General features: G+C 44.2%; 52 protein-coding genes and 1 pseudogene (1 of these 53 running past the window's edge). 27 read left to right on the top strand and 26 right to left on the bottom strand.

The features are described 5' to 3' along the window. The 7 genes from rsxA to nth all read left to right on the top strand — a co-directional run. On the top strand, positions 1-379 hold the 3' portion of the coding sequence (gene rsxA, locus KL866_RS00490; protein WP_214992377.1) for an electron transport complex subunit RsxA. Its footprint begins 203 nt before the window's first position; only the last 379 of its 582 coding nucleotides appear in the window; the start codon falls outside the window, past its left edge; its stop codon occupies positions 377-379. Further along, a complete protein-coding gene (gene rsxB, locus KL866_RS00485; RefSeq protein ID WP_025254526.1) occupies positions 379-960 on the top strand; it encodes an electron transport complex subunit RsxB in 582 nt (193 codons plus the stop codon). The genes rsxA and rsxB overlap by 1 nt, the downstream gene beginning before the upstream one ends. 5 nt (positions 961-965) lie before the next feature. Continuing rightward, complete coding sequence (rsxC, locus tag KL866_RS00480) at positions 966-3986, top strand: electron transport complex subunit RsxC (protein ID WP_214992393.1); 3021 nt, start codon at positions 966-968, stop codon at positions 3984-3986. After that, positions 3983-5065: an electron transport complex subunit RsxD gene (rsxD, locus tag KL866_RS00475; protein ID WP_214992374.1), complete on the top strand. Its 1083-nt coding sequence runs from the start codon at positions 3983-3985 to the stop codon at positions 5063-5065. The genes rsxC and rsxD overlap by 4 nt, the downstream gene beginning before the upstream one ends. Then, the gene (locus tag KL866_RS00470) at positions 5065-5919 is read left to right on the top strand and encodes an RnfABCDGE type electron transport complex subunit G (RefSeq protein WP_214992361.1); all 855 of its coding nucleotides are present in this window, start codon (positions 5065-5067) and stop codon (positions 5917-5919) included. Before rsxD ends, KL866_RS00470 begins: the two co-directional genes overlap by 1 nt. 1 nt (position 5920) lies before the next feature. Further along, positions 5921-6613 (top strand): electron transport complex subunit E, encoded by a 693-nt coding sequence (locus tag KL866_RS00465; RefSeq protein ID WP_214992347.1) that lies wholly within the window; start codon positions 5921-5923, stop codon positions 6611-6613. A gap of 125 nt (positions 6614-6738) precedes the next feature. Beyond that, positions 6739-7461 (top strand): endonuclease III, encoded by a 723-nt coding sequence (nth, locus tag KL866_RS00460; RefSeq protein WP_025254521.1) that lies wholly within the window; start codon positions 6739-6741, stop codon positions 7459-7461. A gap of 68 nt (positions 7462-7529) precedes the next feature. Here the strand turns inward: nth and KL866_RS00455 are convergent, their stop codons facing one another. Further along, positions 7530-8336, bottom strand: a complete 807-nt coding sequence (locus KL866_RS00455) for a hypothetical protein (protein ID WP_025254520.1) — start codon at positions 8334-8336, stop codon at positions 7530-7532. A 197-nt stretch (positions 8337-8533) separates the two neighbouring features. Between KL866_RS00455 and KL866_RS00450 the strand changes: the two genes are divergently transcribed. Continuing rightward, the gene (locus KL866_RS00450; RefSeq protein WP_214992344.1) at positions 8534-9952 is read left to right on the top strand and encodes a M20/M25/M40 family metallo-hydrolase; all 1419 of its coding nucleotides are present in this window, start codon (positions 8534-8536) and stop codon (positions 9950-9952) included. Between the two features lie 268 nt (positions 9953-10220). On the opposite strand, the gene KL866_RS00445 is transcribed toward KL866_RS00450, so the two are convergent. Together KL866_RS00445 and KL866_RS00440 are read right to left on the bottom strand one after the other, a co-directional pair. After that, positions 10221-10400, bottom strand: a complete 180-nt coding sequence (locus KL866_RS00445; RefSeq protein ID WP_025254518.1) for a hypothetical protein — start codon at positions 10398-10400, stop codon at positions 10221-10223. A 156-nt stretch (positions 10401-10556) separates the two neighbouring features. After that, positions 10557-10769: a cold-shock protein gene (locus KL866_RS00440; RefSeq protein ID WP_025254517.1), complete on the bottom strand. Its 213-nt coding sequence runs from the start codon at positions 10767-10769 to the stop codon at positions 10557-10559. A 326-nt stretch (positions 10770-11095) separates the two neighbouring features. Here KL866_RS00440 and KL866_RS20075 point away from each other — a divergent pair, with 326 nt between their 5' ends. The 3 genes from KL866_RS20075 to glpQ all read left to right on the top strand — a co-directional run bounded on the left by KL866_RS20075 (position 11096) and on the right by glpQ (position 13206). After that, positions 11096-11275, top strand: coding sequence for a hypothetical protein (locus tag KL866_RS20075; RefSeq protein WP_025254516.1), 180 nt, complete (start codon positions 11096-11098; stop codon positions 11273-11275). Positions 11276-11491: 216 nt separating this feature from the next. After that, positions 11492-11887, top strand: a complete 396-nt coding sequence (gloA, locus tag KL866_RS00430) for a lactoylglutathione lyase (RefSeq protein ID WP_025254515.1) — start codon at positions 11492-11494, stop codon at positions 11885-11887. Between the two features lie 77 nt (positions 11888-11964). Continuing rightward, positions 11965-13206, top strand: coding sequence for a glycerophosphodiester phosphodiesterase (gene glpQ, locus KL866_RS00425; RefSeq protein WP_251139740.1), 1242 nt, complete (start codon positions 11965-11967; stop codon positions 13204-13206). 57 nt (positions 13207-13263) lie between these two features. On the opposite strand, the gene KL866_RS00420 is transcribed toward glpQ, so the two are convergent. Further along, entirely contained in the window at positions 13264-14136 is an 873-nt protein-coding gene (locus KL866_RS00420; protein WP_025254513.1) for an OmpA family protein, read from the bottom strand. A gap of 335 nt (positions 14137-14471) precedes the next feature. Here KL866_RS00420 and rnt point away from each other — a divergent pair, with 335 nt between their 5' ends. Further along, the gene (gene rnt, locus KL866_RS00415; RefSeq protein ID WP_025254512.1) at positions 14472-15107 is read left to right on the top strand and encodes a ribonuclease T; all 636 of its coding nucleotides are present in this window, start codon (positions 14472-14474) and stop codon (positions 15105-15107) included. A 75-nt stretch (positions 15108-15182) separates the two neighbouring features. On the opposite strand, the gene KL866_RS00410 is transcribed toward rnt, so the two are convergent. Next, the gene (locus KL866_RS00410) at positions 15183-15788 is read right to left on the bottom strand and encodes a peroxiredoxin (RefSeq protein WP_025254511.1); all 606 of its coding nucleotides are present in this window, start codon (positions 15786-15788) and stop codon (positions 15183-15185) included. Positions 15789-16073: 285 nt separating this feature from the next. On the opposite strand from KL866_RS00410, the gene KL866_RS00405 reads away from it, so the two are divergent. After that, positions 16074-16268, top strand: coding sequence for a bacterioferritin-associated ferredoxin (locus KL866_RS00405; RefSeq protein WP_025254510.1), 195 nt, complete (start codon positions 16074-16076; stop codon positions 16266-16268). A gap of 140 nt (positions 16269-16408) precedes the next feature. Here KL866_RS00405 and KL866_RS00400 read toward each other — a convergent pair whose 3' ends face one another. From KL866_RS00400 to KL866_RS00380, 5 genes are all read right to left on the bottom strand, one after another. Then, positions 16409-19381 (bottom strand): TonB-dependent receptor, encoded by a 2973-nt coding sequence (locus KL866_RS00400; RefSeq protein ID WP_025254509.1) that lies wholly within the window; start codon positions 19379-19381, stop codon positions 16409-16411. A gap of 198 nt (positions 19382-19579) precedes the next feature. After that, positions 19580-20635 (bottom strand): FecR domain-containing protein, encoded by a 1056-nt coding sequence (locus KL866_RS00395; protein WP_025254508.1) that lies wholly within the window; start codon positions 20633-20635, stop codon positions 19580-19582. Position 20636: 1 nt separating this feature from the next. Continuing rightward, positions 20637-21194, bottom strand: coding sequence for an RNA polymerase sigma factor (locus KL866_RS00390; protein ID WP_251139741.1), 558 nt, complete (start codon positions 21192-21194; stop codon positions 20637-20639). Between the two features lie 165 nt (positions 21195-21359). Beyond that, positions 21360-23930 carry a TonB-dependent siderophore receptor gene (locus KL866_RS00385; protein ID WP_214992341.1) on the bottom strand — a complete coding sequence of 857 codons (2571 nt, stop codon included), beginning with the start codon at positions 23928-23930 and terminating at the stop codon, positions 21360-21362. A 334-nt stretch (positions 23931-24264) separates the two neighbouring features. Further along, positions 24265-24615, bottom strand: a complete 351-nt coding sequence (locus tag KL866_RS00380) for a Grx4 family monothiol glutaredoxin (RefSeq protein ID WP_025254505.1) — start codon at positions 24613-24615, stop codon at positions 24265-24267. Between the two features lie 348 nt (positions 24616-24963). On the opposite strand from KL866_RS00380, the gene sodB reads away from it, so the two are divergent. The 4 genes from sodB to KL866_RS00360 all read left to right on the top strand — a co-directional run bounded on the left by sodB (position 24964) and on the right by KL866_RS00360 (position 30649). Beyond that, positions 24964-25545, top strand: a complete 582-nt coding sequence (gene sodB, locus KL866_RS00375) for a superoxide dismutase [Fe] (RefSeq protein ID WP_025254504.1) — start codon at positions 24964-24966, stop codon at positions 25543-25545. Between the two features lie 243 nt (positions 25546-25788). Beyond that, positions 25789-27711, top strand: a complete 1923-nt coding sequence (locus KL866_RS00370) for a PrkA family serine protein kinase (protein ID WP_025254503.1) — start codon at positions 25789-25791, stop codon at positions 27709-27711. A gap of 102 nt (positions 27712-27813) precedes the next feature. Next, positions 27814-29100 carry a YeaH/YhbH family protein gene (locus KL866_RS00365; protein ID WP_025254502.1) on the top strand — a complete coding sequence of 429 codons (1287 nt, stop codon included), beginning with the start codon at positions 27814-27816 and terminating at the stop codon, positions 29098-29100. A 1-nt stretch (position 29101) separates the two neighbouring features. Continuing rightward, positions 29102-30649, top strand: a complete 1548-nt coding sequence (locus tag KL866_RS00360) for a SpoVR family protein (protein ID WP_025254501.1) — start codon at positions 29102-29104, stop codon at positions 30647-30649. A gap of 28 nt (positions 30650-30677) precedes the next feature. On the opposite strand, the gene KL866_RS00355 is transcribed toward KL866_RS00360, so the two are convergent. From KL866_RS00355 to prmB, 3 genes are all read right to left on the bottom strand, one after another. After that, positions 30678-31895 (bottom strand): MFS transporter, encoded by a 1218-nt coding sequence (locus KL866_RS00355; protein ID WP_025254500.1) that lies wholly within the window; start codon positions 31893-31895, stop codon positions 30678-30680. Positions 31896-32039: 144 nt separating this feature from the next. Further along, positions 32040-33137: a chorismate synthase gene (aroC, locus tag KL866_RS00350; protein WP_025254499.1), complete on the bottom strand. Its 1098-nt coding sequence runs from the start codon at positions 33135-33137 to the stop codon at positions 32040-32042. Between the two features lie 9 nt (positions 33138-33146). Beyond that, positions 33147-34082 carry a 50S ribosomal protein L3 N(5)-glutamine methyltransferase gene (gene prmB / locus KL866_RS00345; RefSeq protein WP_025254498.1) on the bottom strand — a complete coding sequence of 312 codons (936 nt, stop codon included), beginning with the start codon at positions 34080-34082 and terminating at the stop codon, positions 33147-33149. Between the two features lie 152 nt (positions 34083-34234). Between prmB and smrB the strand changes: the two genes are divergently transcribed. After that, the gene (smrB, locus tag KL866_RS00340; RefSeq protein WP_025254497.1) at positions 34235-34885 is read left to right on the top strand and encodes an endonuclease SmrB; all 651 of its coding nucleotides are present in this window, start codon (positions 34235-34237) and stop codon (positions 34883-34885) included. 21 nt (positions 34886-34906) lie between these two features. Here smrB and KL866_RS20425 read toward each other — a convergent pair whose 3' ends face one another. From KL866_RS20425 to KL866_RS00315, 6 genes are all read right to left on the bottom strand, one after another. Continuing rightward, positions 34907-35032: a hypothetical protein gene (locus tag KL866_RS20425; RefSeq protein ID WP_259462646.1), complete on the bottom strand. Its 126-nt coding sequence runs from the start codon at positions 35030-35032 to the stop codon at positions 34907-34909. A 201-nt stretch (positions 35033-35233) separates the two neighbouring features. Beyond that, complete coding sequence (locus KL866_RS00335) at positions 35234-35653, bottom strand: hypothetical protein (RefSeq protein ID WP_025254496.1); 420 nt, start codon at positions 35651-35653, stop codon at positions 35234-35236. Between the two features lie 135 nt (positions 35654-35788). After that, the gene (locus KL866_RS00330; protein ID WP_251139739.1) at positions 35789-36184 is read right to left on the bottom strand and encodes a hypothetical protein; all 396 of its coding nucleotides are present in this window, start codon (positions 36182-36184) and stop codon (positions 35789-35791) included. Positions 36185-36594: 410 nt separating this feature from the next. Then, the gene (locus KL866_RS00325; RefSeq protein WP_025254494.1) at positions 36595-37233 is read right to left on the bottom strand and encodes a hypothetical protein; all 639 of its coding nucleotides are present in this window, start codon (positions 37231-37233) and stop codon (positions 36595-36597) included. A 67-nt stretch (positions 37234-37300) separates the two neighbouring features. After that, positions 37301-38899 (bottom strand): glutamate--cysteine ligase, encoded by a 1599-nt coding sequence (gene gshA / locus KL866_RS00320; RefSeq protein WP_214992338.1) that lies wholly within the window; start codon positions 38897-38899, stop codon positions 37301-37303. Between the two features lie 74 nt (positions 38900-38973). Then, positions 38974-41844 carry a pitrilysin family protein gene (locus KL866_RS00315; RefSeq protein ID WP_214992335.1) on the bottom strand — a complete coding sequence of 957 codons (2871 nt, stop codon included), beginning with the start codon at positions 41842-41844 and terminating at the stop codon, positions 38974-38976. A gap of 342 nt (positions 41845-42186) precedes the next feature. On the opposite strand from KL866_RS00315, the gene KL866_RS00310 reads away from it, so the two are divergent. The 3 genes from KL866_RS00310 to KL866_RS00300 all read left to right on the top strand — a co-directional run bounded on the left by KL866_RS00310 (position 42187) and on the right by KL866_RS00300 (position 44514). Further along, entirely contained in the window at positions 42187-42747 is a 561-nt protein-coding gene (locus KL866_RS00310; protein ID WP_025254491.1) for an Hpt domain-containing protein, read from the top strand. Beyond that, on the top strand, positions 42747-43493 hold the full coding sequence (locus tag KL866_RS00305; RefSeq protein WP_214992332.1) for a pseudouridine synthase: 747 nt from the start codon (positions 42747-42749) through the stop codon (positions 43491-43493). The genes KL866_RS00310 and KL866_RS00305 overlap by 1 nt, the downstream gene beginning before the upstream one ends. A gap of 79 nt (positions 43494-43572) precedes the next feature. Beyond that, positions 43573-44514 carry a ketopantoate reductase family protein gene (locus KL866_RS00300; protein WP_214992329.1) on the top strand — a complete coding sequence of 314 codons (942 nt, stop codon included), beginning with the start codon at positions 43573-43575 and terminating at the stop codon, positions 44512-44514. 23 nt (positions 44515-44537) lie between these two features. Here the strand turns inward: KL866_RS00300 and lysS are convergent, their stop codons facing one another. Both lysS and prfB read right to left on the bottom strand, forming a co-directional pair. Beyond that, on the bottom strand, positions 44538-46106 hold the full coding sequence (lysS, locus tag KL866_RS00295; RefSeq protein ID WP_025254488.1) for a lysine--tRNA ligase: 1569 nt from the start codon (positions 46104-46106) through the stop codon (positions 44538-44540). A gap of 23 nt (positions 46107-46129) precedes the next feature. After that, a protein-coding gene (gene prfB / locus KL866_RS00290) for a peptide chain release factor 2 (RefSeq protein ID WP_214992326.1) occupies positions 46130-47228 on the bottom strand; the annotation gives its coding sequence in 2 pieces (ribosomal slippage) (positions 46130-47152 and positions 47154-47228; 1098 coding nt in all). Between the two features lie 335 nt (positions 47229-47563). Here prfB and KL866_RS00285 point away from each other — a divergent pair. After that, positions 47564-47782, top strand: a complete 219-nt coding sequence (locus KL866_RS00285) for a hypothetical protein (RefSeq protein WP_025254486.1) — start codon at positions 47564-47566, stop codon at positions 47780-47782. A 55-nt stretch (positions 47783-47837) separates the two neighbouring features. Here KL866_RS00285 and KL866_RS00280 read toward each other — a convergent pair. Then, a pseudogene (locus KL866_RS00280) lies at positions 47838-48066 on the bottom strand (alkene reductase); the annotation flags it as partial. Between the two features lie 366 nt (positions 48067-48432). On the opposite strand from KL866_RS00280, the gene KL866_RS00275 reads away from it, so the two are divergent. Together KL866_RS00275 and KL866_RS00270 are read left to right on the top strand one after the other, a co-directional pair. Beyond that, complete coding sequence (locus KL866_RS00275; protein ID WP_214992323.1) at positions 48433-49416, top strand: flavin reductase family protein; 984 nt, start codon at positions 48433-48435, stop codon at positions 49414-49416. Next, the gene (locus KL866_RS00270; protein WP_214992321.1) at positions 49413-50576 is read left to right on the top strand and encodes an acyl-CoA desaturase; all 1164 of its coding nucleotides are present in this window, start codon (positions 49413-49415) and stop codon (positions 50574-50576) included. Before KL866_RS00275 ends, KL866_RS00270 begins: the two co-directional genes overlap by 4 nt. On the opposite strand, the gene KL866_RS00265 is transcribed toward KL866_RS00270, so the two are convergent. Beyond that, positions 50554-50991: a DUF2177 family protein gene (locus tag KL866_RS00265; RefSeq protein ID WP_025254483.1), complete on the bottom strand. Its 438-nt coding sequence runs from the start codon at positions 50989-50991 to the stop codon at positions 50554-50556. The genes KL866_RS00270 and KL866_RS00265 overlap by 23 nt on opposite strands. Between KL866_RS00265 and KL866_RS00260 the strand changes: the two genes are divergently transcribed. After that, positions 50990-51145: a hypothetical protein gene (locus KL866_RS00260; RefSeq protein ID WP_214992318.1), complete on the top strand. Its 156-nt coding sequence runs from the start codon at positions 50990-50992 to the stop codon at positions 51143-51145. The two genes, KL866_RS00265 and KL866_RS00260, sit on opposite strands and share 2 nt — an antisense overlap. 49 nt (positions 51146-51194) lie before the next feature. Continuing rightward, positions 51195-51656 carry a hypothetical protein gene (locus KL866_RS00255; protein WP_251139738.1) on the top strand — a complete coding sequence of 154 codons (462 nt, stop codon included), beginning with the start codon at positions 51195-51197 and terminating at the stop codon, positions 51654-51656. A gap of 53 nt (positions 51657-51709) precedes the next feature. Here the strand turns inward: KL866_RS00255 and KL866_RS00250 are convergent, their stop codons facing one another. Beyond that, positions 51710-52168, bottom strand: a complete 459-nt coding sequence (locus tag KL866_RS00250) for a hypothetical protein (RefSeq protein WP_214992316.1) — start codon at positions 52166-52168, stop codon at positions 51710-51712. A 231-nt stretch (positions 52169-52399) separates the two neighbouring features. Here KL866_RS00250 and KL866_RS00245 point away from each other — a divergent pair, with 231 nt between their 5' ends. Next, positions 52400-53269, top strand: coding sequence for a DUF417 family protein (locus KL866_RS00245; protein WP_025254480.1), 870 nt, complete (start codon positions 52400-52402; stop codon positions 53267-53269). A gap of 72 nt (positions 53270-53341) precedes the next feature. Here the strand turns inward: KL866_RS00245 and KL866_RS00240 are convergent, their stop codons facing one another. Both KL866_RS00240 and KL866_RS00235 read right to left on the bottom strand, forming a co-directional pair. After that, entirely contained in the window at positions 53342-56143 is a 2802-nt protein-coding gene (locus KL866_RS00240) for a ligand-binding sensor domain-containing diguanylate cyclase (protein ID WP_214992390.1), read from the bottom strand. Positions 56144-56302: 159 nt separating this feature from the next. Continuing rightward, positions 56303-57517 carry an endonuclease/exonuclease/phosphatase family protein gene (locus KL866_RS00235; RefSeq protein ID WP_025254478.1) on the bottom strand — a complete coding sequence of 405 codons (1215 nt, stop codon included), beginning with the start codon at positions 57515-57517 and terminating at the stop codon, positions 56303-56305. Between the last annotated feature and the right edge of the window lie 154 nt (positions 57518-57671).

Raw genomic sequence — 57671 nt, 5'->3', positions numbered from 1 at the left:
CATTGGCTATCTTAGAACCTTAGCATTTATTCTTGTTATCGCGGTCGTTGTTCAATTTACTGAAATGGTCGTGCACAAAACGAGCCCTACTTTGTATAGATTGTTAGGTATATTCCTTCCTCTAATTACCACTAACTGTGCGGTACTTGGTGTGGCGCTGTTAAACCTTACCGAACAGCATAATTTCATGCAGAGCCTTATTTATGGTTTCGGTGCTGCGGTTGGATTCTCTCTAGTGCTAGTGTTATTTGCAGCCATGCGCGAGCGCTTAGTTGCTGCAGATGTACCTGTATCTTTTAAAGGTGCCTCTATTGCTATGATTACCGCCGGTCTTATGTCCCTTGCATTTATGGGCTTTAGCGGATTGGTGAAAGTGTAATGACGATATCTACTGCCATCATTTTTGCCATTATTGCAATTGGCGCTCTTGCACTTATTTTCGGCTTGGTTCTGGGTTATGCAAGCATTCGCTTTAAAGTTGAGGGCGACCCCCTTGTGGAGCAAATCGATGCCGTGCTACCACAAACCCAATGCGGACAATGTGGATATCCAGGCTGTAAACCCTATGCTGAGGCTATTGCAGATGGCGATGATATTAATAAATGCCCACCGGGCGGTGAAGCAACCATCAAGAAACTCGCAGATTTAATGGGGGTTGAACCTAAACCCCTTGATGCCGCACATGGTGAAGAAGACGTTAAAAAAGTTGCCTTTATACGCGAAGACGAATGTATCGGCTGTACTAAATGTATTCAAGCTTGTCCTGTTGATGCAATTTTAGGTGCAGCAAAACACATGCACACTGTTATTACCGACGAGTGCACAGGGTGTGACTTATGTGTGGACCCCTGCCCTGTCGACTGTATCGACATGGTACCAATTATACAAACAACTTCTACATGGAAGTGGGATTTTGAATCATCACCTAAAGGTGATATCCCTATCAAAATGGTGTCGTAATTGTGATGTATCCAAGTTTTGATTCAATTATAGAAACCCTTGAAGCGGGAAAGATGTACTCATTTCCAGGTGGTGTGCATCCTGACGATAAAAAATCACTTTCTAATACGTCGGTAATTAAAAAGCCGTCTTTGCCTGAGTTATTGATAGTACCACTGCGCCAGCACATTGGTTCAGACGGCATATGTTGCGTAGAAGTTGGCGATACAGTATTAAAAGGCCAAATTCTTTCGCAAACCTCTTCACCTTTTTCAGTGCCGGTGCACGCACCGACGTCGGGCGAGGTCGTTGCTATAGCTCCGCATGTTGTAGCCCACCCCAGCGGCCTAACAGAAATGTGTATTTCAATTCGCCCCGATGGAAAAGACACATGGTGCAGCCTATCTCCAATCGCTAACTATAGCGATATAGATAAAAACAAGTTGATTGAGGCCATCTGCCAAGCAGGTATCTCCGGAATGGGCGGCGCAGGCTTCCCTACTCATATCAAAACCTCAACGTCTAAACCCGTCGAGTTTCTTATTCTAAACGGGGTTGAGTGCGAACCTTATATTACCTCTGATGATCGACTAATGCGCGAGCACGCGTGGCAAATACGCCAAGGTTTAGACATTCTGACTCACCTTATCGGACCAAAAGCAATTGTGGTTGCTGTTGAAGACAATAAGCCCGAAGCCTACGAGGCGCTGAACATTGCATGTCAGGATAAGAAAGACTATCGCGTTGTTAGCGTGGAGACCAAATACCCCGCTGGCGGTGAAAAACAGCTGATTCAAGTACTCACCGGTCGCGAAGTACCAAGAAACGGTTTGCCTGTTGACGTGGGCGTTATGATGTTTAACGTGGGCACCTGCTATGCCATTGCAGACGCTATTTTGCATGGTAAGCCGCTAATAGAACGCATTGTTACCGTAACCGGTGAGGCTGTTAAATCTCCTAGCAACTTCAGAGCCTTGTTAGGTACGCCTGTTTCTCATTTATTAGAAGAAGCAAACTACAACCCGAAAAAACAAAAAGCACCGAAAGTCATTATGGGTGGACCTATGATGGGTTTCACTTTGTCAGACGCTACTATCCCCGTTGTTAAAACCACAAACTGTTTACTGGTCCCGGCCAAAAAAGAGCTAGTAGACGACAACGCCGAACGCCCCTGTATTCGCTGTAGCGCTTGTGCTGATGCATGTCCTGCTTCATTGCTTCCACAGCAAATATTTTGGCACGCCAAAGCGAAAGAGTACGACAAAGCGGAAGAATACGACCTGTTCGACTGTATAGAATGTGGCGCGTGCGCTTATGTTTGCCCTAGCGAGATCCCGCTGGTGCATTATTATCGCCAAGCTAAGTCTGAAATACGCATTCAGCGCGATGAAAAGAACAAAGCTGAAAAGGCTAAGCAGCGATTTGAAGCGCGTAAAGAGCGCTTAGAGCGCGAAAAGCTTGAGCGTGAAGCAAAGCATAGAAAAGCGAAAGAAGCGCGGTTAGCCGCTAACAAAGCCAAAGAACAAAATTCTGTTGCGGTCGATAATGCGAATAGCGCTGTTGATGCTGGCGCAACTGAAGCGAAGGATAAAGTGGCTGCGGCACTGGCTCGCGCGAAAGCGAAAAAAGCAGCCATGCAGGCTAACGCGAATGGTGAAGGCAAGGCAGCTAATACCGACGAACCAAGCAGTGCAGCCGATGATAAAAAGGCACAGGTAGCCGCCGCAATTGCAAGAGCAAAGGCGAAGAAAGCAGCACAAGCTCAAGGAGCAAATCAAGCTGAAAACGCTGCTGAGCCAGCGACCCAGGAATCATCGCCAGAAAATGATAAAAAGGCAAAGGTCGCAGCTGCAATCGCCAGAGCAAAAGCGAAAAAAGCGGCGCAGGCTCAAAACGAAATTCAAGATGAAAGCGCTGTGGAATCCTCAACTACAGAACCGTCAAATAGTCAGGCATCATCATTAGAAGATGAGAAAAAAGCCAAGGTTGCCGCTGCTATCGCCAGAGCGAAAGCGAAGAAAGCAGCCCAAGCTGGCCAGCATTCAGGTGCGTTGACAGAAAACCAAGCGGGTTCTCAAGGCGAAAAAACTGCTGAGCTTTCGAATACTGAGCCATCTAATACCGAAACTAATTCAGATCTTTCAGCTGAAGCGCAGAAAAAAGCGCGTATTGCTGCGGCAGTCGCTAAAGCAAAAGCACAAAAAGCCGCTAGAAATGGGGCAAGTGGGCAATCCGATGAACCAGTAACTGAGCAAGCTGCGTCTACGCAATTAGACGAGCAGCAAGACTACCAACCTAAAGAACAGCTAGATGACATGGATGCTAGGGATGAAAAGAAAGCTAGGATCGCAGCTGCGGTAGCTAAAGCGAAAGCCAAAAAGGCCGCGTCGCAAGAAGCGCAAGCGCCTAGCCCTGTTAGTAAAGCTGGCACAGAGGATCAGGACGTTAACTTGCCAAAAGACGCAAATCATCAAAGCGTCAGCAACCAAGACAAAAGTGATCAGAGTAATAACGCTTTAAGTTCTTCTAGCAACTTGAGTGAAGCGGAACAGAAAAAGGCCCGCATTGCTGCCGCCGTGGCTAAAGCAAAAGCCAAAAAGGCGGCTAAACAGGATGGCAATTCAGAAGAGAATAAAAAGAGCGCGCAAATTGATACTAGCAATAGCGACCTTAACAGGGAGGGAGCTTCAACGCTTAACACGCAGGATGTATCCAGCACGCCTAATGAGAATACTAAAGATACCTCATCTACGAATGAAGCTGACGAGAAAAAAGCACGTATTGCTGCTGCAGTGGCGAAGGCCAAAGCAAAGAAACTTGCTCAGGACGATAATGACGGTTTAGCAGCCTCACAAGATACTGCTGAGCAAGAAAGTAACAAGGAACATGAGCAGCGCGAATCGTCTAATAAAGCAGAACAAGCAACAAGCGCGCAAACAACGTCCCAACCCACTGCTCAAAATGAAAAGAAAGCGCGTATAGCAGCAGCCATTGCAAAAGCAAAAGCGAAAAAAGCGGCAGCTGAACAAGAGAAAGAATCAGAATGAAATTAAGTTTATCGAGTTCACCACACCAACGGGTTAAACGCGATACCGGACAGGTCATGCGCATGGTCATTTACGCCATGATCCCAGGCATGATAGCCCAATCCTTTTTCTTTGGTTGGGGAATGCTTATTCAAGCGGTTATTGCAGTAGTAAGTGCACTGGTCGTTGAAGGCGTTATTTTATATTTAAGAAAGCGACCTATCGAGCGCACTCTCACTGATTACAGCGCGGTGCTTACAGGATTACTTATCGCGATTAGTATTCCTCCTACCCTGCCTTGGTGGATGACGGTCACTGGCGTTTTTTTTGCAATCGCGGTAGCCAAACAGGTCTACGGTGGTCTCGGGTTCAATATTTTCAACCCCGCCATGATTGCTTACGTAGTTCTTCTTATTTCATTCCCTGCGGCGATGAGTCAGTGGTTACCGCCTGCGACTCACGCTGGCATTACACCAAGTTTCTTTGACTCGGCATCCCTTATATTCACTGGATTTACCACCAGCGGATATGATGTTACTCAGCTTAAAACCATTGCCGATGGTGTAACTATGGCTACACCGCTAGACACATTAAAAACCCACTTAACACAAGGTATGACGTACTCAGAGTCATTAGCTAAGCCGATTTTCGATGGCGGCGTATTCGAAGCTGCAGGTGCGGGGTGGGGAACAGTGAGCCTTGCGTATTTACTCGGTGGCCTCTACTTATGGAAAACCCGCGTTATAAGCTGGCATATCCCAGGTGGTATGCTGTTAAGCGTGTTTGTTTGTGCTTCACTACTTCATTTAATTAACGCAGATTACTATGCTTCACCGCTATTTCACCTGTTTAATGGCGCAGTAATGGTAGGTGCCTTCTTTATAGCGACCGACCCGGTCTCAGCCTCAACAACGCCAAAAGGCAGAATTATATTCGGCGCGGCGATTGGCTTTTGGGTGATAATAATCCGTACCTTTGGTGGCTACCCTGATGCTGTGGCGTTTGCGGTTATTATTATGAATATGGCGGTGCCTTTGATTGATTATTATACCCGCCCTCGCGTGTATGGCAAAAACGTCAAAGGCCGAGGTAAGCAGTAATGATGAAAGAAAGCTTGGCCAAAAACGGCCTTATGTTAGGTGCGTTTGCTGTTGTCACCACAGCGTTGATAGCGTTAACCTTTTTCGGCACCCAAGACAAAATTGAGCAACAAAAGCAGCAAAAGCTTCTAAGCGTACTAAATGAAGTTGTGCCTAGTGAATTCCATGACAATGCCCTGTACGCCAACTGCACAGAAGTCAATGCCCCTGAACTGGGCATAAAAAAAGCCCACAAGGTATACCGTGCCACGCTAAACGGCCAGCCAAGCGCGCTTGTGTTGGAAGCCACTGCCCCAGATGGTTACAGCGGTGATATAGATATTGTTGTCGGTGTAAAAGTAGACACACATGTTGGCAGCGGAACACAGCAAAGAAAAAATACCGACTCACATAGCGGTGAGAGTGAAAATATCAATACCTCTGCACTATCGCTTACTGATATGGCAGAGCTAGACGAGAGCTCTTCAGATATGCATGTGCCTGAAATATCAACAAGCAACATGAAAGTACTTGGCGTACGTGTAATTGAACACAAGGAAACCCCTGGGCTTGGTGATAAAATAGAGCTTGCGGTAAGCAACTGGATCACAACGTTCAGCGGCAAGTCATTCTCACCGGATAATTTGGCACCTTGGCAAGTAAAAAAAGATGGTGGTGAGTTTGATCAATTTACTGGCGCTACCATAACGCCAAGAGCGGTAGTTCGAGCAGTACGTGAGACTTTACTTTATGCACAAGCTAACCAAAGCGCACTATTCATTGCCCCAAATACCTGCGCAACGACGAATTCAGTTGAAACAATTGATGCCGTTAATGTGAATGAGGCTCAGCCCCATAGTGTAGAGGAGCTATAACGTGACTGACTTTCGCGACCTGTCCTTACAAGGACTTTGGAAGAATAATCCTGCACTAGTTCAATTATTAGGACTGTGTCCCCTACTAGCCGTAACCGCTACATTCATAAATGGCTTGGGGTTAGGCCTTGCTACCATGCTGGTATTAATTGGCAGTAACGTTACCGTGTCACTCGTTCGAAACGTTGTAAGAAACGAAATCCGTATTCCTGTTTTCGTTATGATCATCGCTGCTTTCGTTACCATAGTTCAGCTTTTGATGAATGCTTACACCTACGACCTTTACTTAGCGTTAGGTATTTTCATTCCACTGATCGTAACTAACTGCGCAATAATAGGTCGCGCTGAAGCTTTTGCGTCGAAAAATGGGCCCCTCGCATCCGCATACGACGGACTAATGATGGGATTAGGCTTTACCGCAGTACTGGTTATTTTGGGCGGTATGCGAGAAATTTTAGGCGCAGGTACATTATTAATGGGGGCTGATAGATTGTTCGGCCCAATTGCAGCGAACTGGACCATAACGCTATTTACCACTGAAAACCCATTTTTACTTGCGATACTGCCGCCTGGTGCTTTTTTAGGAATGGGCCTTCTTATTGCTATTAAAAACAGCATAGATGCTAAACTAGCGGCACGTCAGACATCGCCTGCAGTCAAAGCTGAGCGCGTAAGGGTTACCGCAGAAAGTTAACTCATATTGCCAATGTTAGCGCGTGTCGATATCACAAGTTCAGCTTTCAGTAATAGGCTCTGCCGTTTCCATTTTGCCAAGATTTACACGCTGTTAAACGACTATAACCAGAAAAGTATACAGAGATGAATGATGTAGTTAAGCCTGTGAAGGCGCTTTCTAAGCAGGAAAAAGTAAGCGAAATAATGCGGATTTTGGATGGCCTTTATCCAGAAATCCCTATCTTTCTTGATCATAAAGACCCATATACACTGCTGATTGCGGTTCTATTATCTGCACAATGCACTGACGAGCGCGTTAACCAAATTACGCCGAAATTGTTCGCCCGTGCTGATAACCCCTACGACATGGTGTTGATGAGTATTGAAGAAATACAAGACATTATTCGCCCTTGTGGATTATCGCCTATGAAGTCCAAGGGCATTTGGCATTTGTCTGACATGATCATTAAACAACATAACGGAGAAGTTCCAGCAAACTTTGAAGCGCTAGAGGCCATGCCTGCTGTTGGCCACAAGACAGCCGCGGTGGTTATGTCTCAAGGTTTTGGCATTCCTGCTTTCCCGGTAGATACTCATATTCACCGTTTAATGTACCGCTGGGGTTTGTCGAACGGAAAAAGCGTAGAGCAAACAGAACGCGACGCAAAACGCCTGTTCCCTAAAGAAAGATGGAACGACCTGCATCTACAGATTATCCTGTATGGCAGAGAGTACTGCCCCGCCCGCGGCTTCGATTTAAATAAGTGTGTAATTACCCGTGAATTCGGCAGAAAGAGTTTTATAAACGAAGTGCTCAAAGAACAAGAGAAAAAGCAAAAATTGGCGCTTAAAAAGAAGCGTAAATAGTACTTTAGGCAAGCCTCTGTTTTATAAAGAAGGAGTCTATAGACTCCTTCTTTATATTGTGGATAACGCTAATCTTGAGGGCTAAATTGACGAAAAGCATAAGCTCTTGATGAGGCCTCTGCTGCTATGACAATACCATTTCTCTCGATAGTTGAGTTTTGGTATTCAAAGGGAAATACACCATAAGCGAGCAGCCCTTCATATTCGAAATCTTCAAAGCAGGTCTCCGCTTTAATCGTAATATTGAAAAGTGAACTGACCCCGCTAATTGGCTCGACAGAGCCTGAGTATACGCAACCATTAGTATCTGAACCGCTGATCTCCCCTTCGTTATCGATAGCGAACGAACGAGTGTAAGCACCATCAGACCAAGAACTCGAATAATTGCCAGCAATATCGGTAAGTGAAACATCCTCGGTAGCGCCCACCTTGTTGGCAGAGAAATCCAAGGTAAGACCCGATACTATTGCTGAGCCTTCTAGCTTGTCACCATTCGCTGTGATCTGCATTGTGCCATGCCTTGTCATGCCCTCTTTTGGATACAGCATGGTATCGTCAGAGGTAAAGGTATTTTCGCTTATAGAGCCGTGAGCAATTAGCGTGTCACGTGAGAACTCTGAAAACACAATAGTCTTACCTTCAGAGGAGACTGCAATAACAACGTCTTCTAGCCCATCTTCAATCTTTGCTGTTTGCCCAAACCATACACCTATTGTTGAATCTGGCCTTACTACACTGTCATTATCATTTGAGCTACCACCACAGCCCATAAGCAAAAATGCGCAAACTAATGCACCAGCACAAGCTTTACCCTCGACAAAGCCTGAGATGGTTGATGTTCTTTTTTTGAAATAAGAATAGGGAGATATTTTCATATTTACTTTCCTTGTTATTTTCTTTCCTTTTTAAAGAGTAACATAATTTGCAACAGCCAAGTGGAGTTACTTTGCGATTAACATACGCCTTCGGCTTGTGGTTTACCTCGAAAGCGCTTTTTAAATTGGCTATGATAGGTGGGTCAATACTTGCTCACGCAAATAAACAAAAAATAAAAATAATTCACGGAGAACACATGTCCCGATTAAATACTATCGCTAGAAACCTAGCGTTTGGTGCATTAGTAAGCGCATGCAGTTTTGGCGTTTTTGCTGAAACCTCACCCATTACTGACGAGCAAAAGAAAAATGCCGAAGCGCTCATTCAAAAAGCGCTGAAAAGCGATTTAGGATATAGCATCGTTGAATCACTAACCACAGAGATTGGCCCACGCCTTGGCGGTTCTGAAGCAGAAAAGCGCGCCAGAGATTGGGGTGTAAAGGTAGGAGAACGTTTAGGTTTCGATAAAGTAAGTATTGAAGAGTTTACCATGCCCTTCTGGGACAGGGGCCACTTACATATTTCACTTACTGCGCCATACATGCAGCCCCTTTACGGCACAGCGCTTGGTGGAGCGGCACCTTCTGAAAATGAGATCAACGCTGACATCGTGTATTTCAGAGATATTCATGCACTAACCGCAGTCGAAGACGGCGCGCTTAAAGGCAAAATTGCATTTGTCGATGGTGATGCCATGGTAAAAAGCCAAACGGGTGCGGGCTATGGCCAAGCGAATCAACGTAGACGGATTGGTTGGCAACATGCGCAACGTGGTGGCGCTGAAGCTTTAGTTGTGCGTTCAGTAGGCTCAGACTCTCATCGCTTCCCGCACTCTGGCATGATGAGTTCAGACGGCGATGAGTGGGCCGATATTCCGGTTGTTGCTATTTCTAACCCCGACGCTGATCATTTGCGACGCCTACATAATTTAGGCAAGCCACTGTCGTTATCGCTCCACTCTGAGTCTAAATGGAAAGGCGAAGTAAACAGCGGCAACGTGATTTTAGATTTAGTAGGCAGTGAAAAGCCCGAAGAAATTGTCCTTATTGGTGGCCACCTAGACAGCTGGGATTTAGGAACTGGTGCAGTTGATGACGGCGCGGGCGTTGCTATTACTACTGCAGCTGCTGCGCTAATTGCTTCACTGCCAGAGCGCCCAAAGCGCACTATTCGTGTGGTCATGTTTGGCGCTGAAGAAGTAGGCTTGTTAGGCGCCTTTGCTTATGCAAAACAGCACGAAAAGAGCCTTGCTAACCATGTACTTGCTACAGAATCTGATTTTGGCGCGCAAACTATTTGGCAGCTCGTCTCAAACGTAAACCCTGAAGCAACAGTATTTGTAGACGAAATCGCTAAGATTTTGTCACCGCTTGGCATAGTGCGAGGCGGTTCAGATATTGCTGGCGGCGGCCCAGATATTATACCGCTAGCAGCGAAAGGCGTACCTACTATTCGGTTGAATCAAAACGGACGAGATTATTTCGATCTTCATCACACGCCTGATGACACGTTAGATAAAATTAACCCAGATGAGCTTGCACAAAACATTGCAGCTTATGCAGCAAGCATTTATTTGTTGGCAGATTCAGATGTTAATTTAAAAGTGAAACAGTAATTACACACTATTTAATATGGTCAATGGTCAGTACACGTCCGTGCTGGCCAATGCTTTCCCTTAGCTTTTCTTTGTGTTTAATTTTCGCAGTTAAACTTTGTTTCTTCTGAACGCTTTGCTGTTCGACAGAGTCGATAAAGAACGTTCAAAAGTTAAATTTTTGGTCTTAAGTAACACTTGTAATTAAGTTACAGAGACGTGTTATTACTGAAGATGACGTCTTGCTCCAAAAACATTGAGACACAATGTTTGAAATACTGAGCTTGAGTTAATTTTCTTGAATAAGCTGAGCCACAAATCGTTTCGCTTCTTGTCTTGAAGACAATTCTACATGCCGATAGATATCCGCGTGTTTAAAGGCAACAGTTGTTTTATTTATGGAGATATTTGAAATTAACGCACTTGGAATAGCGCTATTAAAGGTAGAGATAGAATTTTGAATTTGCATAATAAGTACTTCTTGAATGATATTGTTTGTTTTGAGTTCCTCGCAGGTTGGGTTAAGAAATCTAAAAACGAAAATTAGGCTCTTGTCACATCGCTTTGCGTGTAAAAGAGCCCATATTTAGTAAGGGTCAGACGACCCTAGACAAGCTTACAGGTCTTATAGAACTGTTACGTTAGCAGCTTGTGGACCTTTTTGGCCTTGTTCAACTTCAAAGCTAACCGCTTGGCCTTCAGCAAGAGTCTTGAAGCCGTCAGAAGTGATTGAACGGAAGTGAACGAATACGTCTTTGCCGCCAGCTTCAGGAGTAATGAAACCGAAACCTTTTTCTTCGTTAAACCACTTAACTGTACCGTTTACAGAATTAGACATAATAATAACCTTTTAAAAAATTGATGTAATGGTGGAATCCACCGAATAGCAATAGACATAACTAAGCTAGTAAAGCAGTTGTATATCTATCTAGCACTTCAATTTGAAGGTATAAAGAAAGGTACAGCGCAGTATTAGGTAAAGCATAAAACATATCTAGAGCGAGCGAGACAGTACAGGTATTTGGCCACAATGTCCAATTATTTCAGGATTATTTTTTAGCATTGCAGTGAGACCTCATTATTGAGCCCACAATGAATACGTATATTTGTATAAGGCGAATAGCAGCTAAGTTAACCCTATTCTTTTTTCGCTAGGGCTTAATAATGACAGACATGTACTCGTTATCGGCTAAAACCGCCATTGTGACGAGCACAGGCAAAGGACTGGGTAAAACTATTACCCGCTTTCTATTAGATGCTGGAATGAAAGTAGCTAAAAGTAGCTATATGTTAAGCCAGCCGCGCCGGCTTAAAATTGATAATATAGGCATATGGGGCTTTTAATACGTTTAAGTAGAATTGTAAAACTGTCTTAAAGCGTTAACATTTCCCCATTATCATAGTGTGTCGTTTGCGTTTACCAATGAAAGTACTCTGCAGTGCTCTGTATGAATGGAGTTTTGTGTGACTGGAATTATGTGTACATGTGGCAACTGCAAACGCGCACTTACAATGCAGTGTGCCATCGGGTAACTCTGATGGTTCAAATAGGAAATAGTTATGCGAATGCTTCACACCATGCTTCGAGTTGAAAACTTAGAGGCGTCACTTCACTTCTACACCTCATTGATGGGCATGCGCCTTCTTCGCCAATCAGAAAACAAAGAGTATGAGTACACCCTCGCCTTTGTAGGATATGGAGAAGAGACCGATAGCACTGTGTTAGAGCTTACCTATAACTGGGGTGACAATACCTACGATAAGGGTAACGCGTACGGCCACATCGCAATTGAAGTAGACGACATCTATCAGTTTTGTGAAAACTTAGAAGCAAATGGTGCCGAGGTGTATCGTAAACCAGGCCCCGTAAAGGGTGGCTCTACAATTATCGCTTTTGTTCGTGACCCAGACGGGTATGCCATAGAGCTTATTCAAAATAAGTCTATTTCACTGTAGTGATAGCAAAAACGCGCCAAAGTAGTTAAAGCCCCTTAAACATGAACTTTTTCAATGAAATGTGCGGGACAAATTAGATGGCGATAAAAGTAAACACATGGAGTGGCAATTTAATGCTAAGTAACCGCTTATTATCTTTTTTAAACTGGGTGAGCAAGGCTGTAACGGGTTTGTCTAACAAACTTAAGCTTCGAACAAAGGGCAATGCTAAGTTGCACAGTAGATACACGAATACATTGGCCGCGATAATGCCTGCTTTAATGGTGGTCTTTACAGGCGCTCTTGCCTCTAAAAGTACGTTTGCTGCTGGTACTTCTAACAGTACAACCTCGCAAGGTGAAGTAGAAATAGCCACCAGCGAGAGAGCGCGCTTCACCGTTATCGCTCATCGCGGTGCATCTGGCTATTTACCTGAACACACCCTTGAAGCAGCCACTCTTGCGTTTTCGCTGCGTCCCGATTTTATCGAGCAAGATGTTGTCATTACCAAAGACGACATCCCTGTTGTGCTACACGACATTCATTTAGAGACGGTCACTAACGTAGAAGAGATGTTCCCAGCCCGCCACCGAGATGACGGACGCTTCTATGCCCGTGATTTCACTCTCGAAGAACTGCGAAAACTGCGGGTACACGAACGTGCTAATAGTGACAAAACGCAAGTTTTTAAGAACAGATACCGCGGCAAACAAGCTAATTTTAAAGTGGCCACGTTAAGTGAACACTTCGAATTAATTGGCGAGCTTAATCGCCAATTTAACACGTCTGTAGGCGTGTACCCTGAAGTAAAGTCCCCTGCTTTTCATATGGCAGAAGGTATTGATGCCAGTAAAATCGTTATCGATACATTGAAAGAGTACGGGTTTGCGGGAGAAAACGGCAATAGCTACCTGCAGTGCTTTGACTTTAACGAGGTCAAGCGTATTCGGGAAGCCCTTGGCTATAAGGGCAAAGTGGTTATGCTGATTGGCGAGAACGACTGGGGAGAAAGCGACACTGACTACGATTGGCTGCGTACGAAGGAAGGTATGAATCAAGTAGCGTATTATGCCGATGGTATAGGCCCTTGGTTAGGTCATTTACTTGATGAAAAAGCAATGACCAAAGGAAAAATGGAGGCTGCAGCATGGATAAAATACGCCCATGACAACGAGCTTACAATTCACCCTTATACCTATCGCCACGATGCCTTGCCGGCAGGTATGAAGGGAGAGCAAATCTTAGAAGTATTACACAAAGTAGTGCAGGCTGATGGCGTTTTCACCGACCATTTGGTGCCTGTGTTAACGTGGCGAGAAAAACAAAACACTTCCCTTTGATGCTGGTTTAGCGTTATTTACGTGGCTCTTCGCAGGTTTTAGGCGTTGAATTGGCGCCTAAGATTTCGAAAGTCGTACTACCACTCGTCTATTTTGAGCACGGTTTTCTCTGGTATCATTAGGCGCTATATGGCGTTTTTCACCGTGCCCCGTTAACTGAATTCTGTCTTCAGGAACCCCTAACGTAGTCAGATAACTTTTCACTTCATTAGCACGCCTAATAGACAACTGTTCGTTGTTATAACGCCCCCCGTAGCTGTCGGTATAACCATCAAGAAGCACAAGTTCTAGCTCGCTGTCTTCTTTTAAGTATTCACCTATCATTGTTAAACGCTTTTGCGAATACTTGGACAGTTCTGTGCTGTTATTCTGATACGACAATACCGTGTAGGCGATGTCATCGAAACTAAAGGGAAGCAAATTAGACACGCACTTAACAAAGTTGCGATACACGCCAGAGAAGTTGCTAGCGTTTAATGCAACGCTCACCTGGTCGTATTTGTTATACCAGTCTTTGTAGTAAATCGTGGGCCAAAAGCCTTTTTCTAATTCAGATAGCATGGTCCATGCAGCATCTTGCGGCAGGTCGCCATTGTATTGCTTGCGAATAGTCATATCCGCGATGGACTTTGGCGCCACACCGGGCATCCATTTTGGCGGAACAGAGTAGACCGCAGCCACATCAAACTTGTTTGGCAGCATATACATATCTAATTCAAATTCCATGTTGAGCTGCTTTGAAGCAGAACTAGTGAACATGGCTTCGCCGTAACCAGGCAATTCATGGTTAAGCGTACATTGCAGGCGCGTGTCAGTATCAATACGCCAGTTGGAGCTTTCTATGGTTGCAGAATATTGCCGCATGGCGGCATTGGAAGACAATGACCCCACCATACCCAATAAAGCGATAAATTTTAGTTTCGACACCATTTCGACACCATAACGAAAGTCAGACTAACACGGACGTAGGACTTTGATACGCCTACAAGTTACCAATATCAGTGGATCACGCCACCTCACTTTAAGCTACAAAGTGAGTGTATTGGAAACTTTATACTTAATATGATTATCGTCCAAAGTGTAGAAAAGTTTAGCGTTTAATACCATTAACGTTTCGTACTATTTCCCTCATCTGCACCGTTTTTAAATTGAAACTGGCAACTCACGGATATACTTGCGATAATTCTGTTTGCTACATGTTTCGCAGGTTGATACGCATTTGTGCCGCCAGCCATTTTCTGCAATCTAGTCTTACAAGAGTGTTTATGTCTGCCAACCCGCCCCTTCTTTCCCAGCGCTTTCGAGGTTATTTTCCCGTTGTCATTGACGTAGAAACGGCCGGATTTAATGCAGGCACTGACGCCTTATTAGAGTTAGCAGCGGTAACGGTGAAAATGGATGAAGACGGTTTACTTCACCCTGATCAAACCTTTCACTACCATATTGACCCGTTTGAGGGCGCTAATTTAGAGCCTGCGGCATTAGAATTTAATGGCATTGACCCGAATTGTGCACTGCGAGGTGCTATTGAGGAAAGCGAAGCCATGAAAGAGCTATGTAAAGGCATTCGCAAGGCACAAAAAAATGCGGACTGTCAGCGTTCAGTTATCGTTGCTCACAACGCAACGTTTGACCAAAGCTTCGTCAATGCTGCGATTGAACGCTGCAACATAAAGCGCACGCCATTTCATCCATTTGTTTCCTTTGATACAACTAGCCTTGCAGGTCTTGCCCTTGGTCAAACTGTATTGGTGAAAGCATGCCGAGCGGCAGGCATATCGTTTGACCAAAACGAAGCGCACAGCGCCCTTTACGATGCACAGAAAACCACTGAGCTATTTTGCTATATGGTAAATCGCTATAAGGCGTTAGGTGGCTGGCCAGTGGAAAGTAAAGAATAGTTTTTTTCGATAAACGCCATAAACAAAAACAGCGCCATGAGGCGCTGTTTTCTTATCATCTTTAAACAGGTTAGCTTATAGCTTATCTGCTTCTTCAGATAGGTATTTAGCCACACCTTCAGGTGATGCGTCCATACCAGATTTACCTTCAGTCCAACCTGCAGGGCAAACTTCGCCATGCTCTTCGTGGAACGCTAGCGCATCGACCATGCGAAGCATTTCGTCAACGTTGCGGCCAAGTGGAAGATCGTTTACGACCTGGTGGCGAACCATACCTTCTGCATCGATTAGGAATGAACCGCGAAAAGCAACGCCATCTTCAGGGTGCTCAACATCGTATGCTTGGCAGATGTCATGTTTTACGTCAGCAACAAGAGTGTATTTAACTGGACCAATACCACCTTGGTTTACTGGGGTATTTCTCCACGCGTTATGTGAAAACTGAGAGTCGATTGAAACGCCAATGACTTCAACACCGCGCTTTTTGAACTCGTCATAGCGCTTGTCGAAAGCGATAAGCTCTGATGGACATACGAAAGTGAAATCTAGTGGGTAGAAGAATACAACCGCTGCTTTGCCCTTTATTGCTTCACTTAGTGTGAAAGAATCTACGATTTCACCACTACCAAGTACCGCAGCTGCGGTAAAATCAGGGGCTGGACGGCCAACTAATACGCTCATGAGTCTCTCCATTTATATTTGGATTGTAATAATAAGAGTGATTACATTGCGTAACCACTTTGATGAGAAATTTCCTACTCAGAAAATAGGTACGAATACAAAAATAACAATGTTAAACAATGAGTTTTTTTACTGCTCGTACCAATAATACTAGTCCGCATAAATAGTTATTCAGTCATTACCCAGTCATTACCTAATTGCGGTTTATTAAACTTGCTATTATCTGCTTGCCAAAATAAAGAATAACAATTATTATCATTTACAGATTCATTTGGAGTACGTTTGATGTTTGTTTGTATGTGCTATGGGGTAACGGATAAAAGCATTCGCGCGGCGGTTGAAGAAAACGGCGTGGGGAATATGCGTGAGTTACGTCAACATTTAGAGCTAGGCTCACAATGCGGCAAGTGCATCAATATGGCGCAACAAATTATCGATCAAACTATTATTGACGAATCTCTCTTCAAAGACGTTGGTTAATATTAAAGACCAAGGCAAAAAAGCGCCTTCTTATTTCTGACAAGCTTACCATATCTATCTAACCTAAAGCTTTACTCATCCCGGAAAGCTCGGTTTAACACCCTCATCTTTTCTTAAATTAGCTCCGTCAATATTATTAGCTATTTAAAGCTGTATTCAACACCTGCATAGTAAAATGCGCCATTAATACCGCCAGGGGATGTTGGTGGATAAAGCGCCCCAACCTCACCTTGAAACGGGTTTTCATCTGGCAACGCATCAAACAAATTCTGCGCACCGAAAGTAAGCTGAGTGTCAGGCAACACTTTCCAAGAGAATTGAGCATCAAAGGTGGTTAGCGCGCTACCGTAAATATCTAGACCAGCCGAAGCATCAAGATGATCTTCATAAAATTTAGCGTAGTAATTTAAACGCCAAGTGAATGCCCACTTATCCAATGACTGCTCTAGCGTAACACTGCCTCGGTGCGCTGGCAGATTATCCTCTAACATTCGTACTCGAGCCTCGGTTAAATTCGGCAGAAGTTGTATTTCGCCATCTGTCAGTACCGGATACAGAGTTAATCGTTCGACTTGCGTATCTGTCCAATTGTAGGCAACTAACAAAGAATTTGACCAGTCGTTAAACGTGAAATTGTAGTTAACAACTACATCTAAACCTTGTGTTTTTGTGTCAAAATCATTAGTAAAATACTTAGCTGAATTATACCTTGCAGCATCGGGACGCCCTTGCGCAATAAGCGCGTTTACGTCGTCATCGGTTAAGGGGATGGCCGATGTAGTACTGATCCTATCGGAAAGGCGAATATTAAAATAATCGAGCGTAGCAAAAAAGTTATCACTAGCTTGCATAACTAAACCCAAGCTAAAGTTTACTGATTCTTCAGGGGTAAGCGGCGTAGCGCCCAACTGTAGCGAAATAAGATCGGTTGGTGGTAACGTTGCTTGGTCTTCCAAGCCGTTAAGGCCATAGGCAGTAGTTACATTTATAACATTACTTTGGCCCACAGTCGGAGCTTTAAAGCCCGTATTTACAGAACCTCGCAGTGCAAACATATCGTTAAGTGTGTAGCGCGTAGTTAGCTTTCCATCAAATGTTGACCCGAAATCACTGAAATGCTCTACTCGCGTTGCTACACCAAACTGCCAATCTTCAGTCGCGTAAAATTCCAAATCGGCATACACAGCCCAATTGCTGCGACTCCAGTGACCAGCAGATTGGGGCTGATAACCTGGAAAGCCGTTAGAGCCTATAGAAAAGCCTTCGCTTAAGCCTATCGGTGGTTCTAAAGCGAAAGGGCCAGCGATATACGAGGCTTCATCTCCTGCTTTTTGGAAATACGTCTCTTTTCGCCATTCAACCCCAGCAGCAATGCTCACCGGGTCGTCAAAAATGGTTTGGATCAGTTTCGTGAAATCCAGATTGAGTGTGCGTTCTACTTGCGATACCCCGCCCGGCGAAAAGGCCGTTGGACTTTGCTGGCCCAGTGAAGGGTTGACCGTATTCGATATAGTATACTCAATATCGCTATAGCCTATGGTGGCACTGATATCCATCGCCCAACCTTTGGGCAATTCATGCTGAACCCCCATTGCAATAGAGGCATCGGTTATCGTTCCACCAAACCGAGGAGTAAAACCACCAGGGAACCACTCATTGAAGGCGAAGCAATTAGCTCCAAGTGCTGTCGTGTTATCCGCAATAAGCTGATAGTTCGTGTTTTCAAGTACGTTGTCATTCGATAAGGTAATTGAAGGGCACGCTATACCATTGTCTAGTCCATCTAAATCAGCAACAATAAGGCGGCTTTCACCGGTACTTGGATTTGTTCGGCTAAATACACCTTCGCGAGTTTGCGGGTTTCGAAAATAAAACCCTCCGTTTATTTCTCTTCTCGCGGCGGTCGCAAAACTATAAAAATGGGACGTTTTTGAAATATCAGCACCTGCATTGAGGGCAAGTTTGATATCTTCGTTAACATCAAGCGCCCCCCAAATCTGAGATGGCGAGGCGATAAAACTATTCCCTTGTTCCAATAGCCCTTGGGCATCATCTCGCTGCACCGAGCGCGATGTACCATTTTGCTGCCGGTACTCTGCGGTTGCGTTTAGAAAGCCATTATCTCCAAATGCAAAGCCCTTATTTAGCTGCACTTGAAACAAGTCACCATCGCCTTCACTGTAAGCGCCAAATTTTAGCGCAACGCTTCCGCCCTCACGGGCATCTTTGAGCACGAAATTGATAACACCTGCTATCGCATCAGAGCCATACTGAGCTGAAGCCCCATCTCGAAGTACCTCCACCTGCTTTAACGCATAAGCAGGAATAACGGATATATCGGGACCTTGAGCACCATCAGATAAACCGCCGCCTAAAAATGTGATAACTGCAGAACGATGTCGACGCTTGCCATTTAACAACAGTAAAGTGTGATCTGAAGACATGCCTCTTAAATTAGCAGGCCTTACCAAGCTGCTAGCGTCATTAATGGGCTGGTCGTTCACGTTAAGTGAAGGAACCATGACGCTTAACATGGAAAGGACGTCACTGTTGCCTTGCGAACTCAGTGTTTCTGCACCAATAACATCAAGAGGAACCGCCGAGTCGATTGCGCTGCGAGGAGAATTGCGCGTACCAACCACAGCAATTTTTTCGAGCCCATTCTTACCCTCGTCATCCGATTGTTCACTGACAGCAGGCTGTTCACTTTTAGCTAGCAACGAAGCGCGAGAGCGAATGCTGAGTAACCCACTTTCATCTTCTACTACCGCCAACTCGGTTCCATCAAGGAGTTGAGCCAAGGCTTCATTCAATGTAAAGGTGCCGTTAAGCGCATTGGTTGTTACTTTTTTCGCTAAGTCGAAAGGGAACAGTAGAGTAGTGTTGGCTTGTTTAGCTAATTCAGTTAACGCTTCATTTGCGTTTTGCGCAGGGATAGAGAAATTAAAAGCGCCGGGCGCGGGTACCGGCAGGCTTTCAGGTGCTGAGTGATCTTTAAAATTCGAACGGCTTTCCTCTTGCGCATAAAGTGATTGGCTTGTGGATAAAAATAGACATATACCCGAGGCAATATGTAACGGCGATCCGAGCGGAAAATAGGAAAGCTTCAACATTCTTTCTCGCGAAAAAAAACTGGCCGAACATGCAAGAGCATGCAGCTTTTCTATTGTTTTTTTAGTTTGCCTGCTTATCGCAAAATTGCCGTTGTGCAAGATATAAAATCGATGTACTTATTATTTTAATTATATTGTCACATTAAATAAATTGATGCCATCAAGGAATAACTCATAGCACCTATCTTTCAGAAATAATTAACTTTTCGCCAACGTAAGTTCGATTGTGGTTTCTGTAACCTTTTCGTAATTGATGTTGAAACTGCTTTCGAGTGCTGATAGCAAACCGTCTATATCTCCCACTTTAAAATAGCCTGCAACTCTGCGTTTACGTAAGCTATCGTCAGAGATATGAAAACGAACAGGCGTGTATCGTCCAATCTCTAGAAGCACAGATTCAAGCGGCTCTCCCTTGAAAACAATCATGCCTTGCTGCCACGCTAAATCATCGTCAATTTCATCTTGTGACATGCTTTCACGAGCTTCTACTTTGCCCAAAACGGTGGCTTTTTCTCCTGCAAACATCAACAGCCCTTCTTCAGTAACAGGGCGCTTACCAAACAAAGATTCATTTGATGATGACGCTTTAAAACGATCTTTAACTAACACTTTGCCATCGGTAACAACGAGTTCAAATGCGTTGTCGTCAACATACTGCATATTAAACGCGGTACCTACTGCTGTAACGGTATTATTTCCTGCAGTTACAGAAAATGGTCGGGTTTTATCGTGGGCCACTTCAAAGTGAGCCTCACCTTTTAACAGTACTATGTTACGCGCCGTAGAAGTGAAATCGACCGTTACCGTTGAGTTGGTATTCAAGTGAAGCTTAGAGCCATCGGCTAGGGTGACATTTTTCTGTTCACCTACCCCTGTTTGCACTTTCTGGCTTACAGCAGCAAATTCAGGTGTGCTATTTAACCATGTGCGCTGAACAACAACGCCAACAGCGATAGCCATTACTAAAAATGTGGCAGCAATACCCCATACAGCTGTTTTTGGTAGGGTATGTTTTTTAGAAGCCTGTCGCGCAGTTGATTGCGGGAACAAACCGCTTAACTCATTAAGCACCGACATGTCGTCCCACAAGCTTGCGGCATCTAATAAAGCCTGGCGATGCGCATTACTCTCAGCCAACCATGTGTTTAGCTCTACTTTTTCGTCACTTTTTAAACCGCGATCGAGACGGCTTACCCAGAGGCACGCTTGCTCTTGGATATCTTCTTTGCTTGAAAACTGGCGAATATTGTTCATGTTAACTACTGCTTATGTCCTGAGTCGCGGTAGCAGTTGCACTGGAAGGTGCACTGTCATTTGAAAGCTCAGCTAAATACCTAGAGCACATCATTAAACCTTTAGCGACATGCTTTTCTACGGTACTTTCGCTAAGCCCCACAAGCTCTGCAATCTCTTTTTGTCGCATGCCATATACTTTCTTAAGTAAAAATACGCGTTTTACATCAGCTGACAATGTGTCTGTCGCTCGGCAAAAGTGAATAAAGCGCTCTTTACTTTCTACATTCTTTTCTAAACTGTGCCCAACAAGCTCGTAAGGCAAAATATCCATGTCGTCCAGCTGCTTATTTTTGTTTTCAGCTTTTGCAACATGGTTTAGCGCTAAGTTACGCGCCGTTTTGAGCATGTATGTCCGCTCATATTGTATTTCTTGTTTTAATTCGGCTTCATAGCTCTTTATAAAAGCTTCTTGCACGATATCTTCAATGTCGTCGGCGCCAACAATAGAACCTACCGCGCGCATTAACTTCGAGCGGTATTTTAAAAAGGTTTCAGCTACTGTCGACTTTCTTGTCATAATAATAAAAGTTGTGTGTTTCGAATTGCTTACAATGGCATCAATAATGCCTGTTTCTTCAATACTTTTCACGCAAATGATGTTCGAAATATAAAATAAAAGGGGAGCTAATGCTCCCCTCCACGTCGAAACATTTGTGAAAGTTGTTTTCGCTAAGACTAGCGATTAAAAAGTGTAAACACCTCTTAGATAATAGAAGCCACCGTTGATACCGATTGGCGAGGTTGTTGGGTACAACGAACCTGCGATACCGGCATACTGTGTATTTTCATCTGGGTATTCATCAAAGGCGTTTTTCGCGCCTACTGTCACGGTTAACTGTTCTGTGAAGTTATATGCTACTTCAAGGTCAACTGTAATCTCTGAGCCCACTTTATCAATAGGTAATGCAGAGTCTAAGTGGTCTTCGAAGATGCTGCCGTAATAGTTCATACGTGCAAGGAAGCGCCAATCACCGTTTGTGTGATTTGCTGTTGCACTGTAGCGCACCGCTGGAAGGTTATCTTCTAGCATGCGAATACGGAAGTCAGAGATGTTCTCTGACGCGCGATCAACTTCTGTAGATGTCCAGTTATACGCAAGAGAGAACTTAGTCTCGCCGCCCAACATCTCCATAGAGTAGTTCGCTACTACATCAAGGCCTTCGGTGGTTGTATCGAAGTCATTAGTAAAGAAGCTGATCTCTTGGAAGCTAGATGCATCATTAATGCCTTGCGCAAGAAGTGCTGCAATATCGTCTTCAGTCAAGGCAATACCAGATGCCGTACTAATGCGGTCAGTCAGCTCGATGTTGTAGTAGTCAGCAGTAATGAATAAACCATTTTCAAAGTCTGCTACCACACCAAATGTAATACTTTCTGACTCTTCAGGCGTTAGCTGCTCGCCACCTTTAAGCTGTGATACTGGGTCAGTTGGTGGTAGCGTCGCGCGGTCAATAAGTTGACCACCGGTACCGAACGCAGTGGTTACGTTACGAACGTTACTTTGACCGAGTGTAGGCGCTTTAAAGCCCGTTGAGAACGCACCACGAAACGCAATGTTCTCTAGCGCTTGCCAACGGAAAGCAATCTTACCTTTCGTGGTATCACCAAAGTCAGAGTAATCTTCGTAACGTAGCGCACCGGCTAGCATGAAGTTTTCCGTGATATAGGCTTCTGCATCAATGTAAAGCGCGATGTTGTTGCGGGACACACGACCTTGGCTATTGGCCGCCAAGCCAGGGAAACCATTTGAGCCAATGCCAAAGCCTTGTGTCGCCAGCGGACCTATTTCATAAGAGGCAGTATCACCTGCAACGCTCTCATAACTTTCGTTGCGGTATTGGAAGCCAGTTGCCACGAATAGCGGCTCATACAAACCAACATCGAAAGGTTTTGTAAAATCAATATCAAGTGTTTGCTCAGACTGCGTATAACGACCTGGGCTAAACGACGTTGGCGTGTCTGGACCAAGAGACGGGTTAATTGTGTTGCTAATAGCAAAATCAACTTCGTTTTGGCCAAGATTTAAACTTACGTCGTACGTAATATCGTTATCTAACTCGCCTTTCGTACCAAAGACAAGAGACATATCCGTTACCGTACCGCCGAATCGAGGTGTGAACCCACCTGGAAGAATTTCGTTAAACGCGAAACAATCTGGATTGTTCTGTACCTGGTTGATGTAGGTCGGGTTTTCTAGAACGTTATCGCCAACCACGATATCAGTTGGACAATTACCTGACATATCACCAGTTAAATCACCAACAAGAAGTAGTTGCTCACCATCTTCATTTGTACCACCATCGTTTACACCACCTCGGTTATGTGGGTTACGATAATAAAATCCGCCTTCAACTTCACGCTCGGCGAAGTTACCAAATATATATGCTTCTGAAGTATCAGAAAGCTCAACACCTGCGTTAGCAAAAAGCTTGATGTCATGCTTAATTTCAGGGGAACCCCAAATTTGTGCTGGGTCCGCAACGAAGGTATTACCTGCTGCGACAAGCGCTGCCGCATCGTCACGCTGGATGCTACGCGAAGTATCGTCAGCAGTACGGTATTCGGCTGAAAGATTAATAAAACCTTTGTCAGATAGTGGAAGACCTACGTTACCTGACAGCTGAATCATGTCGCCATCGCCTTCGTAGAAAGAACCATAGCGAGCTTCAAATGTACCGCCTTCCGACGCGTCATTCAGTACGAAGTTAATTACACCTGCAATAGCATCTGAGCCGTATTGTGCTGCTGCACCGTCACGAAGTACTTCCACCTGCTTAAGTGCCGCGGCTGGGATTACAGAAATATCAGGGCCCTGTGCACCGTCTGAAAGACCGCCACCTAGGAAAGTAATTACCGCAGAACGGTGACGTCGTTTACCGTTAACAAGTACTAGCGTATGGTCTGATGCCATGCCGCGAAGGTTTGCAGGGCGAACTAGCGTTGATGCATCGTTGATAGGCTGGTCGTTTACGTTAAAAGACGGAACAACAGTTTGCATCATAGATACCATATCTGTGGCACCCTGCTGCTTGAACTCTTCGTCAGAAATAATATCAATTGGAACGGCTGAGTCTGCTACAGAGCGAGGCGCTGCACGCGAACCAACGACGGCGATTTGTTCATAATCTTCAGCTTTAGCACTCTCTTCTGCTTCTTGCGCATAAACAGGTGCTGTAGCCATTACTGAAAACGCGGCAGATGCAGCTAATACGCCGCGCACGTTTTTGGTCAATAAAGACAAGGATGTATTCATGGTGGTTTCCCGGATTTTCTCTAAAACACTTTCAGCGTTATTCACACAATAAAAAAGTATTTCGAGAGGTTGTTGTTTTATACCTTCAACACTGACTCATTTGCGGCCAGCTGCATGTTTTATAGAACGCAAGATATTAAAAAACAAACCTTTTTCGACAAAATAAAAATATTTTTTCAAACTGTAGAGGATCTTTATTTCTGACCTGTCTATATTATTTTGACGGGAATAAAAGTGCGGGATTTTTGGTGGTTTTTAATGAAAAAAGCTGACATAAAGCCAGCTTTTAAATCAGTATTTCAAATGCTAAAAATTTTGCTACAAATCGAAAGATTTACTCTTCTTCTTTGTGTTTTTCAGCCGTTTCTTTGATAAGCGGCTGAAGTTCGTTTTGTTGGAACATTTCGATAATAATATCGCAACCACCAACAAGCTCACCGTCTACCCATAGCTGTGGGAAGGTAGGCCAGTTCGCGTATTTAGGTAGTTCAGCACGAATATCAGGGTTTTGTAGAATATCTACATAAGCAAATGGTTCGCCACATGACATCAACGCTTGTGATGCTTGTGAAGAAAAGCCACAGCTAGGTAGCTTAGGAGAACCTTTCATGTACAACAAAATTGGGTTTTCTTCGATTTGCTGCTTGATTCTATCTAGCGTTGATTGATTTTCAGTATTATCCATTTGATTCCTCTGAGCACAAAAGTGTATTCCCAGTAAGATGGGAATGCATGAATGATTTATCAAGGTAAAGGGTATCATAAAATCCCTTTTATTTACCCACCACTGAATTGATCTTTTAGTAGGCTCCATCGCTATCTACTTGTACATCTACCAACTCTATATTTTCACAAAATAGATTTTGAAAAAAAATTCACAATTTTGTCATTGAGTTATAAGACTTTATCCCCACATTTGGGATATGCTTTAGCGTCTAAAGTGATATAGTCAGCTAAGCGTTGACCGGCACTTATTGAACAGCGAAGATAAGTGTGCTTTAGACTACAATACTAAACCAACATGGAGACCGTCATGGCTTTTGAACTACCAGCATTACCATACGAACAAAATGCACTAGAACCGCATATTTCTGCTGAAACGCTTGAGTACCACTATGGCAAGCACCACGCTACTTATGTAACTAAGCTTAACGGCCTAGTTGAAGGTACTGACATGGAAAACAAAAGCCTAGAAGAAATCATTAAATCTTCTGAAGGCGGTGTTTTCAATAACGCAGCGCAAGTTTGGAACCACACGTTCTACTGGCACTGTCTTAGCCCAAATGGCGGCGGCGAGCCTACTGGCGCACTAGCTGACGCGATTAACGCAAAATGGGGTTCATTTGCAGACTTCCAAGCAGCGTTTAACGACAAAGCAGTTAACAACTTTGGTTCTAGCTGGACATGGCTAGTTAAAACTGCAGACGGTAGCCTAGATATCGTTAATACTAGCAATGCAGAAACACCTATTTCTGGCGATGACCTAACACCAGTACTTACTGTTGACCTTTGGGAACACGCTTACTATATCGATTACCGTAACGCGCGTCCTAAGTACCTAGAAAACTTCTGGGCACTAGTTAACTGGGAATTCGCAAGCAAAAACTTTGCGTAAGTCAGACGCCTCAATGTAGAACAGTATTAGTCCTACATAGCGTTAAAGAAATACGAATAAAAAGCCCCGCTCATTAGCGGGGCTTTTGTTTATGTGAAAAGCTTCATTAAGAGACACTAAATTCTTATTAAAGTTGCATTTTTTATTAGACGAAAAGATTAAAAACTATACACATTAATTACTATCCTTTTCCCAAATACCGACTAAGCTGAAATTACGGGGTTCCGTATTTAAGGGGTATTCATGGGTATTTTTGAACACTATCAAAGTCGCTACGAAGAGCGAAAACAGGAAGAGTTCACCATTGGGGAGTTCCTTGAAATTTGTAAGGAAGATCAAAGTGCTTACGCAAACGCTGCAGAACGTTTGTTACAAGCCATCGGTGAGCCAGAATTAATTGACACTGCCAACGACCCGGCGCTAAGCCGCATTTTCTCAAACCGCGTTATTTCTCGTTATCCAGCTTTTTCAGAATTCTATGGCATGGAAGAGGCCATTGAACAAATTGTCTCTTACCTTAAGCATGCCGCGCAGGGTCTAGAGGAGAAGAAACAGATTCTTTATTTACTCGGCCCAGTTGGCGGCGGCAAATCGTCGCTGGCTGAAAGACTTAAAGAGCTTATGCAGCATGTACCTATCTATATGCTTAAAGGCTCACCGGTAAATGATCATCCATTCTGTCTGTTCGACGTTAAAGAAGATGGCGACATTCTAGAAAAAGAATATGGCATTCCTAAGCGCTATTTAAAAACCATCATGTCACCGTGGGCTCGCAAGCGCCTTCATGAGTTCAATGGCGATATTACCCAGTTTAAAGTGGTGCGGGTTTATCCTTCGGTACTTGACCAGGTGGGCATTGCTAAAACCGAACCTGGGGATGAGAACAACCAAGATATCTCGGCGCTGGTGGGTAAAGTGGATATTCGTCGCCTAGAGCAATATGCACAAAATGACCCTGACGCTTATAGTTATTCAGGCTCACTGTGTAAAGCTAATCAAGGCTTAATGGAATTTGTTGAAATGTTTAAAGCGCCGATTAAGGTGCTACATCCATTACTAACCGCCACCCAAGAAGGTAACTATAACCCAACGGAAGGCTTCTCTGCCCTTCCCTTTGATGGACTAATTCTGGCTCACTCCAACGAATCAGAGTGGCAAACCTTTCGAAACAATAAAAATAACGAAGCTTTTCTAGATCGTGTTTATATTGTGAAAGTGCCGTACTGCTTGCGAGTAAGCGAAGAAATTCGCATCTATAAAAAGCTACTCGATAGTAGTGAACTCAACGGCGCCCCATGTGCACCTGATACGCTGGAATGTTTGGCACAATTTACTGTGCTATCCCGTTTAAAAGAGCCTGAAAACTCCAGTATGTTCTCGAAAATGCGGGTCTATGATGGAGAAAGCTTAAAAGACACCGACCCTAAAGCTAAGTCATACCAGGAGTATCGTGATTACGCAGGTGTCGACGAAGGGATGGAAGGCTTATCCACGCGCTTTGCGTTTAAGATCCTCTCTCGCGTCTTTAACTTCGACCATCAAGAAGTGGCGGCGAATCCAGTTCATTTATTCTACGTGTTGGAACGCCAAATTGAACGGGAACAGTTCCCTCAAGAAACCGCTGATAAGTATTTGGAGTTCTTGAAAGGCTACTTGATCCCCCGCTACGTGGAATTTATTGGCAAAGAAATTCAAACCGCTTATTTAGAGTCATATTCTGAATACGGGCAAAACTTGTTTGACCGCTATGTCACCTATGCGGATTTCTGGATCCAAGACCAAGAGTATCGCGACCCAGAAACCGGGCAGTTGTTTGACAGGGCATCGCTCAATGCTGAACTAGAGAAAACAGAAAAGCCCGCTGGTATCAGCAACCCGAAAGATTTCCGTAATGAAATCGTTAACTTTGTTTTGCGAGCCCGTGCGAATAACAGCGGCAAAAACCCAGCATGGACAAGTTATGAGAAGCTTCGCACCGTAATCGAGAAGAAGATGTTCTCTAACACGGAAGACTTACTGCCAGTTATTTCTTTTAACACCAAAGGCTCAGCAGAAGAGCAGAAAAAGCACGACGACTTTGTAAATCGTATGACCGAAAAAGGCTATACGCAAAAACAAGTTCGCTTGCTTTGTGAATGGTACCTACGCGTACGAAAAGCGTCATAGCCCAAGGGCTGGAAGCTTCTACAACGTATAGGGTGCTAAAGCGTGCGCTATGCGCGCTTTAGTACTGGTATTTGTAGTTCACAATAACTCAAGCAGGTGTGTATGGCACATTTCATAGACCGAAGGTTAAACAGCAAAGGCAAGAGTACGGTAAACCGCCAGCGCTTTATCAAGCGTTACAAACAGCAGATAAAGCGTGCTGTATCTGATGCAGTGGGCAAACGTTCTGTTACCGACGTAGATTCTGGCGAGCAAATTAGCATTCCAGCCAGAGATATTTCTGAACCAATTTTTCATACCGGGCGCGGTGGCAGCAGAGATATTGTCCACCCAGGCAATGACCAATTCACCGCAGGAGACAAAATTGACAGACCGCCAGGTGGTGGCGGTAAAGGCGCTGGTGAAGGCGACGCTAGCAATGAAGGTGAAGGGCAAGACGAGTTCGTATTTTCAATATCCAAAGACGAATATTTAGATTTGCTATTTGAAGATTTGGCGCTTCCGAATTTAAAAAAAAATCAGTTCGATAAAGTCACCCAGTTTGAAACCTACCGCGCGGGTTATCAGACCGACGGCGTACCTAGCAACCTTGATATTGTTCGCTCACTCAAAGGTTCTGTAGCAAGGCGTATAGCCCTAAGCGGAAGTGATAGAAAGAAACTCAAAGAACTTGAAGAAAAACTGGTACTGCTTGTAGAAGACAAGCACGACAATACGCTGGCTATTAATGCACTTAAAGAAGAAATTGAGGCCTTAAAAGCCAAAATTGCCCGAGTGCCTTTTATCGACACGTTTGATTTGCGCTTTAAGAACTATGACAAGCGCCCTCTTCCTTCGAGTAAAGCGGTAATGTTTTGCTTAATGGACGTATCTGGCTCTATGGACCAGGCCACTAAAGAAATGGCAAAACGCTTCTATATTTTGCTTTATCTATTTTTAAGTCGCACTTACGAAAACGTAGACGTGGTATATATTCGCCACCATACACAAGCTAAAGAAGTGGACGAGCAGGAGTTTTTCTACTCTCAAGAAACCGGCGGCACCATTGTCTCTAGTGCTTTAAAGCTAATGGACGAAGTGGTTCGTGAGCGCTATAGCGATGGAAATTGGAATATTTATGCCGCGCAAGCTTCAGATGGAGATAACTGGGCTGATGACTCGCCGCAGTGTCGCGACTTGCTTACCGCTAAGCTGCTGCCGGCCACTCGCTATTATGCCTACATCGAAATAACCGAAAGACAGCACCAAAGCTTGTGGCGTGAATACGAAAAAGTCGCCGCCACCCACGACAATTTTGTATGTAAGCACATACAAACCCAGGCCGACATCTATCCTGTGTTCAGAGAGCTATTCAAACGCTCCGAGCAAGATGCGCAGCAAGGAGCCTAATATGACAACCGACGCTATCGCAACAGAAAACAGCAAGGCTAAATCATCAAAAAGACATTTACTAAGCGATGGGCCCGACTGGACATTTCCGCTTATCGAAGAGTATGAGCAACACATCGATCGCATAGCTAAAAATTTTAAGTTAGACACTTACCCTAATCAAATTGAAGTCATTACCGCAGAGCAAATGATGGATGCCTACGCCAGTATAGGTATGCCGCTCAACTATACCCATTGGAGCTTTGGCAAAAAGTTTATTCAAACTGAGCAACAGTATCGTCGCGGACAAATGGGCTTGGCTTACGAAATTGTTATTAACTCTGACCCCTGCATTGCATATTTAATGGAAGAGAACACCATTACTATGCAGGCGCTGGTAATGGCGCACGCTTGCTACGGGCACAATTCGTTTTTCAAAGGTAATTACTTATTTAAAACCTGGACTGACGCTAGCTCTATTATCGATTATCTTGTCTTTGCCAAAAAGTACATTGCTAAATGTGAACAGAAGTACGGCTATGACGAGGTCGAAAATATGCTCGATTCGTGTCATGCTCTAATGAATTATGGCGTTGACCGATACAAACGGCCGCAGAAAATTTCTCTACAAGAAGAGAGGAACAGGCAAGAAGAGCGCGAGGCCTACCTTCAATCCCAGGTGAATGAACTCTGGCGCACCTTGCCCGATAGCCCGCACAGCAAACACAAAGAAAAAATTCGCTTTCCCCAAGAGCCACAAGAAAATCTGCTCTATTTTATTGAGAAAAACGCGCCATTACTTGAACCGTGGCAGCGGGAGATTGTGCGTATTGTACGCAAAGTTTCACAGTATTTTTATCCGCAGAAGCAAACCCAGGTGATGAACGAAGGGTGGGCTTGTTTCTGGCATTACCATATCCTCAATGAGATGTATGATGAGGGCTTAGTTAGCGACCGCTTTATGATGGAGTTTTTACATAGTCATTCAAGCGTCGTGATGCAGCCTGAATACAATAGTCCTTATTACTCTGGCATTAACCCGTATGCCCTTGGCTTTTCCATGTTCATGGATATTAAACGGGTATGTCAGTCGCCTACTGAGGAAGACTATAAATATTTGCCCAGTATTGCGGGTAAAGACTGGCTGGAAACCGTGCATTTCGCTATGGAGAACTTTAAAGACGAGAGCTTTATCAGTCAGTTTTTATCACCAAAAGTGATTCGGGATTTTAAATTGTTTGCCCTTGAAGACGACACCACCAAACCCTTTATTGCAGTCAGTGCTATCCACGATGAAAGGGGTTATCAAATTATTAAAGAGAAGCTTTCCGCCCAATACAATTTGAGTAATTTGGAACCCAACATTCAGGTGCATAACGTGGATGTGCGTGGGGATCGGTCACTGACTCTGCGCTATATTCCTCAGCGGGGTATACCGCTTGGTGAGTCTAAAGATGAAGTCATGCGTCACTTACACAGACTATGGAAATTTGATGTACGTCTAGAGCAAGACAATGGGCCCGATGGCGTTGAAATAATATCGGAGTGTAAACGCGCACCGCAGGGATAGGCCTGCGGTGCGCCCTCAGAAAAAGGGATTAAGCTGCTTGTGCGCTTTCCATTTCTTTTCGTGAACACAGTAGTAATGACAGCGCGCCGATTGCGGCAAACACCGCTGCAGTGACGAAGGTTTCGTAAGCGTTAGTGCCCTGCTGCCATTGCTGCCCCGCCATGTAATTACCCAATGCGCCACCAAGGCCAAAGGCTACACTGATATATACAGCTTGCCCGCGGCTGTGATACGCCTTAGGTAAAAATTGGTGGATAAAATGTACCGATACCGCATGGGTTAACCCAAAGCTTAAGGCATGAATAAGCTGGCTCAATACGATCACCATAAAACTGTCGGCAAACGCCGCCATCACGTACCAACGAAGCCCTGTGAGTGCGATGCTTACAAACAATAGATTCCACACGCCAAATTGACTAATGAGCCTGCGGGCAACCAGAAATATACCCACCTCGGCAAGTACCCCTAGCGCTATAAAGATGCCGGTTTGTTGTCCGCTGTAATCAAGGTCTCGCATGTAAAGGGCGAAAAAGCCGTAATACGCGCCGAAGCTAATTTGCAGACAGGCAGAAGCGAAGATAAAGATAGCAAAAGGTTTTTGTTTAGCGTATTTCCAAATACTGCCGGCCGTAGACGATTCAGGCGCAGCTTCTTTCGGCGCGCGTATAAACAGGGTACTTATAAATAAAAGTGCAAGTACACCGACACTGGCATGCACAGGGGTATCGGTAGAAAAAATATCTAGGGCCTTACCCACACCTACCGTCAAACAAATAAACCCAACACTTCCCCATAACCTTATTTGCCCATAGGTAGCCTTGGTTTTCGCCACCGTGTTCATAGTGATGACTTCAAGCTGAGGCAATACTGCGGTCCAAAACATCATCATTAGGCCGAACGCCAGCGTAAGCCCCCAGAAACTGGTAAAGTAAAAGACAGAACTGAAAGTGAGTACTGTAAGAAAGCAGCCTAAACGCATAACGCCTATAGCGTTACCGGTTTTGTCAGCAACGCCCGCCCACAAGCCAGGGCCTAAAATACGAGCTAGGGTAATGACGGCAAAAAGCTCACCAATGTCGGCAGAAGAAAATCCCCGTCCATCAAGGAAGATCCCTAAGTATGGAACAAGTACGCCAAGTTGCCCGAAGTAAAGCCAGTAGGTAATAGCAAGGATAAAGAGCGCAGTTTTGCTACTTTTTAGGCCTGTATCGGCACTTTCGGGATGGTTTAGACCATTAGATGACAATCTACATCTCCATATGCAAAAACGCCACTAGCGCAAACGGGTAGTGGCGAATAGTAAGAACATTTAGCGCAATACAACCTTGATACTGCGCGTTTTATTCGATCGCGTAAATAATGCGATTAAGCCTAGTTACGATTAAAAAGGCTATGCCTGACCCGCAATGGGTTTCGTGGTCGATAGCACGCCTGCATTTTGCGCGCGGTGACGCAGCAAGTGATCCATTAATACCAGTGCCAGCATGGCTTCAGCAATCGGCACCGCGCGAATGCCTACGCACGGGTCGTGACGTCCTTTGGTAACTATATCAATCTCTTCATTGTCTTTATTGATAGTTTTACCCGGTACCGAAATGCTCGAGGTCGGCTTAAGTGCCATGTGCACTTCTATATCCTGACCAGTAGAAATGCCACCTAGTACACCACCTGCATGGTTTGAAGAAAAACCATCTGGCGTTAGCGTATCGCGGTGTTCACTACCTTTTTGGTTTATAACATCAAAACCATCGCCAATTTCAACGCCTTTCACTGCGTTAATGCCCATCATAGCGTGGGCGATTTCCGCATCCAGCCTATCAAAGACTGGCTCGCCTAGGCCCACTGGGACATTTTTAGCTACAACCGACACTTTTGCACCAATGCTGTCGCCAGACTTTTTAAGGTCACGCATGTATTCGTCCAGCGCATCTAACTTAGACTCATCTGGACAGAAAAACGGGTTGGTGTTGGTAACGCTGTGGTCCACCTTATCAACGGACACAGGGCCAAGCTGAGACAAATAACCCAACACCTCAATACCATGCACTTCTTTCAGGTACTTCTTCGCAATACCACCAGCGGCTACGCGAATAGCTGTTTCGCGGGCTGATGAACGTCCACCACCACGATAGTCACGGCTACCGTATTTTTGATCGTAAGTATAGTCAGCATGACCTGGGCGGAAGCGGTCTTTAATATTGCCGTAGTCTTGGCTTCGCTGGTCTTTATTTTTAATTAATAAACCAATGCTTGTACCAGTGGTTTTGCCTTCAAATACGCCAGATAGAATTTGTACTTCGTCGTCTTCTCTTCGGGCGGTGGTATAGCGCGAAGTGCCTGGTTTGCGTCTGTCTAAGTCCACCTGAAGATCTTCTTCTGTGATCTCAAGACCTGGAGGACAACCGTCTACTACACCGCCAATTGCAATGCCGTGGCTTTCACCAAACGTGGTTACAGTGAAAAGTTTTCCGAAGCTGTTACCTGACATAATTAACTATTAATCCTTACTACTAAAATACTGTACGAGTGTGTCTTTGCGCACGGCAAAAATACCTGACCCACCATTTTCAAACTCTAGCCAAATGACTTCCAAGCCCGGGAACCTTTCATTCATGTGCACTTCGCTGTTGCCTACTTCTACGAACAGCCAGCCACCATCGTTAAGGTAATTTGGCGCATCTTTAAGCATAATGTCCACGAGGTCTAAACCGTCGTCGCCTGCGGCGAGCGCAAGCTCAGGCTCGTGATGATACTCTTCAGGTAAGTCAGCCATGTCTTCCGCGTCCACATACGGTGGATTAGAAACGATTAGGTCGTATTTCTGACCTTCTAGGCTAGAAAACAAATCTGACTGAATGGGATAAACACGATGACTAAGTCCATGTTCCTGAATATTGATATCGGCCACCTCTAGTGCATCAGTACTAATATCAACAGCATCCACTTGGGCATCAGGGTATGCATGAGCCAAAGCGATAGCAATGCAAGCGCCGCCTGTACACATATCAAGAATAGTATTTGGCGCTGACTCAACAAAAGGTGCGAATTCGTTTTGAATAAGTTCGGCAAATGGCGAACGTGGAATAAGCACGCGCTCATCCACATAGAATGGTATACCACAAAACCAAGCTTCATTTGTGATGTAAGGCAACGGCATACGAGTCTGCACGCGTTTTAAAACAAGCTCGGCAATTTTCTCACGTTCACTTTTGGTCAAGCGTGAGTTAAGAATGTTATCGCTAGCCTGCTCTAAGATAGGATGAGGTAAATGCAATGCCTGCATAACAAGGCTAGTCGCTTCGTCCCACGCGTTGTCAGTACCATGACCAAAATACAAAGCCGCATCGTTAAAACGGCTGGTTGCCCATCGTGTCATATCTAACAGGGTATGCAGATCTTCAATGGCTTCTTCAAGGTAAAACTTATCGGTCATGGCGTTTGGGTACATCAAAAATTTCAAAGCTGGTATCATACCCAAACTTCATACCGATTCACATAATTAACTACGTACCGAATCTTTCTATTCGTTATAATTTAGGCGTTTTGAATTATTGAACTTGTGTTTATTTACCAAAGCTATATTTAATGAAAACCTTTAAAAAAGAACTCAAAGCATTAAAAAAGCAACTGGCTGAGCCAAAGCGACCTGCGGGGCGAGCTGGGCTAGCGGGCGCTAATAAGCACAATACGTCATCAAGCGCTGAAGAAGAGACCTTTTCGTTTGCTGATGTAATGCAGGGCGTCAAGCCTATGTCACAAGATAAAGTAGAGCCTGATAAACAGGTTGAGTTATTTAAGAAGTCACAGCAAATAAAAGGCAAACACCTAAAACACAGCAGGCAACTTGCAGCTAGTTTCAATTTTTCTGACATGTATCAAGCGGCACTACCTCAAGAAGGCCCTATGCGCTTTTGCCAAGAAGGTGAGTCTACGCATATTGTGAAACAGTTACGTCGCGGTGACTACTCGCCAGAAATGACACTGGATTTGCACGGGTTAACTCGAGAAATGGCAAAAGCAGAGCTTGCAGCGCTTATTCACACGGCTAGAAAAGAAATGATTGACTGTGTTTGCGTCATGCACGGTTTTGGGCAAGGCGTGTTAAAAGCTGCCCTGCCCCATTACTTAGTTCAGCACCCACACGTACGTGCTTTCCATCAAGCCCCTCTCGAATACGGCGGGCAAGCTGCATTACTGGTGCTTATTGATATACCGCTTCAAAACGACAAACGTTAGGGCAAGGCTACGTAATGCGGCTTATTTGTCTTCGTCTGCACTGTTGTGCATAAATAAATAGGTGTAGTACATCATCATCGCAACAATAATGCCTATACCTAATAGTGAGCCCCACACCACTGGGTCTTTCATCATAGTCCACATCATAATAAGTCTCCTCTTTAACTAAGTGAATAATAGAGAAGACTTGGCTTGAAGATTATGATCTGGATCAATAGTAAAAATTAGCCTGATGGCTGCGGCTAGCTTACTTGATCTAGGTCAAACCAAGGCTGCTATTTAAACTGTGTACCAATCCGCATAGATAACTATCGCTGGCAAAGTAAAAATACACGAGTTCGTTTGATGCTACCCCGAACCAAACCGATTAAAGATATTGAGTTCGTTTTCACTTCCTAACATAAATTCCGCAGATCTACAGAGTGTTTCCATCGACTCACTTACTTTCACATCAAAGTTAGAAGGCGTAGCCTTCAAACTGTGTTGAAAAATCTTTGCGTTAGTGTGGGTCGCTAAAAGCAAAAAGCCAAGGCAACCGTAAGATTTTAAATATGGTAATCGACTACAGAGTTGTTTTGCTGCTGTATGGGTGACAGTTAGGCTTTTATCTGGAATAGAGAATATTACCCAATGTTCTCGCTTTCTCCCCTCTTTAACAATGGCTGAAAACCAGTCGTCTACTGTTCTATCGTCATATACGTTGCTCGGGATATCAAATAGCACGTCATTAACGTTGAAAAATCGATACTGATGTTGACTTCCTACCATGGCTACCTCCTGTTATGCCTTTATAGAATTGATAAGAAGTGTTGTTATGCTTAGATCATTTAATAGCATAGATATGATTGTAAAAAGAGAAACAAAGAAGACGAAGCAATTCTAAGGGTGATTACCTTGAATCCCTTACCTATTAATATTGCTGTTCTGATAGACACCTTTCGCGCGCATACTGGATGCAATCTTTTCGCTCAACCACTCTGAAGCTTCTGATGTTTCGCTAAAAAACTGGAAAGGTAGTGTGGTTGCTTCGTAAATTTTAGACCAAAATTTTTGCTGTAGTGCGATCCCTTCTGATTCATGAAGTATTACTGCGGTGGCGACAAGTCCAGATTCTACGGCTTCATCTACTATCAACTGTGCATCTACCGTAGCTTCCATGGGCGCTAGCGCTAAGCCGTAAACATTTACTAGGCTTGCCCAACAAGGGACATTAATATTTCTTCTTTCAGCGCCAACTACGCGTTGGTATTTTCGGATGAACTCTAAGTTGAAAGGGCCGCTAAGATCGATGATCAACATTCGCCTCTCTTGGACGAACTGAGCTTTCACATCGCCATGTGCGCTAAACTTTTCATTTCCCATAAATATTTGTCGCTATTTTTTACGTAATTCAACATTACTCGTTAGCTTTAAAGTATAAAGCAGTAATTGAAATTACGCCTGAAAACTAACAAAGAAAACGTCGATATTGAAAGAAAGTGAAAATAACCCCAAAAAGTTATTGCAAATCATTATCATTTACATTAATTTATAAATGCCTGTTCGACGTTGGGTAAAAAACGGTCTTGGCTTAGCGTCGCTGAGGGATAGACGCCCGTCTATCCCTCATTTTTTTCTTTTCCGGACTTGCTGTTAATTTTTGCATGACATAAAAAACGCGACCTTAAAGCCGCGTCTTACTTTCTTTGTAAAAGTTTTCCAATTTCAGTCTAACTAAAAAGCTTCATAAACCAACCTTTCTGAAGGTCCTCTTCGCAGGTTTTAAGCTGTGTAGCGTAACGCAATGAGCGGGCTTTTACTTTTGACGCCACTTTCTTGAGCCAAGGTTTTCTATCATAGCTTCTGCGTTTATAGCCCCCCCAACCTTCGTGATAGTTTAGGTATTGCGCGTAGGCGTCCCATTTAGAAATACCATTCACTTTTTGCGACTTATAGATAAACCAACCCATAAAATCGATAGCATCCTCAAAGTCATCCCTATCCGCGCCGCTATTATCGGTCTCGCGCATATAGTCCGCCCATGTCGGTGTTTTTGCTTGGGAATAACCATAAGCCGAACTTACGCGCCCCCAAGGTACGAGCCCGAAGAAAACATAATCGCGAGGCGGTAGCGCATCGTGACGGAAAGAGCTTTCCTGATACATCATTGCCATCGGAACATGTATCGGCACGCCCCACTTGTCTCTTGCATCAGCAGCTGCATCATACCAATCATCCTTTTCGTAGAATATTTCGCACAAATTACTGATGTCTTTAGGAGGCGTAGTTGCACATCCAGCGATAAACAGTGGAAAAAGAACGATGAGCGTTGATAAAAAAACAACCAGTTTTTTGAACTTTTGGTTCATAACTTGTCTTAACTATTGTTCTAGTAAAATGTGTGTTTCCCTGGAACCCTTTAATGCCTGACCTATGTCAGGCATTTTTTTTTGCCGGGGCCTCAGCGAAATAATCACGAATGAATGTATCGAAGTCTTTCTCATCAGCCGCTTCTATTTCTTTTTGAGCAGCAAGCGATACTTCAGCTTGCGCAGTAAATCCTGCTGCATCGGTATCCGAATATTTAAAAGACTTCATCTCAGCTTGATAAGCCTGTGCAAGTTCTAACCCTAGAACGCCATTGTCTTTGTCACTCTCTAAAAGCATAGAAAGTAACTTGCCCGAAGGCGTTAACTCTGGGTTTTGTACTTTGGCAAACTCAGTTTTTACCGCTTCGCTGTAGCGAGAAGTATCGTTAGCCATATCCAGTAATTCAGCGGCTTGCTTAAAAGACTCAAATAGTGAGGTACACCACTGGGGTAACGTAATATCTACCCCATTATTTTGTAGCACTAAATTAGGATTTCTCCCCTCTAGTACCACTCGATTCATGTTCTCTTTCGCTTCATTAAGCTGAGTTTCATCAAGCTCAGCGCTTGGCATGAGTAAGCAAGCAACTAAGAATACATCTAAGAAATCGAACTGGGTCTGTGAAATACCCACTGCGGAAAATGGATTAACGTCTAGCGCGCGAACTTCGATATAACTGATGCCCCGTCGAACCAAAGCGTCTGTTGGCTTTTCCATTGACTCAGTAGGCTGCTTAGGGCGTATTGGCGAGTACAACTCGTTTTCAATTTGAATGATATTGCGGCTAAGCTGCTGATAATTACCTTCATCCCCAGCAGCAAACTGGCTAAAGCGTGTAGACGGTGTACTCATGGCATCCCGTAACAACTTCACGTAATTGTCCAATTGGTTGTAGCAAATCTTTAGTGATGATTGCTCAGCGCTCGTATAGCCCAAATCACTCATTCGAAGGCATGTAGCATGAGGCATATAAACCGTACCTTTGCCCACTTTCTCAAATGGCAAAGCATGCTTTTTACCTTTTAAGAATGAACCGCAAAGTGCTGGAGACGCGCCATAGAGATAAGGAATAAGCCAGCAAAGACGGCGATAATTGCGAATTAACCCAAAGTAATCAGCTGAAACCTGATCTTGTGAATATTCTTTACCGTTTAACTCAGCCCACAGTTTCCAAAAACTATCTGGTAGGGAAAAGTTAAAGTGAACCCCTGCAATAGCCTGCATCATACTACCGTAACGATTTTTAAGGCCTATGCGGTAAACACGCTTCATTTTTCCTACATTAGACTCACCAAAGTAAGCAATAGGAATATCGGCTTCATCTTCGATAAAACACGGCATGCTCAGCGGCCAAATTTGCTCGTCACCGATATTATCAATAACAAACCTATGGATATCTTTTAACTGAGAAATCGTTTTGGCAGAACTGTTTTCTGGCGGTGTAATAAACTCAAGCAGTGATTCAGAAAAATCAGTAGTTATTGAATCGTGAGTTAGCGCAGACCCCAAGGTTTTAGGATGAGGTGTTTGCGCCAACGTACCGTTTGGGTTTATACGAAGGGCTTCGCGCTCTACTCCACGCTTAATATCTTGTAGCGCAGCTAGGAACTCGGGTGACTTAAGCGCAGCGATACGCGCTTCAAAACGGGATGAGTCTACAGTCAAAATTGTGGTCCGTTATGTCAATACTGCCCCCTGTTATGGGGGGCAATAGTGTAAATTCAACAAAAATCAATCTATCAGTTTAACGCTTCTCGGGTGTTACTCTCTACTGATAACTCGATAATTGGCATTGATAGCGCGTTTAGCTGAGGCAAAATTTCAGCTTTATCGCCTACTACAATAATTTGCATCTTATCAAGATTCAAATATTGCATTGCCAAAGCATCCATCGTTTCTTTATCAATATTGTTGATAATAGCAAGCTGCTCTTCACGATAGCCTTTCTCCAAGTCGTAACTAAGTAGCTGTCTTAGGAAGCGCGCCTTGCTAGCAGGCGTTTCAAATTCTAACGCATCGCTTAGCGTAAAGGCATTGCGCATAAAGGCTATTTCTTCCTCAGTCACGCCATCAGTGCGGTAGCGATTAATCTCTTTTAAGATTTCCTCAATACCTTCACCTGTATTAGCAGCTGTTAGGTCGGTACTTGCTTCAAACCATCCAAGTGTTTTGCCGCCTACGAAACCGCTATTTGCACCATAGGTAAACCCTTTATCTTCTCGCAGGTTTAGATTTATACGACTATTGAATGCCCCACCTAACGGGAAGTTCATAAGGCGAGACTTAAAGTGATCGCCTGTTGCATCAAATGGTAGGCTTCTATCAACCATGTACACCACTGACTGCACCGCTTCTGGGCTATCTACCAAGAAAATCTGATTTTCTTCATAATTAGGGAAGTCGCTGTAATCAGCAAACTCATAGGTTTTACCTTTCCACTGACCGATAAAGTCTAAGGTGGACACCATGGTTTTTTTCGACAAGTTGCCAACAGCAACAATACTCGCTCTATCAGGAGAGTAATAGTTGGCATAAAACGCTTTAACGTCTTCTAACGTAATGTTTTGCACCGTTTCCAGTGTACCTTCATCTGGTAAGCTCACGCGATTATCTTCCCCAAACAAGACCAAGTCACGTGCGCGGCGTGCGAGGCTAGACGGCGTTTTCGCTTGCTGCTGAAGGCCTTGTACAACCCGTTCTTTCATACGGTTGAAGTCTTTTTGAGTAAACGCTGGGTTGAACAACTTTTCCTTTAGCAGCGCTAAGGTTTCATCTAAATGCTTGGTTAATGTCGATACATAGACTTGAGAGTACCTACCAGCAGTACTAAATCGGATAGCACTTCCCAGTTTAGCAAGTTCGCTGGCCAATGCTTCGTTACTGTAATTCTTTGTGGTTTCATTCATAAGTAACGCCGTGAGATAGGCCGTACCTGCTTTACCATCAGGGTCTAGTAACATACCGCCATCCATACCTAACGTTAGCGTTACTGTTGGTGTTTCGGTACTTGTTACACCAAGTATTTCAATGCCGTTAGCAAGTTCAGCTTCCCAGTAATCAGGAACTTCAACAACCGGCGCATCACCCGCTTTCGGCATTACGCTTCGATCAAAGCTGGATGGCGCACTGGTAAAAGACCCATCATCAGTCCCTTCAACCGATTCTATTTCAATGTTTCTCACCGGACGTTCAAAGGTCTGCTCGGCCGCTGCAAGTTGTACCTGCCCTTTTGGTACCACACTTAGCACTACGCTGTTCGCATCTTTAATATACTCGCTGTAAACGCGCATGATGTCTTCTGCCGTAACCGCGTTATAGCGCTCGATATCTTCGGCTATTAAATCGGGCGTTTGATAAAAGGTTTCGTTCGCGGCAAGCGCCGATACCTTGCCTGATACACTTTGTAAGCCAAACACCGTACGTGCTTCAATTTTACCTTTTGTGCGAGCTAAATCATCGGCAGTAACGCCACGAGCCTCGAACTCTTTTAGAGTTTCATTCAGCACATTTTGAAGTGTTGAAAGCGAGGTGATTTTTGCTGGGTTAGCTAAGGCAAGTAGCTGAAATTCACAGGCAAGTTCACGGCATGGGTGAGACACCACGGCCTGCACTGCCATGCCTTCTTTTACTAAGTTTTTATAAAACAATGAGGTTTTACCACCACCTAAAATATCGGCTAAAACATCAAGCGGAGCTTCATCTTCATGACGGCCGTATACAGTAGGATAGGTTATTTGAAGAAGCGGAAGGTGAACCTTATCTTCAAGGGTTACATAACGGGTTTCGTTTAACGTTACCGGCTGGGGCTTAGGCTCTTGTACTACCGGGCCAGCGGGTATTTCACCAAAGTATTTTTTCACCCACGCTTTGGTTTTAGCTACATCGATATCGCCACCAATAGTAAGTACCGCATTATTAGGGCCATACCAACGTTTAAAAAACGCTTTTAAGTCATTAACATCGACGCGATCTAAATCTTCTACATAGCCAATAGTCAACCACGAATAAGGATGTCCTTCTGGATAAAGTGCTTCGCCATTAAGCTCAAAACGCAGCCCATAAGGCTGGTTGTCTACCCGTTGTGCTCGCTCGTTTTTAACCGTCTCTCTTTGATTCTCAAACTTTGTTTGATCTACAGCCTCTAACAAATACCCCATACGGTCTGATTCTAGCCATAGCACTTTTTCTAACTGATTAGCGGGTACTGTTTCAAAATAATTAGTGCGATCGGTATTGGTCGTCCCGTTTAAGTTTCCGCCAGATTCTGTAATAACTTTAAAATGCTGTTCATCAGCAACATGTTTTGAACCTTGAAACATCATGTGTTCGAAAAAGTGGGCAAAGCCAGATTTGCCAATTTCTTCTCGTGCCGAACCGACATGATAAGTTACATCGACGTGAACCAGCGGATCAGAATGATCTTCGTGAAGAATGACGGTCAGTCCATTATTAAGTGTATATTTCTCGTAAGGAATAGAAACACTATTCGACGTAGTTGTGGAAGTATCTGACTGGCTATTCGCCTGTTCTTCCTGCACGTGCTGACACGCTGATACTGCAATGACGCCTATGGTCATAAAGAGGGTACGAAGGGCCAGTTTTCCTGACATGATGATTCCTTTTAAATTACTACATTTTTTCACTCGCCTTCACTCTGACTTCACTTTGTCGTAACTCGCCACCATTAAACTTGACGATTGAGAGTAAAGTTGCGATTTCAAAAGCGCGATCGAATTTTCGAAGACTACCAGACTTTTTAACGCTTTACTTGTTTCCACTTTGCTATGATTGTATTAATTTGTGCATTTCTGAAATACACTTACACTTCATAGTCTTTAGTAACAAAGGCTTTAGCTAGTTGAATTCGTTAAGTGGTACGAATGAACTGACAAATGGTTTCCGTTTGGACTAGAAATTGTCCATTAGAAGTTGCGAAATAAAAGGATAGATGTATGGAACAGTCAACAACAGTACTCGATATAGACTTCGGAATGTCACAGTTAAGTGGTAATAAAAAGCTGTTGTTCACCCTACTAGGTAAGTTCACGGACGAATACCGTTCGCTTGAAGCTGACTTACAAGCGCATATTGCAAAGGGTGACTTCACTGAAGCTTATTCACTTGTTCATACCCTTAAGGGCGTAACAGGAAATTTAGGTATGTTTGCGCTGCACAACGCAAGCAAGCCAGTTGAAGCTAGTTTTCGAAATGACAGGCAAGTAGCTGACGAGTATCCTGCTTTTACCGCTGTATTAGATGAAACAATTACAACAGTAGACTCGTTAATTAAAGAGCCCGAAGTTGTCACTACTGCGCCCGCAAATGGCGCAGCTGCGGAGCAAGCTCGCAAACAATTAATGGCAGCCCTAAAGGCTAGCGAATTTATTGCACAAGATAAGCTAGACGAATGGCTAGACGCTCTTGCCTTACCGCAAGAAAAACGCACGGCCATTATTGATGCGGTTGACGAGCTAGATTACGAAGAAGCCATTGAAGAGTTAGAAAATAGCTAGTGCAGCCTATTCCTGTCCTCTTTGAAAACGCTGACCTTATTGTTGTTAATAAACCAGTTGGCGTTGCCATGCACGATGCTGTCGGCGACGCTGACGTAAAAGGTGAATCCGCCACAGTCGTTAAAGCTGGAAAGATAGATGGTATTGTTACTGTTCTAAAAAAGCAGCTAGCCGTGGAAGAACTGCACCTTTGCCACCGTTTGGATACCGGCACCTCGGGCTGCTTATGCCTGGCTAAAAATGCAACGGTGGCGGCAGAAATTGGCGAGCTTTTTTCATTAAGACGCGTCAGTAAATACTACTTAGCCTTAAGCGGTAACAAACCTAAAAAGAAACAAGGCATGATAATCGGCGATATGAAGAATCGCCGAGGTGGCCAGCGTATTTTGCTAAAAACTCAGGAAAGCCCAGCAATTACTCAGTTTTTCAGTAGTGCAGCTAAACCCGGAACTCGTGGCTTTGTCGTTAAACCTCATTCGGGGAAAACTCATCAAATTCGAGTCGCGCTCAAAAGCGTCGGCGCACCAATTTTGGGTGATACACTTTATGGAGGTACGCCATCAGACAGGCTCTACCTTCATGCGTGGCATTTGCGTCTTCCTTTATCCAAAGGTGAATTAGCGATAACCGCACCTTTCGATACAGGCGAAGTAATTAACGAAGAAGACGTGTACGCTTGGTACAAGGATCTTAATGCGCCTGAAATCTATCCATGGCCGTCTATTCCAGCGCGCTTTTTGTCTTAATCTTTAGAAGAGCGTCATCAAGATAAGCCCGTTCCTCATAAGTAAAACAGTAACCTAATACAAGATGTGATAGATATTAATGGGAAAACTACACATAGTCGGTAGCGGTGCCATCGGAAGTTTAATTGCAGCGAGCGCTCAAAAAAATGGCGTGCCGTATGATTGCTACCCCAGAAATATTAAAACCATGCCGGCTTTCGCACAATGGCAAGATAGTCAAAGCATTGCACTAAAAGCTCCTATGCCAGCGCCTGTCGTTCTTGAAAAAAGTGACGTGTTAATACTTCCACTTAAAGTGTATCAACTTAACGCTGCTTTGATCCAATGGCTTCCCTGCCTCACTCAAAAACCGACGGTTGTGATGATGCACAATGGTATGGGCGGGCTAGAGGTTGCACGAGATTTGTTAGGCCGCGATTATCCGCTGCTTCTTGCTACAACGAGTCATGGCGCGTTAAAAGAAAGTACATCGAGCGGCGATTTTCATGTGAAGTATACTGGGCTAGGAGCAACGCAAATTGGTGCGCCTAATTTAGCTGTGCCACCACCACAAAAGCTTGCAGACCTTTTACAAGTCGCCCCCCAGCTTGCAAATGCAATTGCTACCTTAGATAGTGCGCTTCCCCCTGTGCAGTACCAAAGTGACATTTTAAGGGCACTGTGGACCAAGCTTTCTGTTAATGCTGTGATTAACCCACTAACAGCGCTTCACAATATTCAAAATAAGCATATTGCCGACGCTGAATTTGAGCAAAGCCGTCATGCTATATGCCGTGAGTTTACGCTCGTGGCAAAGACCTACGGGTTAGATTTTACTGCGCAGATGGTTCATGAGAACGTACTGTCGGTAGCCAAAGCAACAGGTGAAAACTATTCCAGCATGCACCAAGATGTGGCTCACGGCAGGCAAACTGAAATCGAAGCCATTAACGGTTATATCGTGGAAATGGCAAAGAAAAAGGGTATCCCCGTTCCCGAGAACACCCTTTTGTTAGAGCGTGTTAAAGCGCTAAGTGTTTAAAGCCTCAGCGTTTATAACCGATTTTACTCTTGCTCACCCGCTTCTTGCGCGTCTTTAGGCGCCTGAGGCTTCATGTGTGGGAACAAGATTACGTCTTTAATGGTAGAGCTATCGGTAAACAACATCGCTAAGCGGTCGATACCAATACCTTCACCCGCCGTTGGCGGTAGGCCATACTCAAGGGCGCGAATGTAATCGTCGTCAAAGTGCATAGCTTCATCGTCGCCTGCATCTTTTTCTTCAACTTGCTTCGCAAAACGCTCGGCTTGATCTTCTGGGTCGTTAAGCTCGCTAAAGCCGTTGGCTAACTCACGCCCGCCTACGAAGAACTCGAAGCGGTCGGTAATGAATGGATTGTTATCATTACGACGTGCAAGCGGTGATACTTCCCACGGATATTCGGTAATAAACGTAGGCTGTTCAAGCTTCTCTTCGGCGGTTGCTTCAAAGATTTCGCAAAGGTACTTACCTGCACCCCAAATACCGTCAACTTCAGGCTCTTTGATATGTAGCTGCTTTGCCATTGCTTTAAGCGAATCCAAATTTGCTTCTGGATCGCGAATTGCGGCTTCATCAGCTTCTGGCCAATATTTAAGAATGGCCTCACCCATGCTCAAGCGGTCAAACGGCTTACCAAAGTTGTATTCAACTTCAGACGTTACATTACCGTCAGCATCTTTGGTTGTATTCTTGATGATGCTTGTGCCCAAAATATCTTCAGCCAGCGTGCGCAGCATATCTTCTGTTAGGTTCATCAGGTCATTGTAGTCTGCATATGCTTGGTAGAACTCAAGCATAGTGAACTCTGGGTTGTGGCGCGTTGATAAACCTTCGTTACGGAAGTTACGGTTAATTTCAAACACGCGCTCAAAACCACCAACGACTAAGCGCTTAAGGTATAACTCTGGCGCAATACGCAGGTACATATCGATGTCTAGCGCATTGTGGTGAGTTACAAACGGCTTCGCAGTCGCACCACCCGGAATAACCTGTAGCATCGGCGTTTCTACTTCTAGATAGTCACGCTCAGTAAGATAGTTACGAATGCCGTTTACAATCTTACTGCGGATCATAAAGGTTTTGCGGGTTTGCTCACTTGTAATTAAGTCAACGTAACGCTGGCGATACTTAGTTTCCTGGTCGCTCAAACCATGGAACTTTTCTGGCAATGGACGCAGTGCTTTAGTAAGCAACTCGTATTGCTCCATGTTCACGTAAAGATCGCCCTTACCTGATTTGTGCAGGTCGCCCGCTACGCCAATGATGTCACCAATATCCAGTGCACCGTATTTTGCTTTAAGTGCTTTTTGCGTGTCTTTATCAGCGTAAGCTTGAATACGACCTGTCATGTCTTGAAGCAGCATGAAAGGACCGCGCTTTGCCATGATGCGGCCAGCAATGCTTACCTTGTTACCCTGCTCTTGCAAGGTTTCTTTGTCGAATTCACCGAACTTAGCTTGAAGCTCATCCGCATAGTTTTCACGACGGAAGCTGTTTGGGAAACCGTTTGCACGGCACTGCTCGCGAATAGCGCTTAGCTTTGCACGGCGCTCTGCAATCAATTTGTTATCGTCTGTTTGTTGGTCAGTCATAACCTTTCACTTCGTTGTTCGGTTTACAGCCCAGATTTCAGGCTGGCTTCAATAAATTTGTCCAAGTCGCCATCTAGCACGGCTTGAGTGTTACGTGTTTCCACGCCAGTGCGCAAATCCTTAATGCGAGAGTCGTCCAATACATAAGAGCGAATTTGACTTCCCCAGCCGATATCAGATTTACTGTCTTCCATCGCTTGCTTTTCGGCGTTTTGTTTTTGCAGTTCAAACTCATAAAGTTTAGCTTTTAACTGCTTCATCGCCTGATCTTTGTTTTTGTGCTGCGAGCGGTCGTTCTGACACTGCACCACAATACCCGTTGGCTCGTGGGTAATACGTACCGCAGAGTCTGTTCTGTTTACGTGCTGTCCACCCGCGCCCGACGCTCGATAGGTGTCTATACGTAAGTCAGACGGGTTGATATCTATATCAATATCGTCGTCTATTTCTGGGTATACAAACGCTGATGAAAATGACGTATGACGGCGGTTGCCCGAATCAAACGGTGACTTACGAACCAAGCGATGAACACCCGTTTCTGTTCGTAGCCAACCAAATGCATACTCACCTTGCATACGAAGGGTCGCACTTTTAATACCGGCCACATCTCCGTCTGATACTTCAATAAGTTCAGTTTTAAAACCGTGAGCTTCACCCCAACGCAAATACATGCGAAGCAGCATATTAGCCCAATCTTGCGCCTCGGTGCCGCCAGAACCCGACTGTATATCAATGTAGCAGTCGTTTTCATCATTGGGACCAGAGAACATACGGCGAAATTCAAGCACTTCTAGCTGCTCAATTAAGCCTTCTAGTTCACTTTGCGCTTCGTTGAAGGTGTCTTCATCTTCAGCTTCTACAGCCAGTTCAACAAGACCTTCAACATCTTCCGTTCCCTGATCGAGTTTATGGATCGTTTCAACGATTTGCTCAAGGGCCACTTTTTCTTTGCCAAGTGCCTGCGCTCTGTCTGGCTCGTTCCAAACATCAGGACTTTCTAACTCTCGGCTAACTTCTTCTAAACGCTCTGACTTTGCATCAAAGTCAAAGATACCCCCTAAGCGCTTCGGTGCGCTCGCGGATATCTTTTATCGCATTAGTAACGGGGTTTATTTCAAACATAGTCCGCTTATTTCGTTAAAAATTTAAGACCGCGGATAGTACCGAATTTGAAGGAATTTTGATAGGGGTTGGCGCAAATATTGCGACGTTCAATTTGCTTAGTAAACCGAGCACTTTTTAATCAGCAACGACGAAGTGAACATTTTTATGGTTTAGTGGCTTGCCTTAAGCGTTGGTAACGGAGTCAAAGGCCATAAGAATAAATTTATGCAAGGTTGCTTGCGTTGCGATGCTAATAACTATTGCACTGTTCTAACACAATCACGCTTCCCATAAGTGTGCATTAGAACCGAGTGGTCGTTGTAAACGCCAAATGGAAAAACTGAAGGAAAGGTATGTCTTTCAATAATTTGTCTTATGCTGTTATCGGTGTATTGCTCGGCTTGTTAGTATTAGCATTGGGACAACTGTTCGACTGTCAAAATTTAGCCGGCGCGACCATGTCACTACAATGCCCAAATGGCACACCTATATCAAAGCTATGGGTAGTAGCGTCAATGCTAATAGCCGGAAGTGGTATCGGCGCTTGGCTATATCGAAACCGCAACTTCTAAGCGCGTTGCAATTAACCACTTGTACTCATCTTCAATTAAAAAAGGTGTGCGCCTTGGTATAGATACCCGGCGTCCACGCATAGCCCTTACCTAGCGCAAAAATTTGTGTGCCCTCGCTTACGGTAAGCCCTGCGCTTGCGCGTTGGGCGTTGAGCGTAATAATCTGCCATTAAGGTATTTGGCACGTCACCAGGCTAAGTTGAGCGGGAACGGGTCATAGGTGGCATGACAATAAGGTTATTAAGTTTTTCACCAGCCAGCGATACGGTTTCAAATAATTTCATAATGCGGGTCCTTTGAGTTTTTCATTTTTGCTATTTCACCTTATGTAACCCTATATATGAGTCCCATTAGCTTTGTTAGAACCCGTACTTTTTACATAGCACTTTTGCATTTTTCGCAAAAGTATTAGCCCATTTCGACGACGTTAAACCAAATATTCACTACCGCCTCTTGACGCAGAAAAATTTAAGCTTACACTTGTGCGCCGAATCAGCTTACACATGTACGCTTAAATGTTTTTATTCTTTTCGGTATTGAAAATAATCCGACGATAAATAGGTGTGATTTCTACATTGAGACTTCTACTAGATAAATTTACTGATTGCATATTTCACCATGGCTCTTGGAAGGGCTATTGGGAAGTGCTGATGCAGCAAATTAAGCCTGCATGGCGGGATGGATATTTCAGAGCCAAGGTTGTGTCAGTCAAAAAACTAAGCATGGATATGCTCGAAGTGACACTTACTCCTGAAATGTCTTGGCCAATGCATATCGCAGGGCAGCATATCGCGTTGACCATAGAGGTTAATGGCAGGCTCACCACCCGCGTATTTACTATAGCGAGTGGTGCAAACACCCACCAAAGAGGCAAGCGGATTCGCTTGGTCACTAAGGTAAAAGCCCAGGGCGCGCTAACACCTTATCTTCATACGTGTGTGCCTAATCAATGGGTAAATATCTCAGCCCCCATGGGGGAGTTTGTATGGCCGAAAACGGAAAAGCCCTTATTAATGATTGCGGGCGGCTCGGGCATTACCCCTTTCATTGCCATGCTTGACGATGCTATTAACAATGGGAAGGTAAATAAAAAATCGGTCCATTTACTTTATTTTGCCAAGCCAGACGAACATGTATTGCTTAACGAGTTAACAGCTTTTAGTGAACGCTGTGAAAACTTCACCTATGATGTTTTAACTAGGCAAAAAGATGGGGATGTAGAAGCCCATTTGAATAATTTTGCTAATGCACACTGGTTAGTGTGTGGCCCACATGCCATGTTCAAGCAGGTAGAAAGTTATGCCAGGAAAAGCAATACATCGGTTTCAAGCGAGCATTTTGCTGCACTGCCTGTGGTGAGCCACACCAGCCTTACCGAAAGCGAAACCTTCTCTTTGGTTCACAATGGCCAGTCTTTGGCTATCGACAATCAGCAAACCCTGCTTTCACAGCTTCAACAGGCAGAACAACCTGTGACCTATGGCTGTGGAATGGGGATCTGTCACCAATGCCAATGCGTTAAGAAAAGAGGCGTGGTAAGAGATACCCGCACTGGCGAACTTTCAGATAGCGCAGAGCAACTTATTCAGTTGTGTGTATCACAAGCCGTTACCGATGTGGAGATTCAACTATGAACACTAGCGTTGCAATAGACAATCAACACCGTGAAGCAGCGATTGAACAAGCCCGCTTACCGGAGTGTGGAACCCATAAGACTGAAGTCATTGGGGCAACGAGCGCCGAAAAGAAACCTAACTACGAGCGACTTGCCGCCCAACTTGACGAAATCAAAGCCGACATCAAACAGAAAGTAGGTGCTGAAGATGCCGCTTATATTCGACGTATTATTCTTATTCAGCGTATTTGCGAATGGAGCGGCCGTTTACTTTTAATGTTGGGATTTATTCAACCTCTGCTTTGGGTTGCCGGCGTATTAAGCTTAGCGACGGCTAAAATACTCGACAACATGGAAATTGGCCATAACGTGATGCACGGTCAGTACGACTGGATGAACGATAAACATATTAATTCGAAAGGTTATGAGTGGGATATTGCCTGTGATGGCGCAAGCTGGAATCGCGTTCATAATTACGAACATCACACCTATACCAACATTATTGGTAAAGACAGAGACTTTGGCTACGGTTTGCTTCGCTTGTCTAACGATTTTAGATGGCGTGTAAAGAACCTATGGCAGTTTGCGACTTATATCGTACTTAGCGTGATGTTTCAGTGGGGCGTGTCTTATCACGAGATGGCCGCTGAGCGGGTCTTTTTTGGCAAAAAGAAAGATAACCGCAAGAATCAGGTTACCCATAGCGAGCTTAAGAAGCGCTTTTTCAGCAAAGGGGCGCGTCAATTGGTAAAAGACTATGTGCTATTTCCTCTGATAGCAGGCCCCCTATTTTTATGGGTACTTGCAGGCAACCTTGTTGCCAACTTACTGCGTAATTTGTGGACGTCGACCATTATCTTCTGTGGTCATTTCACTGGCGATGTAGAAACCTTTAAAGAGGAAGATTGCGTTAACGAAACACAAGGACAGTGGTACTACCGTCAAGCGCTGGGCTCATCTAACATTAAAGGCGGAAGCCTGTTTCATGTTCTTACTGGGCATTTAAGCTTTCAAATTGAGCACCATTTGTTCCCGGATATTCCTGCTAGGCGCTACAGAGAAATGGCCCCCAAGGTAGAGGCCGTATTCAAAGAACACGACATGCACTACAACACTGGCGGCTTTTTAAAACAATACGCCAGCGTGTTAAAGCGCATTATTCGCCATTCTTTTCCTTAAATAACTGGAAACCTAACCAGCCTGCCATAGCGCTCGCGCTGGTTAGGCACGTCCCCCACGCCCAGTCAATCAGCATAATAAACAGAGTAAAACCTTCAATAATGCTGTATGCCGTTAGGTTGTAAGCGCCATAACTGGCTAATCCTAAAAGCGCGCCATCTATACCAGCATAAAGTAACGACTTATCTCTGTTAGCCACCACTGCTAGTACAAACACCACACACCCATACATCAAGTAGAACACAACCCAAGGCCACGTAATGAACTGACTTCTAAGCAGTGGTTCCATTTCACTTTGATACCAGCCATCCGCAACAACACCAAGCCATAAGAAATCGAGCACGCCAAAGCACACAAAGATTGCAATTAACGACACGACGATGTTTTTCGCAAAGCGAATGATGTTGGAAAGCATGAAACCTATCCCTGTAAATGAGCAAATTGCCAATGTAAGTTATCTAAAACATGAGTACGCAAGTGTTGCACAATTAGCGCAATGGGAAAACGGTAAACCTTTTTACGGCGAATCATTACTTTACTTGAAACTTACATTGGCAACTGCAACTTAAAAGACCTTTGAGCCTCAAAGAGACGTGATTCAAAAAAGCGTTTAACAAAATGAAAAAAACACTATTAGCAATATCAACCTCTTTAATTGTCAGTGCGTGTGCTCATAGGCCTCCACCTTTAGACATGGATGAAATATTCTTTGAAACAAAGATTAATCAAGATGGTACTAAACTTTTCTCTTTTAGCATTCCATTAATGAAGCAACGAAATGGCGCTAAAGGTGGCGGCGGTAGAGGTGGCCGTGGTCAAGGGGGTGAAGGCGGCGGACGTGGGGGGCGCGGTGGACAAGAAAACCGAGGAGGCTCGTCACAAAAATCCTCTGATAGCAGTGATAGAATGACTGAGCAACTCTATGCATCTCTTGATGAAAAATTGGATGAAACAGGTTATTGCCAAACAGGCTATATAGAAATCGATACACATCAAACCGAAGATAGGCTGCACCTATTAGGTGAATGCAATGAGACGGCGAGTGAACTGGACAGGCTCGACTTCCCCAACGTTAATTAACGCATTTTCCATGAAGCGCATTGCCGAATGCGTGCGCTTCAGTCAACTATCGCTCAATCAACACAAAGGGTATGCTCCACAATCCCCTGAGACACATAGGCTTTGCAGCCGAATAAGTCAGTGCTTTCTAAACATACGCCGCTGACTTTTTGCCCTGCTCCCACCTGATTATTTTCAGTCACACAAGCGACTTCACATTCACTGCTATCTTTACATACTTTACCCGCATCACTCGCAGGTAAAACACAAGCATATGCCTGTTGACGGCCAATTTTGTTCCAATTGCCACCATGCTTTTCACACACTTTTTCAGATTCAATAGAATAGGCCTGCTGAACCAAAGGCAAAGAGGTATCGACAACTTGCTCTAATTTTTTAACCTCTTCAACACTTGCGATTGGCTCATCAATGATTTCTGGGGGCTGAGCACCACAAGCAGATAACGCTACACACAGGCTAGCTACTAACAAAGCCCCAAACCGATGCTGTATCTTAATGCCTGCTTGTTTCATTAATTCTCTCAATTTATTTTACTTCTTAAGCAATCACTACTTAAAAACCACACCATTTAAGACCTACGCTACTTAAGACCACCATTATTAGATAAGTTCTTATTTTATCAATAAATCCTTATTCGTACGCTGCGCTTTGTCTGAAAAATTAGGAAATTTTTGAAATTTTACTCATGCTAAATCGGGTCTTTACCTACACTTCGCAAAACCTGCAGTATTTACGGACGCTTTATGACACTAAACCAGACCGAAAACATGGTAACCGCATTGCTAGCTTTTAGCTTTGCACTTATTGGCTTAACATTTCTGTTAGGTGCTAACCCTAATGCACTTCTAGCTACTTTTGATTTTTACTCGTTAGGTGCCATGGTCAGTAAAGGTGCGCTAGGTGCTATTTCTGGTATCGCCTTGTTGTTTCTAGCGTTAATGACCGTTGCTGCGCGCTTTACACTTGTTTCGGCCAAAACAGTAACGCTGTATGCCACTTTTGTTATTGCCATTCCATTACTTACTTTACTATCGCCCACACGGTGGATGGCAGACTTAGGAGGCTTTCCAATCATTGGTAGCGGTCAAGGCATCATAAAGTACTTTGCGGTATTACCACTTTTTCTATTCTTGTTTTATCGCGACAAATTCTCACATAAACAACTGACGTACCTCAACTTCGCTCCTGTAGCTATGGTTTTACTATGGATAGGAGGTATGAAGTTTTTCGAGTTTGAAGCCAATGCAATTGTTGGGTTGGTTGAAACATCACCGTTTATGTCGTGGTTGTATGATGTGTTCAGTGTACAAGGAGCATCGAATGTAATTGGTGGTTTTGATGTTTTGTTTGCGCTGCTATTAGGCGTTGGTATTTATACTAAAAACAAGCCAATGATTACTGCGAGCGGACTGGCTTGTTTATCGGTTTTTCTGATGACACAAACGTTTTTGTTTTCTGTGCCAGATACCTTTAACAGTACAACTATAGTCAACCGCTTAGGGCAATTCGTTATTAAAGACCTTTGGTTTGTCGCTAACCTTGCCGTAGTGGCTTACTTTACTCTGTTTGAGGCATTTTCACGAGAGCGCGAAGAAGCACTGCTGGGTAAATAGTCAATGTAAGGCTATGCGGTTAAAGCATGTTCTTAGACGCTTTTAGTTTCTGGATAGGAGTTCGCCTAACGCTTACTCGAAAATGGTCACTTGGTTGCGGCCATTTTCTTTAGCGATGTAAAGTGCTTGGTCGGCATGGGTTAACATTCTGTCATGATCTCTCGCACCATCTATGCTCGCTACACCAACACTGATTGTGACCTTCAACCTTTCCGCTATTAAACTGAAGTCATGTGCAGCCACGATTTTTCGAACATGATCCATGGCCACTCTTGCATTTGCCAAGTCATATTCGGGTAGCAACACGGTAAACTCTTCCCCGCCCCACCGCGCACATTTTGCGCAATGCGGAACTTCGCGTTTCAACAAGCGAGCGACTTCCGTAATAACCTTATCCCCTACTAAATGGGAATATTGATCGTTCACCTGTTTGAAATAATCAATATCGATAATGGCCAGGCATAGCGGCGTTTGTGCCGCTTTAGCATCGTTAAAATGCTGAACTAGCCATTGGTCAAATGCTCGTCGATTAGCAACGCCTGTTAAATCATCATGAGTTGCTTGAAACTCAAATCGCTTGGTTTGTCGTTCTAATGATTTGGTCTGCGCATCCACCCTTTGTTTTAAAATCATTTCTGACTTTTTCAAATGATGAAAACGTACTTTGTAAAGCACATATATAACAAAGCAGAAGAAAAGAAATACCGATATTTTGAAACCGAAAGTCTGAAAAACGCTGGGGAGAACCCGAATGGTAAATGGCGACGTAACCTCTTGCCATGGGCCATCAATGTAACGAGCACGTACTTTAAACTGATAACGACCAGGCGCTAAATTAGTATATTCAGTCATTCTAAACTGATGACGATTGACCCAATCTTGGTCATACCCTACTAACATAGCTTGATACTCTATACGCGAAGGCATAGCGAAACCCAACCCTGCGTATTGAAATGCAACTCTCGTGGTTAAAGGCTTTACATCTACTTCCTTTTTACCCGAATTTAATTGCTGAACATTACCGTCTAGTAATACGGCCTCGATATTCACAGGAATACGAAACTCACTTAACAAAGCAAGATTTGTAGGCGTTACGGTAGCCAGCCCTTTTGCTGTAGGAAACCAGACATTACCGTTTTCATCAACAAACTGAGACGGTTGAGATCCACCATTGATTTGAATACTTGCCAGACCATTTTCTTCCTTAAAGTGTTCAAACTCCAATAATGCACTTGAATGTGTTAGACACTTCTCTAGACTTGAAAGCGAAGTCAGAATGACTCCTTGGTTTGAACTTAGCCATACACCGCTATTGTGATCTATACCTATTGAAAAAAGTTTGTCTACGGGAAGCCCCTGCGATTTTTCTATTACACTAAGCGCCTGCGTAGCGTTATCAAAATACGCAAGGCCACGGTCAGTAGTAATCCAAGTACCATTTTCCACAACACTAAAACTGAAAGCATGCTGGGCGTCTGAGTTTTCAGGAAACTTCACTATATGCACAACGCCTTGTTGGATATAGGCGAGCCCTATTCCAGTAGCAATCCAAATTCGCCCTTCTCGGTCTTCTGCTAGACCCATTGAAAAGTGCGCAGGTAAACCATTATCCTCATTGAAGTGGAAAAGCTCTCCATCTGGCGCTTGTTTAACAACCCCTTGTGCGGTGGCATACCAAACACTGTTATCGCTGGCTGTAATAATGGCCCTTACTTCGTTACTAGGTAGTCCCGTACTCCGATTAAGGTAAGGTTTAAGCTGTTCGTTTTCATATCGTAAAACACCTTTAGTGTATGTGCCGACCAACGTGGTGCCTTCATTTATTGCAGCAAGGCTAAGTACGGAGAAAGATTCCCCCCTTGCTAGCTTCACTGTGCTAAATTCTTCATTGATAAAAACATCTAATCCAGCACTTCCACCAGATATAAGTTTACCGTCTGAGGTTTGCGAAACGGTTCGCAAAAACTCGCCACTCATTCCTTGGCTTTGCGTGAATGTCGTAAAAAGCGCCCGACGCAGTCGGTACAGCCCCCCATTAGTGCCAATCCATATATTCTTTTCTAGATCTTCAATTAATGAAAAAACACGGTTATTGGGAAGACCTGCCGTTGCATCTAATTTTTCGAGGCCTAAGTCACTTAAACGGTAAAGCCCGTGGTTAATAGTTCCTATCCAAATGCTATTTTGATGATCGAGCAAGATACTACTAATCGATTTGTCTATTAGTGAGGAGTCAAGCAGCCCAAAGGTACCGTTTCTGTGCTGCCAAACGCCGTGCTCTGTGCCAACTAGAACACGTTGTTCGCTATCTAGAGCCAAGGTGAATGCAGGCCCAGAAAGTATTTTATGATTCGGTGCTGCTTCCCGAAACTTACCGTTTTTGAATTGAAACACCCCTTGGTTCGTTGCAAACCAAATCACTCCACTTCCGTCTTCAATCGCACGGTACGCGCTGGCATTTCCAATATATTCTTTCTGCGTACCGTCCGGCATTCTCATTACAACACCCGTATCTTCTAGCGCAAACCACAGCACATCATTGCTGTCTCTGTACGCATGATTGACCATTGAAGATAGCGGTTCTTGAGCATGCCACTGTTCAGCAATAAGCGAGGATACTCCCCCTCTGTTTCCGGCCACGAGTAACTCATCGCGCAGGTTATTGTAATACAAGCTTCGAATACCAGAACCAGGTAAGCCTGTTTGCGCGCCCCGAGTGAAGACGGTGAATTGCTGACCGTTAAACCTGGCAACTCCCTCCCACGTCCCCGCCCAAAGGTAACCGTTAGAGGTTTGCGCTAATGCGTGAATACTATTATGAGGAAGCCCGTCCTTTGTCCCCCACGATTGAGGAAAATACCGGTTGAGCGGCATAAGCTGAGAAGACTCTGCCGAAAAGCCATCAAGGGGAATCGCCCACAGTAAAAACAGTGCAAAAATGAGAGACACAAATTTCAATGGCTTTTCGGTACATTATTGGATAAACAAGCTAATAGTACCCCTAACTATTAACTAACACAAAAATTGTGGCCTTTAATTGTCTTCTGATAAGGTCAAACTAACCCAAACCAACCTGTGATCTGAGCTGGCTTCGCGGTCTTTAACTAATCGATATAGGTCACTTGTTTTGGCAGGCCAGAATACACCTGCATCGTTTACTTCTAACCCATAACGAGATGGTAAGACATAGTCGGCTCTGGCCCCCCAATAGGCAGTAAATCGCTTGCTAAATTCAGCGCCGGATGCACCCGCACCGCCCGAGCTTGTTGGAATAGTGTCATTATTGACAAGGGCATGTTCGGTTAGCTGCTCTATCACACCTTCACGGTGCTTGTCACCGACATCGGCAGCATTAAAATCACCCACAAGTACAAAGCGCGTATTGTTCGCTAAGCTGACTTTTTCACCTGTGTCATCGTAGATATATGCGCCTTTGTCAGGAGTAAGGTAATCTGCCATCAACCTAATTTCATCAAAGTTGCGCTTGCCATTGCGATCTTCACTTCCATCAAAATTTGGTGGCGTTGGGTGCATTGCTAGCACGTGTACGGTTTTATCACCCACTTTCACAGGCACATCCCAGTGAGACTTTGAACTCAACCTCAGTGCAGCCCATTCATTTACATCGTACCAAGGCGTGCCGTTTTCACTGCTTCCTGATTCGTCGGGTATGATAGGTTTTTGAGGGTGTGGCATATGATGCCACTTAAATTTCTGAAAGGTGCGGATGTTGTCCACTTCAATGGGATATTTAGATAGCAACGCCATACCGTATTGTCCTGGGTATAATCCAAACCCATAGGCATCACCACCAATACCTTCTGCCTTACCATTATTGTCTAAGTCGAAGATGGTGGGCTCGCCCGTGTTTACTGGCGCTACGTACGTGTAAGGGTAATCAACCGGTTCAAGCCCTTGCTGCGATATATTAAGGTAGTTTTCTATAAAAGCCTCTACCCCTTTGCTTTTATCTGCAATGTAATCAAATTCGTTCAGCATCAAGATATCAGGGTTAACACGCTGAATAATTTCAGCAATATTTTTAACTTGAGGATGCTTGCCCGTAGACAGAACATGCTGAAGTACTTTGTCGCTCGGCTTCATGCCTAAGGCTTTGTAATTGGTGGCTTCCATACTCACATTAAAGGTAGCGACTTTAAGCTTTTGCTCTTCTTGCGAGTAAACCAGCGAAGATACAAATAGTGTGGGTAGAAAAGCTATAGCAGAAAAAAGCGCTCTATTTTTCATGTTGTTACCTGTTAGAAAAAGCATGGTTCAAGATAGCAATTTATATAACTATTCTGAACTTTTTTGTTCTGGAGAATAAATATTTTTCATCTAGCGTTAGTTTCAATAGTCCTTATCTCCTGTAGCCCTTTACCTTTGATATAAAGTTTCAAAC

It is taken from the genome of Alteromonas sp. ALT199 (genome assembly GCF_018619335.1).
Taxonomy (GTDB): domain Bacteria; phylum Pseudomonadota; class Gammaproteobacteria; order Enterobacterales; family Alteromonadaceae; genus Alteromonas.
This window is presented reverse-complemented; position numbering and strand designations above follow the sequence as displayed.

What these genes read in the sequence shown, in the direction of transcription:
- KL866_RS00300 (WP_214992329.1), top strand. Translation starts at nt 43,573, where the DNA reads ATGGGAAAACTACACATAGTCGGTAGCGGTGCCATCGGAAGTTTAATT.
- KL866_RS00365 (WP_025254502.1), top strand. Translation starts at nt 27,814, where the DNA reads ATGGCACATTTCATAGACCGAAGGTTAAACAGCAAAGGCAAGAGTACG.
- lysS (WP_025254488.1), bottom strand. Translation starts at nt 46,106, where the DNA reads ATGACTGACCAACAAACAGACGATAACAAATTGATTGCAGAGCGCCGT.
- KL866_RS00385 (WP_214992341.1), bottom strand. Translation starts at nt 23,930, where the DNA reads ATGAATACATCCTTGTCTTTATTGACCAAAAACGTGCGCGGCGTATTA.
- KL866_RS00325 (WP_025254494.1), bottom strand. Translation starts at nt 37,233, where the DNA reads ATGAACCAAAAGTTCAAAAAACTGGTTGTTTTTTTATCAACGCTCATC.
- KL866_RS00250 (WP_214992316.1), bottom strand. Translation starts at nt 52,168, where the DNA reads ATGAAACAAGCAGGCATTAAGATACAGCATCGGTTTGGGGCTTTGTTA.
- smrB (WP_025254497.1), top strand. Translation starts at nt 34,235, where the DNA reads ATGAAAACCTTTAAAAAAGAACTCAAAGCATTAAAAAAGCAACTGGCT.
- KL866_RS00370 (WP_025254503.1), top strand. Translation starts at nt 25,789, where the DNA reads ATGGGTATTTTTGAACACTATCAAAGTCGCTACGAAGAGCGAAAACAG.
- KL866_RS00390 (WP_251139741.1), bottom strand. Translation starts at nt 21,194, where the DNA reads ATGACAAGAAAGTCGACAGTAGCTGAAACCTTTTTAAAATACCGCTCG.
- KL866_RS00235 (WP_025254478.1), bottom strand. Translation starts at nt 57,517, where the DNA reads ATGAAAAATAGAGCGCTTTTTTCTGCTATAGCTTTTCTACCCACACTA.
- rsxC (WP_214992393.1), top strand. Translation starts at nt 966, where the DNA reads ATGTATCCAAGTTTTGATTCAATTATAGAAACCCTTGAAGCGGGAAAG.
- KL866_RS00330 (WP_251139739.1), bottom strand. Translation starts at nt 36,184, where the DNA reads ATGTTGATCATCGATCTTAGCGGCCCTTTCAACTTAGAGTTCATCCGA.
- sodB (WP_025254504.1), top strand. Translation starts at nt 24,964, where the DNA reads ATGGCTTTTGAACTACCAGCATTACCATACGAACAAAATGCACTAGAA.
- KL866_RS00270 (WP_214992321.1), top strand. Translation starts at nt 49,413, where the DNA reads ATGAACACTAGCGTTGCAATAGACAATCAACACCGTGAAGCAGCGATT.
- KL866_RS00445 (WP_025254518.1), bottom strand. Translation starts at nt 10,400, where the DNA reads ATGCAAATTCAAAATTCTATCTCTACCTTTAATAGCGCTATTCCAAGT.
- glpQ (WP_251139740.1), top strand. Translation starts at nt 11,965, where the DNA reads ATGGCGATAAAAGTAAACACATGGAGTGGCAATTTAATGCTAAGTAAC.
- KL866_RS00310 (WP_025254491.1), top strand. Translation starts at nt 42,187, where the DNA reads ATGGAACAGTCAACAACAGTACTCGATATAGACTTCGGAATGTCACAG.
- nth (WP_025254521.1), top strand. Translation starts at nt 6,739, where the DNA reads ATGAATGATGTAGTTAAGCCTGTGAAGGCGCTTTCTAAGCAGGAAAAA.
- KL866_RS00440 (WP_025254517.1), bottom strand. Translation starts at nt 10,769, where the DNA reads ATGTCTAATTCTGTAAACGGTACAGTTAAGTGGTTTAACGAAGAAAAA.
- gloA (WP_025254515.1), top strand. Translation starts at nt 11,492, where the DNA reads ATGCGAATGCTTCACACCATGCTTCGAGTTGAAAACTTAGAGGCGTCA.
- KL866_RS00255 (WP_251139738.1), top strand. Translation starts at nt 51,195, where the DNA reads ATGAAAAAAACACTATTAGCAATATCAACCTCTTTAATTGTCAGTGCG.
- KL866_RS00335 (WP_025254496.1), bottom strand. Translation starts at nt 35,653, where the DNA reads ATGGTAGGAAGTCAACATCAGTATCGATTTTTCAACGTTAATGACGTG.
- rsxD (WP_214992374.1), top strand. Translation starts at nt 3,983, where the DNA reads ATGAAATTAAGTTTATCGAGTTCACCACACCAACGGGTTAAACGCGAT.
- KL866_RS00240 (WP_214992390.1), bottom strand. Translation starts at nt 56,143, where the DNA reads ATGCCGCTCAACCGGTATTTTCCTCAATCGTGGGGGACAAAGGACGGG.
- KL866_RS00455 (WP_025254520.1), bottom strand. Translation starts at nt 8,336, where the DNA reads ATGAAAATATCTCCCTATTCTTATTTCAAAAAAAGAACATCAACCATC.
- KL866_RS00260 (WP_214992318.1), top strand. Translation starts at nt 50,990, where the DNA reads ATGAAACCTATCCCTGTAAATGAGCAAATTGCCAATGTAAGTTATCTA.
- KL866_RS00265 (WP_025254483.1), bottom strand. Translation starts at nt 50,991, where the DNA reads ATGCTTTCCAACATCATTCGCTTTGCGAAAAACATCGTCGTGTCGTTA.
- KL866_RS20075 (WP_025254516.1), top strand. Translation starts at nt 11,096, where the DNA reads ATGACAGACATGTACTCGTTATCGGCTAAAACCGCCATTGTGACGAGC.
- rsxB (WP_025254526.1), top strand. Translation starts at nt 379, where the DNA reads ATGACGATATCTACTGCCATCATTTTTGCCATTATTGCAATTGGCGCT.
- KL866_RS00410 (WP_025254511.1), bottom strand. Translation starts at nt 15,788, where the DNA reads ATGAGCGTATTAGTTGGCCGTCCAGCCCCTGATTTTACCGCAGCTGCG.
- rnt (WP_025254512.1), top strand. Translation starts at nt 14,472, where the DNA reads ATGTCTGCCAACCCGCCCCTTCTTTCCCAGCGCTTTCGAGGTTATTTT.
- KL866_RS00395 (WP_025254508.1), bottom strand. Translation starts at nt 20,635, where the DNA reads ATGAACAATATTCGCCAGTTTTCAAGCAAAGAAGATATCCAAGAGCAA.
- KL866_RS00245 (WP_025254480.1), top strand. Translation starts at nt 52,400, where the DNA reads ATGACACTAAACCAGACCGAAAACATGGTAACCGCATTGCTAGCTTTT.
- KL866_RS00275 (WP_214992323.1), top strand. Translation starts at nt 48,433, where the DNA reads ATGCAGCAAATTAAGCCTGCATGGCGGGATGGATATTTCAGAGCCAAG.
- KL866_RS00315 (WP_214992335.1), bottom strand. Translation starts at nt 41,844, where the DNA reads ATGTCAGGAAAACTGGCCCTTCGTACCCTCTTTATGACCATAGGCGTC.
- KL866_RS00285 (WP_025254486.1), top strand. Translation starts at nt 47,564, where the DNA reads ATGTCTTTCAATAATTTGTCTTATGCTGTTATCGGTGTATTGCTCGGC.
- aroC (WP_025254499.1), bottom strand. Translation starts at nt 33,137, where the DNA reads ATGTCAGGTAACAGCTTCGGAAAACTTTTCACTGTAACCACGTTTGGT.
- KL866_RS00360 (WP_025254501.1), top strand. Translation starts at nt 29,102, where the DNA reads ATGACAACCGACGCTATCGCAACAGAAAACAGCAAGGCTAAATCATCA.
- KL866_RS00405 (WP_025254510.1), top strand. Translation starts at nt 16,074, where the DNA reads ATGTTTGTTTGTATGTGCTATGGGGTAACGGATAAAAGCATTCGCGCG.
- prmB (WP_025254498.1), bottom strand. Translation starts at nt 34,082, where the DNA reads ATGACCGATAAGTTTTACCTTGAAGAAGCCATTGAAGATCTGCATACC.
- KL866_RS00450 (WP_214992344.1), top strand. Translation starts at nt 8,534, where the DNA reads ATGTCCCGATTAAATACTATCGCTAGAAACCTAGCGTTTGGTGCATTA.
- KL866_RS00400 (WP_025254509.1), bottom strand. Translation starts at nt 19,381, where the DNA reads ATGTTGAAGCTTTCCTATTTTCCGCTCGGATCGCCGTTACATATTGCC.
- KL866_RS20425 (WP_259462646.1), bottom strand. Translation starts at nt 35,032, where the DNA reads ATGATGTGGACTATGATGAAAGACCCAGTGGTGTGGGGCTCACTATTA.
- KL866_RS00420 (WP_025254513.1), bottom strand. Translation starts at nt 14,136, where the DNA reads ATGGTGTCGAAACTAAAATTTATCGCTTTATTGGGTATGGTGGGGTCA.
- KL866_RS00380 (WP_025254505.1), bottom strand. Translation starts at nt 24,615, where the DNA reads ATGGATAATACTGAAAATCAATCAACGCTAGATAGAATCAAGCAGCAA.
- KL866_RS00470 (WP_214992361.1), top strand. Translation starts at nt 5,065, where the DNA reads ATGATGAAAGAAAGCTTGGCCAAAAACGGCCTTATGTTAGGTGCGTTT.